We start from the raw sequence: 56,140 nt of genomic DNA on the forward strand, positions 1-56,140 counted from the left end.
GCCGCGTGCGAGCGCGGATATCCCCCCAGCTAATCTCGTCTGCATCGCTCCAGTCCTTCCGTCTGCCCGCTACCGAACTCGGCTCGCGCGACCATTGGCGAGCGGCGCGACCTGGGCATCGACCTGCACCGCTGCCACTGCGCGTCCGAGATGACGCTCGACGGCGGTCTTGACCCGCTGCTGCAGGGTGTCGGTGAGCTCCGGCACGCTGGTCTCTGGATCGACCGAGACCTGGCAGTGTACCCGTAAGCCGTCACGCCCCTCGATCAGGTGAGACCGGACCTCCCGCACACCCTCGACCTGCGCTGCCTCCCAGGAGACCAGGTCCTGGACGGCCCGGCGGTCGACCGTCACTCGCCCCATCCCATCCTGGCGCACCGTAAGCCTGGGGGGCTCCCTCCGACCTGGCAGCAACTCCAGGACGAACAGCGACAGACCGACGACCAGGAGCACGGCAGCGACGGTGATCGTCCAGGCACGGTCGCTGCCGGTCAAGGCAGCGAAGTCCTCGAGCCGATCAGTGAACCACGGGGCGGGGGACAGAGAAGCCGGCTCGGCGAGCCCGAGCATGACCAGCAGCACAGCGCCGGCCACGATGACCAGCAGGGCCGAGACGACGAGGGCGAGCAGACGGTTGAAGACGTTCATGGCTGCTCTCCTCCGACGCGCAGGTCCTCGACTGTCACGTCGATACCACCCACTTCCTCCACACTGAGATCGTCGAGAGCTGCACGCGCTGCCTCGCGTACCCGCTCGGCGAGCTCCGGCAGATCGACTGCAGCCCCATAGGCGGCGGTGAGATGGATGTCGATATCCAGCGGACCACGCGCACGGGTGACGCCGACACCACGAATCACCTGGTTCGGGCCATAGGTCGCCGTTGCGTGCCGCCCCTGGCCGATCCCGGCAACCCCTGGCACCCGCTGGACGGCGGCCGCAACCGCTCGCGCGATCACGATCTCATCGAGCGCTGCATGCTCAGGCATCACGGCCGCCCTTCGCACCTACTGGACACGTGTGTCGGTCTGTTGTTGCTGTTGAGCAAAGTACAGATCGGTCACGTCGATGTTCACCTCGCGGACGGTGAGTCCGGTCATCGAGTTGACCCGGTTCCGGATGTTCCGCCGGACGGCGTCTGCCACCTGGGGGATGCTCACGCCGTAGTCGACGATCATGCGCAGGTCCACGGCCGCCTCGCGCTGTCCGACTTCCACGCTGACGCCCTGCGTGCCGATGTTGTCGCCCCCACCGCCAGCAACGCGCTGGGTCAGCCCGCTCAACGTCCCACCGACTCCTTGCGAGACCAGCTCGTGCACACCCGGAACTTCTCTGGCCGCGATGGCCGCAATCTTGGCCACCACGTCGTCCGCGATCGTCGTGCGCCCATGCTCGGTCACGAGGTCAGTCGCCCGCGCGGGCGCCGTCTCCTGCGGTCGAGTCTCGGCCACGTTCTGTCGTGTCTCAGCCATCCTGGGCCTCCTTCTGTATGCACACCAACTCCGATTCGGGGAACAGTCGCTGGGTTGAACTTTACAATAAGCACTCGTGCGATGCCACACGGAGCACCCTGCGAGCCAAGCCTGCCGGGTAATCTGGATCACGAGACCCGAAAACGCGCGTTGCTACTGGTTATGTCTGGTACCGAGCCATCGCGCTGAGCGCTGCCAGATCCCCGTCTCACCCGACGGGCTCGCTGCTAAGGAGCAAACGGCGGTTTCTCGCACCCTGCCTCATCTTCCCGCGCTGGGCGAAGAGAGGGTTTGGGGTGGAGACCTGTCAGATTTCGGAGGCTACCTCATACTGGACGGTACGCGTCTGACGGCGTCCGATACGGTACAGGCGGCGAGCTGCGAAAACGCTCCGGCCAGCACAGCTCAGCCCCGGGAATGCAGCACCGTTGATGCCTGTGGAGTCACAGAGAGGAACTAGCTCGATGCAGCCAGGCAAGCAAGGACGCGCACGGCAGCGCGCGCGTGTTCCTCCTCCGGTACGTTCTGATACGCTCTTTCGACCAGTTCCGCAGGAATCTCTGCCGGCTCGGCCAGCTCCAAAAGTTCTGGGTACTCGCGAACGGCCCGGTGCAGGTAGTCCAGAATATGGAAGCCCACCACATCGTGCGTGTCCGGATCTAGCCGATAGGCGAGCCAGTCAGGATCATCGAAAAAGACACTAACTGCTGGTTTCGCGGGGAGATCCCAGAGCACGAGTAACTCATCCGCTAATGGGTTGTAGGTCACAGTGATGCGTGACACTCGCAGCCGTTCGGCCAGTTCCTCGGGAGACGGGATCCTGGGATGATATTCAAAGGCTAGCCAATCGTTCACGGCCATAGCTGTTCCTCCCCCTGATGAATGCGGTTGGTCGGGAAAGCAGTGATGATCCTCGCCGGGTCAGTGGAAAAGTCGACCACAACCTTCAGGTACGCCGCGATGGGGACTGAAAGCACGGTCGTGAACTGGTAATAACAGCTTCCCACAGTGACATGCCCTGTGCTCATTATCCATCACATCGCCGTCGGATGCCATGGTACCTTCGTTCTGGTTTATTGGCACCGGCAGGTACACTGGGGCGCGAGATGGCGATCGTAGTCATCCACTGGGAGGAATGAGCATGGTGCAGCAGCTCACGCGCGAGCAGATTCCGATCGAGGAGCGCTGGGAACTGGCCGATCTCTACCCGACCCCGGCCGACTGGGAGGCCGAGCGGCAGGCCGTGCTGGCCGAACTGCCCCGGCTAGAGGGGATGCGCGGCACGCTGCGGCAGGGCGCCCAGCAGATCCTGGCCGTGCTCACGCTGGCCGACGAGATCGACCAGCGCGTCGAGAAGCTCTTCGCCTACGCGCTCCTGGCCCGGGACCAGGACACGCGCGACCCCGAGGCGGTCCAGCGCTACGAGCAGGCGATGTCGCTGGCGGTGGCTGCCAGCCGCGCCGCTGCCTGGATCGCGCCCGAGCTGCTGGCTTTCACCGACGACGAGCTCCGCGCCTTCCTGGAGCAAGAGCCAGGGCTGGCACCCTTCCGACGCGAGATCGAGCAGACGATCCGGATGCGCCCGCACACCCGCTCGGCGGAGGTCGAGGAGCTGCTGGCCGAGACGGCCGAGCTGGCCCGCGCGCCGTCAAATGCCTTCACCTTCCTCGACAACGCCGACATCCGCTACGGCGTCGTCATCGACGAGGACGGTACCGAGATCGAGCTGACCAAGGGCCGCTACCTCCTGCTCCTCGAGCGACGGAACCGGCAGGTACGCCAGCAGGCGTACGAGGTGTTCCACGCGCCATACCTGGCCCATCGCCACACGCTCGGTGCGCTGCTCGCCGGGAGCACACAGGCGGACGTCTTCTACGCGCGCGCTCGCCGCTACGAGTCGGCGCTTCAGGCCGCGCTGTACCCGAACGCCATCCCGCTCGAGGTCTACACCACACTCATCGAGCTCGTGCGACAGCACGCGCCGCTGCTGCAGCGCTACCTCCGCCTGCGCAAGCAGGCGCTCGGGCTCGGCGAGCTGCGCGCCTTCGACCTCTACGTCCCGCTGGTCGAGCGCCCGGAGCGGACCTATACGTACGCCGAAGCCCGCGACCTGGTGCTGGCAGCCATGGAGCCGCTGGGTCCGGAGTACACCGAGCCGTTACGCCAGGGTCTGCATTCCCGCTGGGTCGACGTCCACGAGACGCCGGGCAAGCGATCGGGCGGCTATAGCTTGGGTGTCTATGGCGTCCACCCGTACATCCTGCTGAACTGGAACGGCACGCTCCGCGAGGTGTTCGTGCTGGCCCACGAGGTCGGCCACGCGATGCACTCCTACTTCTCCTCGCGAGCCCAGCCGCACCCGACCTCGCAGTACACGATCTTCGTGGCCGAAGTCGCCTCCACGTTCAACGAGCGGCTGCTCACCGCTCACCTGCTGGACATCACCGGCGACCCGCGCGAGCGGGCCGCGCTGGTCAACGACGCGCTCGAGACGTTCCGCACGACGCTCTGGCGCCAGACGCTCTTCGCCGAGTTCGAGCTGCTCACGCACCAGGCGGTCGAGCGGGGTGAGGGGTTAAGTCCCGACTGGATGACGCGGGAGTATGGCCGGCTGCTGCGCGAGTATTACGGGCCGGATCTCGTGGTGGATGAGCAGGTGGCCCACGAGTGGAGCCGGGTGCCGCACTTCCACCGCGGCTTCTACGTGTTCCAGTACGCGACCGGGCTGGTGGCGGCAACCGCGCTGGCGCGCGCGGTGCTCTCCGGCGACGAGGATGCACGCCGCCGTTACCTGGCGTTCCTGGCCGCCGGCTCCTCCAAAGACTCGCTCGACCTGCTGCGCGACGCTGGGGTGGACCTGACCACGCCGGAGCCGTACCTGGCCGCCTTCGCCACCGTCGAGCAGGATCTCGACACGCTGGAGGCGGCGCTGCGCGAGCTGGGGCTGATACCAGGGGATGAGCCGTCTCGGTGACTCCGCCCGCGCGTGCCCGCCTCACGCCCTTGAAGGCGCTGACTACTGGACGGTAGGGATGACCGGCCGGTCATCCCTACCGGATGGTCTGCGGGGGAGTGAGCTGCAGACGACCGGCTCGGTCGGTGGGGAAGCGGCACAATGCCTAGCCTATCGTTCTGATCCGGCTCACGGGGGGGATGGCTGGCGAAACCGGGGTCTGGGAGGCTGCCGGGATCGCCCGCCGGTTGGGTCTGAGCCGCGTTGCTCAGACCGCGGCGCATGGCCGAATCGCCACGTGCAGGGCCACCGTGCCCAGCATCAGCCGCCGGAAGCGCACCTCGGCGAGCCCGGCGCCGGCCAGCATGCCGGCCAGCGTCTCGGCGTCGGGGAAGGCGCCCGTCGAGCGCGGCAGGTAGCCGTAGGCGTCGCGATCGCCGCTGACCAGCCCGCCGATGAGGGGCACGATCTGGTCGAAGTAGAGGTGGAAGAGCGGCGCCAGCCACTGCTGCCGCACCGGCGTGGTCTCCAGGATCACGAGCCGCCCGCCCGGCCGCAGCACCCGCGCCATCTCGGCGATGCCGGCCTGGTAGTCCGGCAAGTTGCGCAGGCCGAAGCCGATGGTGCAGGCGTCGAAGGTCGCGTCGGGGAACGGCAGGCGCATCGCGTCCGCGCAGACCAGCTCGATGTGGGGATGTCCCAGCCGGCGGAGCTTCTCCGCTGCGCTGCGCAGCATTTCCCGCGAGAAGTCGAGCGCGACCACCCGCGCGGCACCCTGGCGCGCCAGCTCGATGGCCAGATCCCCGGTGCCGCTGGCGACGTCGAGGACACAGCCGCGGCCGCCGGCCAGCGCCTCGCGCGCCGCCAGCCGGCGCCAGGCCACGTCGCGCCCGCCGGTCATCAGGCGGTTCATCAGATCGTAGCGCCGGGAGATCCGGTCGAACATCGACCGGACTTCCTCAGATGGGCGCAAGGCCCCTGGCCGTCCTCGCTGGCTCTGCTGCGCCATCCCCACGCCTGGCCGAACGCGGCCCATTCTGCCGGTCACCGGCTCTGTGATGTACCACGGCGACCGCCCGTGCGCTACTCGCCCCGGCGATAGGTGCCAGTGAGCACCCCGCGAGCCAGCGCGTGGCCGGCGATCGCCTCCAGCACCGCCGCTCGCCCGGCGCCGGGCGGCAGGCCGAGGGGGGCATCGAGCGCGTAGAGCGTGAAACGGTAGCGGTGCTGCTCGCCGCGCGGCGGGCAGGGGCCGCCGTAGCCGGTCCGGCCGAAGTCGTTCTCGCCCTGCTTCCCGCCGCCCGGCAGCTCTCGCCCCGCCGGCACGCCCTCGGGTAGCGAGCGGGCTTCCGCCGGCAGGTCGTAGACGAGCCAGTGGGTGAAGGTGCCGCCGGGCGCGTCGGAGTCGTCCATGACAAGGGCGAGGGCGCGCGTCCCCTCGGGTGGGTCCGACCAGGAGAGCGGAGGCGAGATGTCCTCGCCGTCGCAGGTGAAGCGCTGAGGGATCGCCGCGTCCGCGGCGAAGGCGGGGCTGGTCAAGTTCATAGTCGCAGGCGCCTCCGGTAGCTCCGGCCCTGCGCGACGGCCCGGCAGCGCGCAGGCCGCACTGGCCAGACAGAGCACCATTGCGAGCGTGCGGGCGATTCGAGCCGGCGTCAGCATTCGTCTCATCGGTACGGTGCATCCCCTGGGTCTCAGTCTACGACACGTGCGACAACCCGGTGCGGCCTCACCGCTCCCATCACTGCGCGGGGCGACCAGCCGGTCGCCCCTACGAACAGGAGAGGCGGAACCTGAGCCCGCGCCCGCCGCGGCAGCGACTCACGCGCGAGCGACCCGCGCTGCGGTCGTGGGCGTCCGCCCTAGTACTCGCATGGAAGAAGCCAGCCATTGACGGACCTGGCGTGAGGCCGCTAAGATTCGTTCAACTGCCTCTGGGGGACGGCCACCGCTCACCGATAGACACGAACGACAAGACCGAGAGCGGCGAGGGGTTTTCATGGAGAACCACACGTGCTCGCGAGAAGCAGCTCAAAGCTCGGCCAGGCCCGAGCTGCTGCGGGTGGACCGGGTCAGCCGGGCGTTCGTCACACCGGCGGAGACCGTCCACGCGGTGCGCGAGGTCTCGTTCGCCGCGCGGGCTGGCGAGTTCGTCTGTATCTTCGGCCCCAGCGGATCGGGCAAAACCACCCTGCTCAACCTGATCGCCGGGCTGGACGTGCCCGATAGCGGCACGATCCACGTGGCCGGTGTCGACGTCGGCGCGCTGGACGAGGCCGGGCGGGCACGGCTGCGGCTGGAGACGGTGGGCGTGGTCTTCCAGGACCACCAGCTCATTGAGGAGTTCACCGCCTGGGAGAACGTGGCGCTGCCGCTGGAGGTGCGCGGGGTGCCGCTCGAGCAGGCCCGAGCGGCCGCGCTGGCCGAGCTGGAGCGGGTCGGGCTCGGGGGCCTAACAGACCGCCTGCCCAGCCAGCTCTCAGGCGGGCAGCGCCAGCGGGTCGGCATCGCCCGGGCGCTCGCCGGGCAGCGCCGGGTGCTGCTGGCCGACGAGCCCACCGGCTCGCTCGACTCGGCCAACTCGCGGGCGCTGTTCGCGCTCGTCCGCGCGCTCTGCGAACAGGGCACGCTGGCGGTGGTCTGCTCGCACGATCCCCTGTGCCAGGAGTACGCCGATACCGTCTACGAGATGGTCGATGGGCGCCTGAGCCGGCGCGAGGTGGTGAGGGTCTGAGCGAATGCCCAGCAGGCGACCGCTCCAGCGCCGATCCGGACGCGGGCGAGGTGGAGTGCCCCGGAGCTCCCGCCCGTCCGGGATCCGCCTGCGCCCCTCGCTCGCTCTCTCCCTCCGGCTCGGGCACCGGTTCATGCGCAACCGGTCGCTGGCGGCTTCCTCCTGGCTCCTGGCGGCGATCGCTGCGACGGTGGTCGCCGCTTATATCCTGATGAGCGCCTACACCCTCACGGGCGAGCAGGTGGTCGAGCGCGACCTGGGGCGCTTCGAATTTACCGCCAATCTGAGCCGGGTAACGTCGCTCGCGCCTCAGGATGCCGGGCTGGTGCGCACGATCGAGGCGGCGGCGCTGGCCGGGGGTGCCTCCGAGGCGATGGTGCTTCTGATCTCTGTAGACGACATCCGACCGGCTCAGGCGAATCCGCCACGCACCTGGTACTTCGAGACCGACTGGTCACGTGCTCCATTCCCCGGCCGCTATGTGCTGCTCGCCGGCCGCTGGCCCGAGCGCCCGGGTGAAGTCACCGTCGCGCGAACCAGACGGGGAGCGCTGGCCTCCCCCGGCGACATCTTGCCCGTGCTGGCCGGCCACGAGCAGTTCCAGGTCGTCGGGCTCGTCGACGACCGCTACGGCGACTACCACGAGATCCTGGCGGCGCCGGGCACGTTCGGGACGATCGGCGAGGCAGCCCTGCAGGCCTTCCCGCGCGTCAGCGCCGTTCCGGTGCTCTACTGGGAGGGGGGTGAGCGCCAGCGGGTGATCGACTCGGTGAGCGCGGAGCTCGCCCAGGAGCTGGAGCTGCCGGCAGGCGAGGTGGCCCACACCCTGGCGGAGGTGACCCAGGACCGCGCGCAGGTGCGAAGCGCCGCGCCGCGGTCCTGGGTCGAGCGGCTGCCGGGGAGCTACACGGTGCCGTCGCTGCTGCTGCCTGCCCTCGCCTCGCTGGCGGTCTTTGCCCTGGGCCAGCGACGACTGCGGCGTAGCGGCCGGCTTCTGGTGGCCTTAGGGCTGTCGCCGGCCCGCGCCGCGCTCGCGCTCGGCGTGGCGGTGAGCGGCTGGATACTGGTCGCGCTCGTGGCTGGGCTGGCCCTGGGCGTGGGGATCGGGCTTGCCGGCAGGCTCGTCATCGAGGAGTTCGAGCTGCGGGCACAGGAGCTCTCGCCGTTCCCGAGCCTGATCGACCCAGTCGCCCGGCTGGCGGTGGGGGCGGTCGCCGCCTGTGTGGCCGGCACCGCGCTGTCCTGGCTGGCACTGGGCGAGCAGCCCCCGATCCAGGACCCGGCAGCCTATCAGGGGCAGCCTGAGACGTCGCGGCGTCGTCGCCACCTCGCGAACGTGCGTCACGGCCTGGCAGTGCTCGTCGCCTGCGTTTCGATCGTGCTGGTCTCCCGGCTGGACAGGGTCGAGGAGGCGATGGTGCTTGCCGGGACGGTAGCCGCCACCGTGCTGCTCCTAGTACCGGAGGCGCTGGAGTGGGCGTTGCCCCTGTTCCCACGTCAAGATCCGCGCCTCCGGCTCGCTCGACGGAACCTCGAACACGAGCGCGCTCGCGGCGCCGTCACCGTCACCGTGCTGGCCGCGGTGCTCGGCCTCTCCCTGGGCTACCTCGGCTTGATCGAGACCCTGATCGCGACCAACGAGCAGCAGCGCATCCCACCGGTCGCACCCGGCCAGCTTCTGGTGAGTGGAGGGCCATCGGCAGGGATACCGGCAGTGGTGCGCGACCGGCTGGGCGGGTACGACCCGCCGGTGCACCTGCGCTATCTCGGGGAGCAGGGTATCCTCGTCATGATGCGGCATGACCTAGGGATCATTCTGGTGCTGGACACGGTGGACGACGTGGGCCGCCTGCTCGGCCGCTCGTTGACGGCTGAGGAAGCGGCGCTGCTGGCCGGGGGCGGCATGCTCGCCTGGGACGGCGAGGAGAGCGGCGAGCGCACGCTGGTCTACGACGAGCGGGAGGTACGGCTCCGGGCACTCGCCGTTCGCATCTATCCTGGATGGAGACACAGCCATAATGGGGTGATGCTGGCCGCCACCGCGGAGCGGCTCGGGCTGCCGGTCAGCGATGGGGGCCTGCTCTTCACCGGGATCCCGAACACCGAAGCCCAGGCGGCGCGACAGGCGGTGCTGGACGCCGGCCTGGACCCCTCTCAGGTCCGGATCTACGAGCGTCGTGAGCTCATCGTGCCGCAGGCGCTCTTCGCTGGAGCCGCCGGCCTGATGCTGGTCGTGCTGCTGGGTAGCATCGCGCTCTCGCGCGCCCAGGTGGCAACCATGCGGCGGTACCTGGGCAGCCTGATCGCGGTCGGGCTCTCGCCGGGCTGGGCGCGGCAGGTGGTGATGGCCCAGAACGCCTTCCTCCTCGCGGTGAGCACGATCCTGGCGCTGGTGATGGCGATCCCAACGGTCGTCATCACGGCCTGGCGGATGCCTGACTTCGTGCTCAGCCTCCCCTGGCCGGCGATAGGGATGGCCATCGCAGCCTGCTACCTCGCCGTGCTGCTCGCCACGGTGCTGGCCTGCAGGGAGCTTCGTGCTTCCGATCGCAGCGCACTCTGAGGAGCACCGCTGGTTCGCGCACCGGTCACTCCGAGATCCGCCGCTCGATGGCGTATCATCTTCCCGGTCCCGCCGCGAGGGCACGAGGGGGAGAGGGATGCCCGAGGGGGCTGCGGCCGAGCGGGTGGAGATTCGACGAGCCGAGCCGGGCGAGGCGGAGGCGCTGACGGCGCTCTCGTTGCGCTCGAAGGCCTCCTGGGGCTACGACGAGGCCTTCATGGCCGCCGCAGCCGCCGAGCTGGCACTATCGCCCGAGCAGCTCGCGCGCTACCCGGCCTACGTGCTGGAGGCGGAGGGCCGGGTGGCCGGCTTCTACCTGCTGGAGCCGGTGAACGAGCGCGAGGTGGAGCTGAGCGCGCTGTTCGTGGAGCCGGACGCGATCGGCCGGGGCTACGGCCGCCGCCTGATGCAGCACGCTATCACCACCGCCAAGCGCCTGGGCTACCGCGCGATGCTGATCCACAGCGATCCCAATGCCGAGCCGTTCTACCGGGCGATGGGCGCCGAGCCGATCGGCACGGTGCCCTCGGGCAGCATCCCCGGGCGGACACTGCCGCTGTTACGGGTCGACCTGGAGCACGCCTGACCGAGCCGGTGACGGCGCCTGCAAATCATCGAGCTGCCCGGAACACAGGCAGCGACGGCGGTTGGTCTGGCGCGTACCGGGGGCGCGAGGGACAAGCCGGGTCTCGGCGGTGCGGTGGGGTCTTGACGATGGTGCAGGGCGCGCATAGTGTAAGCGCATCGAGTCGAGTAGGAGGGAAAGCGAGGAGTGATGGCGATGCGCGAAACGCTGTTGTTCCTGCTGATCGGTGCAGTCGCAGGAGTGCTTGCCTACATCGTGATGTTCCGTAGCGTTCCGCGCCAGCGGTGGGGAATCATCGGGGCAGTGGCCGTCGGCATACTGGGCGGAGTGGTCGGTGGTTGGTTGATGGAGTGGCTCGGCCTGGAAGCAGTGAATTGGATCGGCTCTCTGACGGTCGCTCTGGTCGGCGCGCTCGCGCTCCTGTGGCTGATCCTGCGTGTCCTTCCCAAGCAGCCTGCCTGATAGCGCGATCGACGGCTCGAGTGGTGCGTGGGCAGCGGATCCGCATACTCCAACACCTGTTCGGCGAGGTCGCCGGTTGAGTCGATCATCAGTACCGGTGCAGCCGGGCCGAAGCTCGCAGTGGCTGATCCGACTGCAACGCACGCGCGAAACGCAGAGGACGCTCCGCGTTCTGGTCGTGCCGTGTCACTCTAGGGGCTGGCGGCCGCGGTAGCCGGCATCCAGCTCGTGCCAGTACTCGACCGTCGGCTCGTCCACCTTCCAGCAGAGGTAGACCTCGCGGCCGTCGCGCAGGCTGGGGAAGTCGACCAGGCCCAGGTCCAGATCCTTGACCTCGACGCCCAGCTCGTTGATCACCCGGAGCTTCTGGCGAAGCGCCCGCACGAGCTCCGCCAGCCGGCGCTCGTGGTGCAGGGCCTCGACGGCATGGCCGTTCTGCTGCACGAGCGGCGTCAGGCGTTGCAGCGCCAGCGCCTCCCGGTCGATCTGCTGCTTCTCGGCCTGCATCGCGGTCAAGAGGCCGCGCAACCGGGGAACGAGCGCCCGCGCCTCCTCGACCGTAAAGTACCTGGCGAAGCGCCTGCTCATCCCGGGTCTCCGGTCGCGACGAAGCCGGTTCGCTCTTGCACTCGACCGGCCGTCTGGCCACACTCTACGTCCAGTCTAGCATGCCTTCGCGCCGCGCTCGCCCAGGCACGGCGAGCGCGGCGCAAGGACCGACATGAGAGGGCTAGGGTGAGCGATCCGGCAGCGACGCAGGCGACCGATACCCGGCCACCGGCCACCACGGAGCTGGCCGGGCATCTCCTGCTCACCTTCACCGCCGTGATGTGGGGCGCCTCGTTCGTCGGCACCAAGCTGATCGTCGACGCGATGCCACCGCTGACGCTGGGGTTCCTGCGCGCTGTGCTCGCCACAGCACTGCTCGTCGGCTGCGTCCGGCTCGCCCGGCAGCGGCTGTCTCTTCCTTGGGACGAGTGGCGCTGGCTCGGCCTGCTCGGAGCGCTCGGCGTCGGCTACTTCTACATCGGGCTCAACCTGGCGCTCAACTGGACGACCGCCACGACCGCCTCGCTGCTGTCGTTGCCGTACCCGGTGATGACCGCGGTCGGGGCCCGCCTCTTCCTGAAAGAGACGATCGGCCCGCGGCGCGCGGCCGGCATCGCCGTCGCGCTGGCCGGCGCGGCGTGGCTCACCCTGGCAACGACCCAGGGCAGCCTGGGCGGCGCCTGGATCGGCAATCTCTTGGCCTTCTCGACCACGATCGCCTGGACGGCCTACACGCTGATCGGCCGCGAGGTGTTACACCGCTGGCCGCCGCTCGTCGCCACCACCCACGTGGTGCTCGCCGGCACGGTGACCCTGCTGCCGCTGGCCCTGGCCGAACTGGCGACCGGGCGGGTGCCGCGATTCACCGTCGAGTCGGTGGCTGTGACGGCCTTCCTGGGGCTGGTCTGCACCGGCGTGGCGTACCTCACCTGGAACCGGGGACTGGCGCTCGTGGGAGCGACCCGGGCTAGCGTGTATCTCTACGTGCAGCCCCTGGCCGTGATCCTGCTGGCTATCCCGATCCTGGGCGAGCGCCTGACGCTCCCGATCGTCGCTGGCGGCCTGGTCGTGATCCTAGGCACCTGGCTGGTGATGCGACCCGAACGCGCGCGGCCGTCGCCCGACGAACCTCACTCGTCATACCCTGCGCCGCCGCGTCAACCAGGATGAACCAGGTGTGGGCGTGGACGAGCATACCCCCTACATGGAGACAGGGGGGCTGGGCGCATCGATCGTACCTGGCCGGCACCAGCGGTTCCGGCGATCCGGTACACTGGGTTGACTAGCAGGACGGTGGGTCGTGGCCACCGGGGCGATCGACTGGTGATGCGACCTGGACACGGATGATACCGGCACGGCGAAGGCAGGAGGCACGACCGCTCGGCAGCCGGGGGCGAAGCACAGTGAGAGTACAGGGGCGGGGATGAAGACAGCGCTGATCACCGGCATCACCGGGCAGGACGGCTCCTACCTCGCGGAGTTCCTACTCGAGCAGGGCTACCGCGTAGTAGGGATGCAGCGGCGGAGCAGTACGGAGACCGTCGGGCGCATCGCGCACCTGCTGGACAGGATCGAGCTGGTGCAGGGTGACCTGCTCGACCAGCTCTCGCTGATCGAGATCGTCAAGCAGTACCAGCCGGACGAGGTCTACAACCTGGCCGCCCAGTCTTTCGTGCCCACCTCCTGGCAGCAACCGGTGTTGACCGGCGAGTTCACGGCCCTGGGCGTTACCCGGATGCTGGAGGCGATCCGGCTCGTCAAGCCGGACGCCAAGTTCTACCAGGCCAGCTCGTCGGAGATGTTCGGCAAGGTGCGCGAGGTGCCGCAGCGCGAGACGACGCCGTTCTACCCGCGCTCGCCGTACGGCGTCAGCAAGGTCTACGGCCACTGGATCACGGTCAACTACCGGGAGAGCTACGATCTCTTCGCCGTCTCCGGCATCCTGTTCAACCACGAATCGGAGCGACGCGGGCTGGAGTTCGTCACCCGCAAAGTGACGCACGGGGTAGCCAAGATCAAGCTGGGGTTGGCCCGGGAGCTGCGGCTGGGTAACCTCGACGCCCAGCGCGACTGGGGCTATGCCCCCGACTACGTGCGCGCCATGTGGCTGATGCTCCAGCAAGACCAGCCAGACGACTTCGTGATCGCCACCGGGCGCACCCACTCGGTGCGGCGGCTCTGCGAGATCGCCTTCGGCTGCGTCGGGCTCGACTGGCGCGACTACGTGGTCGTCGATCCGCTGCTGATCCGGCCCGCCGAGGTCGACCTGCTCGTCGGTGACGCGAGCAAGGCGCGCGCGGTGCTCGGCTGGGAGCCGACGGTCAGCTTCGAGGAGATGATCGAGCGGATGGTCGATGCCGACTTGCGCTTCCTCCGGGGCGACGGCGCGCCCCCGGGGATGGTCGGGAGCCCACCGTGCGCTTCCGACCGACCGGCAGCCAGCTAGCTCGCGCCGCGGACACCGGCCTCGTCAGAACGGCAGGTCGACCCTGCCCGAAACCGCTGGCCCGGCAGACCAGCGACGGGACTCCCACAGCTCGTCCGAGAAGCCGTCGAGGAGTGGCGACGTGCCAGCGGCCGGGCAGACAACCACGAGCGAACGCGTGGCCCGGCTCATCGCGACGTACGGTACCCGGCGCCAGGCCTCGACGCTCTCTCGAACCTCTTCAGCCGGGACCTGGCTCCAGCTTACCGGGGGCGGCTCCCAGTCCGGCAGCAGTACGACGACCAGGTCGAACTCCAGCCCTTTCGCGTTGTGCCAGGTCAGGACTTTCACCGAGTTCGCGCTCGTCACGGCGCGGCCATGCGTGACCAGCTCGTTCGATTCGCCGTGCAGGTGCAAGACCGAGGACACGTCGGCCGCGAACTCGTTCGTCGGGGCCAGCACCGCGCAGCGGCTGGCGGGAACCCGAAGCGACTCGCGCTGCTCTCGGAGCGCCTCGATGAGCGGGAACGACCAGGCCGGTACCGTGGTCATCTGGTCGTGCGGGAGCGGGATCCGGGCACCCCACTCCTCGACGAGGATGCGCAGCGGCCCGGCCTTGCCAGCCCGCTTGCGATGGGCCTCCACCAGGTCGCCGTCGGCCTCGCTGCCCGGAACGTAGGCCAGGTAGGCCCTGGCTGCTTGGACGATCTCCGGCGGGCAGCGGTGGCCGGTCGTGAGTCGGAGACGGACGACGTCGCCGAGTTCCTGCTCGACCAGCTTCCAGCGGAATGTCCGCTGGTAGAGCGACTGGCCACTGTCCCCGACGAGCACCAGGAAGCGCCGGTCGCGGCACAGCGCCGCTAGCAGCCGCAGCCCGACGAGGTCGAAGTCCTGCACCTCGTCCGCGATGACGGCGTCGTAGCGCTCCACTGCCGGGTCGGCGACGACGAGGTCGAGCGCGTGCAGGCGCCGCTGGCTAGAGAGGAGCACGTCCTCCTGGAGGAGCAAGTCGCTCAGGTGTTCGTAGACTCGCCAGATGGCCCGGCGCTGGGTCTCGTTGAGCGGCAGGCGCCGGCCGGTGCGGTCGGCAGCCAGGTACTCGTCGAGGGAGCGCAGGCCGCGCCCGACGATGACCTCCTCGATCTCGTCGATCAGGTACAGGTCGGTCGGCCCTCGCAGGCTCTGGGCGAGCCGCTGGTCTTCTCGAGGGTCGGGACTCAACAGGCGCGTGAAGGCCTCATGACGTGCCCGGCGGATGAGCTGGCGCAGTGTCCCTTGCTCGATGAATCCTGGCTGGCCTGCCCCCCAGAGCCGCTGCACTTCTTGATCGAGCGTCACGACGGAGACCGAGAGCCAGTCGCGAGTCTCCAGTAGCTCGCGCAGGATCCGGTGCGCCGTAGACGCGAGCGTCCGCGTATAGGTGACGTACAGGAGGCGAGGCTCGCGCACGCCGTCGGCCCGCAGCCGCTCGAGCAGCACGCCGGCCGCGTACAAAGCGACGACGGTCTTCCCGGTTCCGGGCCCGCCGGTCACGATGAATGGCCCGGACTGGCTCCGGATCTGCTCGAGCACCTGGAGTTGCTGCGGGTCGAGATCGAGCCGGAGCCGCCCTCGCCCGGCGATCAGCCCCTCGAGCGTCTCGCCCTCGCCGACGACGTAGGTCGACTCGTCGAGCAGCGGGTCGAGCGGCTGACCACAGACCGCATCCAGCAGGCGCTGCGCTTGTCGTTCAGGGATCGTACCCAACACCCTGAGAAACCCATCTTCCGTCGCGCACTCCAGCAGGGCCGGCCAGTGTACGCTCTCGATCCGCAGCCGTTGCAGCAGTTCCGGGCTGATGGGACGCGCCAGCGGTCGAGACTCGGTGGATGCGTGCTCGCTCACGCCGTCAGCCGTGCCCTCGGTCGAGGTCGCAGGCGCGTTCGTCTGCTCCGCCCCGTCTCCGGTGGTGAGCCGGGTGGCCAACTCCTCGCTGTCCGGATCTTCGAGTACGACGATGTAGTCGGCGCTCTCGGGAAGCTGCTCTTGCCGATAGGCGTCCTTGCGGTGCTCGACCGCGAGGAGATCCACGCCGCAGTCCCGGATGCGATAGAAGACTCGGTACTTGTTGACCTTGAGCCGGTACACGTCGGGGTAACGCTCGAGTCGCTGCTTGTGCGACCCATCTGAATGCGGGTTCTCCTGGAGCTCGCGTGTCCTGCGCTCGATCTGCTGCTGCGTCGTGGCGGGCAACGAGAGCACCTGGCGGAGAAACGTGTGCGTAAAGCGTAACTGGTAGCGTTCGCACATCGCCGACCTCCCCAGACCGAGCGGAAAGCGGTTCCTCTGCCGGGGTTCAGTTCGATAACCGGTGAGCTCAGTCTCGGGGCGAGCCTACTGGCCTGTCAAGATGTACGGACGCTCAGAACCTCGCCTCTTTACCTGTACCAACAGACCGGAGTTATGCGGACGCTGCGGCCATGCCAGAGCAGGTGCGGACCCGCTGCGACGAGAAGGCATCTCCGGGCCCGTAGACGATCTTCTATTCGCTCCCTCCTGTCTTCCGGGACGCGCGTAGCCAGCGAGCGACCGATACGGTACAGTGTCCCGTCGGTGGAGGGCGTATGCGGGGCGCAGGCGAGCGCACGAGACGTGCCGGGAATGACACACGCCTCAGGGTCGCTTCGACCGCGGTGAGCGATCAGCCGCTGGCACACGCGGCCGCGAGGACGAGACCACAGGCTGGATCGAGCGCCGTCCCCCGCCTGATGGCGCTGCTCGCGCTGCTCCTCGCAGTGGGGTTTGTCTCCTTGCTCATCGGTCGGTACCCGATCAGCCCCTCGGTCGTGCTGGGCATCCTGGCCTCGGCACTTCTCCCAACGACGCCGGCCACGCCCGACACGATGACGACAGTCGTGCTGGACGTCCGAGTCCCGCGCGTGGCCGCGGGGGCGATCGTCGGCGGGGCACTGGCCGTGTCAGGCGCGGCCTACCAGAGCCTCTTCAAGAACCCGCTCGCCTCGCCTGGCCTGCTCGGCGTCACCTCAGGCGCCGGGTTCGGCGCGGCCTTGGCCTTGCTCCTCGGCTTGCCCTGGGTCGCCGTGCAGACGTCTGCCTTTACCTTCGGCCTGCTCGCAGTCGCCGTTGCCTATGTCATCGCGCGCTCGCTAGGCAACGGGTCACTGGTGGTCTTGATCCTGGCCGGAGTGGTGATCTCCGCCTTCTTTCAGGCCCTGATCTCGATCACGCAGTATCTCGCGGATCCCCTGACGACCTTGCCGGCCATTACCTTCTGGCTCATGGGTGGGCTCGGGAAGGCCACCACGCGCGATCTGCTGGTACTGGTGCCGGTCTCGCTCGGTCTCCTCGTCCTCCTTGCGCTCCGCTGGCGGATCAACGTCCTGTCGCTCGGCGACGAGGAGGCGACAGCGCTGGGAATCGACCTCGTCCGCACCCGGCTGGTCGTCGTCCTCTGCGCGACGCTGATGACCGCGGCCGCGGTGAGCCTCAGCGGCATCATCGGCTGGGTCGGGCTGGTGGTACCCCACCTGGCGCGTGCCGTCGTCGGGCCGAACGCTCCGGCACTCCTCCCAGCCTCCTTCCTGCTGGGCGGCTCCTTCCTGATCGCCATCGACACCATCGCCCGCAGCGCGACGAGCGCCGAGATCCCGCTGGGTATCCTCACCGCACTGGTCGGGGCACCGTTCTTCATCGCCCTGCTCGCGCGGGCGCGCCAGGGGTGGGTATGACTCTTGCTGTCCAGACGCTCGAGTTCGACTATCCGCAGCGCGGCCGGGTACTGAACGGCGTCTCTCTCCGGGTTGGCCCCGGGGAGACCGTCGCGATCCTCGGCCCGAACGGATCAGGCAAGACCACGTTGCTCCGCTGCCTGCTGGGCATCCATCGGTCGTACCGGGGGACGATCTCTCTGGATGGGAAAGACCTGCGCGCCCTGCCGCGCGCGGAGGTGGCCCGACGCATCGCTTACGTCCCGCAAACGACCACCCTCGTCTTCCCGTTCACCGTCTTCGACGTGGTCTTGATGGGACGCACGCCGCACCTGAAACCGCTCGGCACGCCGACCCGGCGCGATCACGAGCTGGCCTGGCATGCCCTGGAGCGCGTCGGTATCGCGCACCTCGCCGGGCGCGCGCTCAACGAGGTGAGCGGTGGCGAGCGGCAGCTTGCGCTCATCGCCCGCGCCCTGGCCCAACAGTCGCCATACCTACTGCTCGACGAGCCGACGGCAAATCTCGATTTCGGCAACCAGGCACGGGTGCTCGAGATCGTCGCGGGCCTTGCCCGCGACGGCTACGGCGTGGTGATCACCACACACGTCCCCGACCATGCCTTCCTTGCCTGCACGCACGTGGCCCTGCTCAAGGATGGGCAGATCCAGGCGTTCGGGTCGCCAGAGGACGTGCTCACCAGCGCGCGCCTCAGTGCGCTCTACTCCTTGCCGGTTCAGGTAGCTACCGTCACGCTCGACGCCAGCGCGGAGCGCGCGGCGAAGGTCTGCATTCCCCTGTTAGGACGAGAGGAGTTGCCGTGGTCTTCCAGGCGAGAGCCTTCCGGTACCGGCGAGCGCTGATCGGTCTGGCCATCGTCACTCTCCTAGCGACGGCGGGTTGCCTGTCGCAGACGACGAGCGGCACGCCGCCAGCGCCAGCTCCAGAAGCCGGGGCAACGGGTACCGCGGCGCAGACGCGGGTGGTGACCGACTTCGCTGGCCGGCAGGTCACGGTGCCGGCCAGGATCGAGCGCGTGGTGACCATCGGCTCGCTGCCGGTCGTCAACAGCTTCGTCTTTGCCATGGGACACGGTGACAAGATCGTCACCGGCCTGCTCCCGCGCTACGACCGCGAGCGGTACGAGTACCACTTCGTCTTCGGCCCCCGGATCGCTGAGTCGCCGATCATGGAGGGCCCGGACTACACGCCCAATATCGAAGAGATCTTGCGTGCCGACCCGGACGTCATCCTCACCATGCAGCAGGTGGTGATCCCGCCACTCGAGGAGCGCGGGTTGCCGGTCATCTTTCTCGCCTGGCGAGAGCCGGAGGATATCCGGCAGGTGATCCGGCTGCTCGGCGAGGTGTTCGGGGAAACCGAGCGGGCGGAGGCATACGTCGCCTACTTCGACGAGACCGTCGAGCGGGTGAGCCAGCGGGTCGCGGATATCCCGTTAGAGGAACGCGTCACGGTGCTCTACCTCGACCCCCAGACGATGGCGAACACGCACCTGATTACCGAGTGGTGGATCGAGGCCGCCGGCGGAGTCAGCGTCACCAAGGCGATCCACGTCGGCGAGAGCGTCTCGGTCACGCTCGAGCAGGTGCTCGCCTGGGATCCGGACGTGATCGTCGTTCGGACGAAGGAGGATGCCGAGGCGCTGCGCAGCGACCCGCGGTTCGCCTCGCTCCAGGCCGTGCAGTCCGGCCGCATCCACGTGACGCCGACCGGCGCGCACCTCTGGGCACACCGCACGAGCGAGCAGCCGTTGACCGTGCTCTGGGCCGCGAAGACCTTCTATCCGGATCGTTTCGCCGATCTCGACCTCGCTGAGGAGGCGCGCCGCTTCTACGCCCAGTTCTACGGCGTGGAGCTGACCGACGAGCAGATCGCCGAGATCCTGGCCAGCGGGATGTAGGAGCGAGCGGCGGCACACACACATGCGCCGCCGCTCGTCAGGCATCCTACCCTGCACGCGGGCACGTTCGGCCTAGGCCGGTGGCATGTCGAGATAGATCGTCTTGATCTGAGTAAAGAACTCCATGGCCGCGCGGCCCTGCTCGCGGGAGTAGGAGCTGGAGCCTTTCATCCCGCCGAAGGGCACGTGCGGCTCAGCGCCGGCCGTCTCCGAGTTCACGTGGACAACGCCGGCCTCGATCGATCGGATGAAGTCGAACGCCTTGCGGATGTCCCGGGTCACGAGCGAGGCACTCAGCCCGTAGCCCACCCCGTTGGCGATCTCGATCGCTTCCTCCAGCGAGCGCGCCCGGATCACTCCGACCACCGGGCCGAAGATCTCCTCCTGCGCGATCCGCATCCCCGGCTCCACTTCGGCGAAGACGGTCGGGGCCACGTAGTAGCCGTAGGCGTACTCGCCACCTGAAAGCGGCTCGCCGCCGGTCAACAGCCTCGCGCCTTCCTGCTTGCCGATCTCGATGTACTGCAACACCCCCTGCCGCCGCTCCTCCGACACCAGCGGCCCCATGTACGTGCTCGGGTCGATCCCCGGCCCCACCTTGAGCGAGCGGGCCCGCTCGACCAGCTTCTCGGTGAACTCGCGCAGCACCGGCTCGACGACGATCGCGCGGGAAGTGGCCGTGCACTTCTGCCCGGTGGAGCGGAAGGCGCCCGAGGTTGCCAGCTCCACGGCTAGGTTCAGGTCAGCATCCTCGGCGACGATCAGCGGGTTCTTGCCACCCAGCTCGAGCTGTACCTTGGCTCCGCGCTCGCTGGCGATCTGGTAGAGATGCCGGCCGACCGCGTTCGAGCCAGTGAAGGTGATGGCGTTCACCTTCGGGTGGCGGGCGATCGCCTCGCCGACGACTGAGCCGGGGCCGTGCACCAGGTTCAGCACGCCGGGTGGCAGCCCGGCCTCGATGAAGACCTCCGTGATCAGGTGAGCCGTCAGCGGCGTCAGCTCGGCCGGCTTGAAGACGGCGGTGTTGCCGTAGGCCAGGCACGGCGCCAGCTTCCAGAGCGGGATCGCCACCGGGAAGTTCCAGGGGGTGATCACGCCGACCACGCCGAGCGGCACCCGCTCGGCCCAGAGAAACGTCTCCGGATTGGTCGCTGAGTAGACCTCACCGAAGGGGCGCAGCGGCTCACCGGCGAAGAAGCGGAGGATTTGGACGCCGCGCAGCACCTCGCCCACCCCTTCGCCGATGGTCTTGCCCTCCTCACGGGTCAGGGCCTCGCCTACCTCCTGGGCCCGCGCCTCCAGGATGTTGGCCGCCTTGTGCAGGATCGCCGCGCGCTGGGGGCCTGAGGTGCGCCGCCAGGTCTTGAACGCCTCGGCCGCCGCCTGCACCGCCCGGTCGACGTCGGACTCCGATGAGCGCGGGAAGAGGCCCAGAATCTCGCGCGTATCGGCCGGGTTCTCGTCCGGCCGGGCCTCGCCACCGGACGGCTCCACCCACTCGCCGCCGATGTAGTTCCGGAAGCGCCGCTCAGTCCCGATCACCGCCATGCCGAACCTCCCTCTCCACCTGCACCGGCGGGCCCACAGGCCACGCGTCCCCGCCGCTCTCCACACCTGCCCGCGGCTGCACCCCCTGCTCCACCGGCCGCTGCGCCGAGCGCGCGTCGGGCACTATGGTCGCTTCTTGCCGCCACTCCACTGGGGCTCTAGTCACCAGCGGCAGCCCGACCGCGGTGGCGATACTAGCAGCGACTGGATCGGGAGTGACGACCTGGAGCTGGACGTCATGCTCGCTGGCGATCTGCTGCACGGCCTGGATCCGCGGGAGATCATCCCAGGTCAGCGCCCCCGGCTCGATCAGCAAGACGATGTCACGCCGCGACGGGTCGGCGAGCCGCCCGGCGAGATTGTCCAGCGCATCCCGTCCCCGGAGCAAGATGACCTCGCGCGGCCGCGGGTGGCGTAGCTCCTCGACGACTGACATGAGCACGATCTTCAAGGCGGCCAGGATCGGCACCGCCAGCAAGAGCCCTAGGATGCCAGCAATGCTGGCGCCGGCCAGCACGCCGAAGATCACGACGACCGGGTGCAGGCGCACGAAATGGCCGACGAGCTGGGGAATAACGAAGTGATCTTCCAGCATCCGTAGCGTGAAGTAGACCAGCGCCACCACCAGCGCGAGCTGCAGCGGCGACCAGCCGAAGGGCGCCGACCCCTGAGCCAGCGCCACGATGACCGCGATCGTCCCTGCCGTCCACGGCCCGATGAACGGGATCAGTTCCAGCAAGCCGGTAGCGATCCCAAGCGCCAGCGCGTACTTCACTTGCAGCACGGTGAGCGCAACATAGGTCGCGCTGGCCATGATCAGGAAGAGAATGAACTGCGCTCGCACGTAGGCACCGAAGGTCAGGTTCACCTGGCTCAGGATCCGGCCGATCGCTCGCTGGTAGCGCCTCGGTGCCAGGGATCGGATGCGAGCGACCAGCGAGCCGCCCTGCAGCAGGAAGTAGAAGCTGGCGACCAGGAACACGAACGTCTTGATCAGCACCTCTACGGTGGTCAGGAGCAGCGGTACCGCCTCGCGGCTGAACCGCTCGGCGAGCGCCTGGGCCGCCACATCGAGCCGCTTCAGCAGGGCCTCGGTATCGACCACGATGTCCCCGATCCGGATCTGGGGGCGCTGCTGGAGCTGCTGCTCGGCCGATTCGATCACTGCCGGGAGCAGATTGACCAGCGCCTGCACCTGGTCGATCAACGCCGGGATGACGAGAAACCCGACGATGACCAGAAAGCCGATCAGAAAGACGTAGAGAACAGCAATGACCAGAGCCCGGGGCAGGCCCGTCCGCCGCTCCAGCCAGCCGACCACCGGATGGAGCACGTACGCGAAGATCGCCGCCACCACGAAGGGGGAGAGAATGTGGCTGATGTGGATCAGGATGTAACCCAAGAGAAGCAGGCCGAGCGCGCTCAGGATCAGGAGCTCGCGCGACTGGCGGATACGATCGAGCGGGTGCATAGACAACGCACTTCTCCCGGCGCGTGACTGCTGGGGCGATTCTACCATGCACCAGTCTCGAACACCCGTTTCGACTCCGCTTGACACCGGCGAACAGGTGTTCTATGATGTGTACGTACAGATGTTCGGCACACCTGTTCGAGGAGGCTCCCGGATGACACGCGCGCTCGCTGCGACGATGGTGACCTGGGGAATTGTCAACGCGGTGACGGCGCTCCTGGCGCTCGGGTTCGAGCTCAGCCCTTTGGCGGCGATGGGCCGCGCGCTGCCGCTGGCCCTCGTGAGCGGCCTCGCCGCGGGCCTGGTCTGCTTCACCGAGCAGCGAGCCTGCGATTGAGGAGATCTGGACCGGGGCGAGCGCTGGATCCAGGACACGTCGCGCTACCTAGCCGCGCCGAACGCCGCCTAGCGGGCGCGGGATCGGCGCCAACCGGTCGCCAGGCGGTAGAGCCCCGGCGCCCCACGGGTCTGTGGCAGCAGCCCGCTAGCCAGCACGGAGGCGAGCGCGATCAGGAGCGCCACCAGGAAGACGAACTCGAATCCGAACCGGTCGACCAGGCTCCCGCCGATCAACGGGATGAACGAGACTAGGCCGAGCATCGTGTTGATCAGACCCACGAATGCCGGCCGCGCGTCTGGCCCGGCCAGTTCCAGCGCATAGGTCAGATTGGCGAGCGTTTGCCCGCTCAACGCGATGCCATAGGCGACGAACACCAGGCTGTACGCGTAGTGGATCGACGAATCACCGCCAGGGATCCGGGCGGCCAGCATGTCCCAGCTCAAGAGCGGCGGTAGCGCCAGAGCGAGGAGCGGCATCAAGAGGCGAATGAGCGCCGCCGACTGCAACGCAACCCGGTTACCCCAGCGGTCAGCGAGGCGACCCCAGAAGAGGTTAGAAGCAAAGCGAGCAATCGCCATCGCCGAGAGGTAGAGGCCAGCGATAGCTGGTGGGGCACCGAGCACTTCCTGGGCATAGACCACGAAGAACGGGTCGGCGATGGTACCCAGCGCGAGGAGCATGCGGTAGACCAGGAACCGCTGGAGCGGAGGCTGGCCGAGCAGCTCAGGCACCTGCTGGATCCAGAAGAGAATCGGCGGGCGTCGCACAGGGCGGCGGAGCGGGAGCTCGGACATCTGCGCCGTGGTATACGCGGCCAGGCTGAGGACTGCGAACGAGCCGAAGAAGAGCGCGCCGAACGTGGAGCCCAGCGGTGCGGCCGAGTCGGTCAGCGCGCGGTTGATCAGGAAGCCGGCCAGGAAGGCGAGCACCCCTCCCCAGAAGTTGCGCTGGCTGAAGAAGAGGCCGCGCCGGTCACCCGGAATGACTCTCGCGCTCAGCTCGACCAGGGGCACGAAGGCGAAGCCCGCGGCCAGGTTGTAGCAGGCGTAGGCCAGGACGAAGACCGTCAGCAGGAGCGCAGGGTTGCCCTCGCCGATCACTGCGGTTGCGGCCCCCAGCACGCCCACAGCCGCAGCGCGAACGATACTGGCCCAGACCGCCCAGGGAAGCTGGCGTCGCCGCCCCTGAACCAGCGCCGCCGCCAGGAACTGTGGTAGGAACCAGAGCCCCACGCTGAGCGCCGGCACCAGGCCGATAAGCAGGTTCGAGGTGGTGAGCTGGCTGACAAAAACAACCAATACCAGTGTGGGATGAATGAACGTATCGCCCAGGAGGAGCAGCGCCCCATTCGCCACGCCGAAGGTGAAGTTATGCCGGTAACGGAAGCGCTCGCGCCGCGTGCGCCGCGCTTGCAGTTCCATCGATGCCGTCCTCGATCGAGACAGGAACGATCGCCCGCTACCCCCCGATCGTACACGATCAACCGCGGCAGGCAACGAGGTGGCGGGCTGAGGACCAACGAGACAGAGGGAGACCTTTTGGATACTTCCGCTCTCAGACAGAGAGGGTCAGGCGGATCACAAGCTGAGCAGACTTGACACTTTCCGTCAAGTGCTGCTAGTATCTCGGCACAATTCGTGCCCCGGCGCAGCGGCCGCTGCCCGGGGCGTGGCCAGCGGGACGGCGCCCCGTTGGCATCGGTGATTGTAGGGTAGCCGGATCACCGCCTGCCAGTGGCTGTGCGCTCGCTGGCGGGCGGTGTTTTGCGCGAGAAGGGGGTAGCCAGCGCGATGGCCGAGACGCAGCTCTACCGGATCCGCCACCTAGGGCGGGTTCCGAGTCGCTGGGCGGACGTGGTGGTCGCCGAGTCGTCCGGCGCTGGAGGCATGCGCGAGTCGATCCTAGCCCTAGAGCCCGAAGAGGCGGTGGCGTTGTGCCGGGAAGGCTGGGTGTTGGCCATTGCGACCGTGCGCCCCGGCGTCTACCCGATCCTGACCGGTGCCGAGTTGCTGGTAAGCAGCAGCGGAACCTGGCGGGTGGTGGTCGGGAGCGAATCCGGGTTGGCAGCCGAGGTTCGACTCTGGCGCGCTATGCTGCTCGGCCACGGCGAACAAGAAGTGCTAGCCAAAGTCCTTCTCGAAGGCGCTCAGACCCGCTGGGAACTGTGGCAAGGGGAGACGCTGCTCGCCGAGAGCCAGCTCCGGCCGGTAGAGCCCGAACGCTGCTGGCGAGAGGTGCTCGCCCTAGCGCGGGCCGTGCTCGCCCCCGATATAGACGAGCCCTCTATCCTCGACGAGCTCTCCTGAACGCGACCTTCCGCCTGGCAGGCGGATCGACTCGAACCGGCGAACGACCGGCTCCGAGCAGGACGCGAAGCGAGCGTTCACGGCTGCAGGCGCTCGATCAACCAGGAGCCATCTGGCTGGCGAGTGTACCGGAAGCGGTCGTGCAGACGGTTGCGACGCCCCTGCCAGAACTCGTACTGTTCCGGCACGACGCGGTAGCCGCCCCAGAAGGGGGGCCTCGGCACGTGGCCCTCCGGGAACTGGGTCGCCAGCTCCGCGTGGCGGGCCTCCAACTCGTTGCGGCAGGCGACCGGCTCGCTCTGCCGCGAAGCCCAGGCGCTGAGCTGCGAGCCGTACGGACGCGAGCGGAAGTACGCGTCCGACTCCTCACTGGAGACCTTCAGCACGCGACCGCTGATGCGCACCTGCCGCTCCAGGGGGTCCCAGTAGAACAGCAGCGCAGCCCTCGGATTGGCGGCGAGCTCTCGCCCCTTCTGGCTCTCGTAGTTGGTGTAGAAGACGAAGCCCCGCTCGTCGAAGCCGCGGAGCAGGACCATGCGAACCGATGGCGTGCCGTCGGGAGCAGCCGTGGCGACGGCCATAGCGTTGGCATAGCGGATGTCCGCCTCCTCGGCCTCGGCGAGCCAGCGCGCGAATTGCCGCAGGGGATCGGGGTCGAGATCGTGCCGCCGCAGCGGCCTGTCCGTGCTCGCCTGCCGCACTGGAACCTGGGTCATCCGCCTATCCCCCTCTCTCTTAGCCCGCGCCGGCTGATCTCCCAACCCGGCCAGCCGCTAAGCATAGCGCGGCTGCTTGCGCGTGGCGGGCCAGTCGGTCCGGCGCGGGCGCGGGTTGGCCCTGGCCTCGGGAGCATGCATACTGCGCGCTGGTGGCCCGGATGCCTCGTTGCCAGCGAGACCGGAAGCGCGTCGGATCAGGGAGCGTCGAGGAGCTAGCCGCGGTGCATCCCGACGAGCTGCCACAGGTGCAGGAATGCCCCTTCTGTCGCATCGCGAGCGGAGAAATTCCGGCCTACGTAGTCTACGAGGACGAGCAGACCTGTGCCTTCCTCGATCACCGGCCGCTCTTCCCCGGGCACTGCCTAGTCGTCCCCCGAGGCCACTATGAGACACTGCCCGACCTACCGGCCGCGCTGGTCGGGCCACTCTTCCAGAGCGTCCAGCTCTTGGCCGCGGCGGTGCCTGATGCGATGGGTGCCGACGGCACCTTCATCGCGGTCAACAACCGCGTCAGCCAGAGCGTGCCCCACCTGCACGTCCATGTCGTGCCGCGCCGCAAGGGCGATGGATTGCGGGGCTTCTTCTGGCCTCGCCAAAGGTATGCGAGCGAGGCGGAGATGGCGCGCACGCGCGACGCCATCCGCCTCGCGGTGGAGCGAGCGCTGGCCGGAAGAGATTAGAGGGGCATGACCGGCTCGTCCTGCCGGCTGGATCGATCCGAGTGACGGCGAGCGCCCGTGCTCTCCTGATCCCGCGACGCAAGAAGCTGCCCGCTCCTGGCGCCGACGGCCAGCCGCCACGACGAGCACTACCTGGCAAGAGGCCGGCCACGCTGGAATACCGCTCGGGGCTTGACCGGGAATCAAAGCGCTGCTAGAATGGCATTCAAGAATTCGAATATACGGATGGAGTTACGGAGTTGATCGATCTCGAGCGCAAGCGCGAGCTGTACCGGCTACAAGCAGAGCTCTGCCAGACGCTGGCGGATCCGACGCGGCTGGAACTGCTCGAACTGCTCAGCGAGGGGCCGCGGCCGGTCAAGGCACTGGTCCGGGCAACCGGTCAGCGCCAGGCCAAGATCAGCCAGCACCTCGCGGTGATGCGACAGCGCGGGATCGTCGTAGCCGAGCGGATGGGTACCGAGATGCACTACTCGCTGGCCGATCCGCGGATCCTCGAAGCCTGCCGCATCACCCGGGAGATGCTGGTCGACCGGCTGCGGCGACAGCATGCGTTAGCTGAGGTCGCTCAGGGGGAGTAGGCTAGAGGCATGCCGATCTACGAGTACCGCTGCGAAGAGTGCGGAGAGCGATTCGAGAAGCTCGTTCGCCGTACCGAACCGGACGAGGCGATTCGGTGTCCCCGCTGCGGGGCGACAGAGACGCGGAAGCAGTTCTCGACCTTCGCCGCCCGCGGGTTCGATCGGGCGACCGGCAGTGGGATCGCCTGCGCGCCGGGGAGCAACTTCGGCTGAGCCATCGGCTGAGCGGGCCGTGTGCCTGCAGCGTGGTAGCACGCCAGAACGCCTGTGAACGGAGGTAACAGGGATGGTGACGTATGGCTTCGGAACGAGTATCGACCTTCCTTTTGACCGAGCAGTCGAGCAGGTGCAGGAGGCGCTGAAAGCCGAGGGGTTCGGTGTCCTCGCCGAGATCGACGTCCAGCGGACGCTGCGGGAAAAGCTGGGAAAGGAGATGGAGCGCTATCTGATCCTGGGCGCCTGCAACCCGCAGCTCGCGCACCAGGCGCTCGACCGGGAGCGAGAAATCGGGCTGCTCCTACCCTGCAACGTCGTCGTGCGGGAAGTCGAAGGCGGTAGCTGGATCGGTATCGCTGACCCGCAGGCGATGCTGTCGGTAAGCGGGAATCCGGCCCTGGACGAGTTAGCCACGGAGGCGAAGGCGCGGTTGCAGCGGGCACTCGGCTCGCTGGCCCGCGCGCGAACGGAGTCCTAACCATGTTCTTTCAACAGATCCTCCGGGATGACATCGGTTGTGCGGCCTACCTGGTCGGCTCGACCCAGGCCGGGGAGGCTGCCGTCGTCGACCCGCGGCTCGACATGGTCGACGAGATTCTGGACCTCGCCGACCGCGAAGGCCTGCGCATCCGCTACATCATCGAGACCCACAACCACGCAGACCACGTCTCTGGACATCACCTGCTCGCCGAGCGCACTGGCGCGGCGATCGCGATCCATGAGTTGGCCAGGGCAGCGTATCCCCACCTGCCCCTGACGGACGGCGACGAGCTGGCGCTGGGCGAGGTCGTGCTGCGCGTGATCCATACCCCAGGGCACCGTCCCGAGCACATCGTCATCGCGGTGATCGACCGGTCGCGCGGCCCGGACCCCTGGATTCTGCTGACCGGCGACTCGCTCTTCATCGGCGATGTGGCGCGGCCGGATCTGGCGATCGACGGTCGGGAGGGAGCCAGCACCCTCTATGAGAGCCTGCACCAGCGCCTTCTTTCGCTGCCCGAGGGAACTCTGGTCTATCCCGGTCATGTCTCGGGGTCGCTCTGCGGTCGAGTCGATAACCGGATGACGGGAACGACGCTCGGCTTCGAGCGGCGGTACAACCCCGCCCTCAATATCCTCGACCGCGAATCGTTCATTCGCCATATGACCGAGGGGCTGCCGGAGCGGCCACCGAACATGGCGCGCATCGTGGAGCTCAACCGGGGCGCCGAGCCGCCGCGAATACCGGAAGCGAGGCCGCTCTCGCCGGAAGCCGTGCGCGACGTCATCGATCAGGGCGGCGCGACGGTGCTCGACGTACGCTCTCCGGCCGAGTTCGCGGCCGGCCACATCCCGGGAGCGGTGTCGGTGCCGCTGCGCGGTGGGCAGTTCCAGAACCGCGTCGGGCTGGTGGTGGCGGCCGAGGTACCACTCATCCTGGTCACGGCGTCCGACGCTGAGGCAGAGCAGGCGGTGCAGGCCCTCGCAGTCATCGGCTACGACCGGGTAGCCGGGTACCTGGCCGGAGGCATGGACGCGTGGGAGAAGCAGGGGTATGCCTACGTTAGCCTGCCGGTGCTGACCGTGCGAGAGCTGTGGGAGCGGATGAGTCGTGAGCCATCGCTCCAGGTGCTCGATGTACGCGAGGAGTCCGAGTGGGCTGCCGGGCACATCGCGGGTGCCGTCCACCTCCCCTTCTATCAGCTAGCCCGCGACAATCCACCGATCGAGCCTGGCCGACCGGTAGCGGTCATCTGCGGCAGCGGCACGCGCAGCGCGATCGCGGCCAGTCTTCTCCAGGCTCGCGGCTGGGAGCGGCTGTTCAACGTCTCCGGCGGGATGACCGCCTGGCGGGCAGCCGGCTTGCCGGTGACTCCAGAGCCAGCGTTGGCCCGTTAACGATCGCCAGGGAGAGAGCGAGTCGCCAGCCATGATCTTACGTCGACTTTTCGCCCGGCAGCCGGTTCCCGAGGTCACGCCGGAGGAAGCGCGGCGGCGGCAGCAGGCCGGCTCGTTGATCGTCGATGTCCGGGAGCCCGAGGAGTGGAAAGCCGGCCACATTCCGGGTGCGGTTCACGTCCCGCTCGGTGAGCTAGGCTCGCGCCTGCACGAACTCGACGTCGAGCGGGAGCTGATTCTGGTCTGTCGCAGCGGCAACCGCAGTGCTCGGGCGACAGTGCTGCTCCAGCAGGCCGGATTCCGCCAGGTCTACAACCTGAGCGGTGGGCTGATCGCCTGGACTCGGCAGCGCCTGCCGCTCGTCTGAACCGCCCGAGCGCAGGCGCACCGCCGGCACCCGAACGTCCGAGGGCGGAAAAGCTATGCTATTGCAGGGGCGCGCAGTCGTTCCTCCCCGCGATTGAGCCGGCCGCGCGTCATGTGTGAGAATCGTGGCTGAGCCGAAGCACTCCAGCCAGTGGGAGTGGAAACGATGGCCGGCCACACGTTGCACTGCCCCAGATCAGATCTGCTCTACACGCTAGCCAGCATCGTCACGAGCCCTCCGCGTGAGCGTGGCTGAAGGACGATGGCGAAGCCGCTCCTCGACCGCAGCATGTCCGGACAGCGACCCGCCGCCTCGCCGCGGCGGAGCAGCCGGCTATGGCCGGCGCTGAGCCGGCTCCGGCGCCACGTGCCCACAGTCCTCGACCTGGGCTTCCTGGCCGGCTTCTGGCTGCTCTACTTCTGGCCGCTCCTGGTCCGGCAGGAGTACCTGATCCCCTACGACATCATCGAGCAGCACTATATGTTCCAGGCCTTCGTCCATCGCTCGCTCGTGGCCGGCCAGGCGCCCTGGTGGACACCGCACATCCTCGGTGGTTACCCGCTGACAGCCGATCCGCTGACGATGCTGTTCTACCCGCCGGCACTGGCGATGCACGCGCTGGCCTGGCGTGAGGTGCTGCTGCCATATCTCTATCTCGAGTGGCTGGCTGCGCTGCATGTCCTCTGGGCAGCAGCCGGTACCTACCTGCTGGCACGCTCGCTGACTGGTTCGCGCGCTGGGGCAGTCCTAGCCGCGCTCACCTACGCCTTCGGCGCTTTCTTCGCCATGCACCTCCCCCATCTGAGCGCGCTGGCCGGGCTGAGCTGGCTGCCATGGATCGTGCTCGCCTTCCGGCGGGCACTACGCGAGCGAAGCCTGTTCTGGATCGGCCTGGCGGCGCTCGCCTTCGGGATGATGGCGCTGGCCGGTCACGCCCTGACGATGCTCCAGATCGGCTACCTGCTGCTCGGGCTCACGCTGCTGGCTACCTGGCGTCGGCGATCAGAGGCAGGGCCGGCCCTGGAGGTGCCGGAGGGTGCTGACCGGAGCCACGGCGACGTCACCCAGGCGACCGAGCCCGTGGGCAGCCTGTGCCCGACCGCGGGCGCGGATGGAACCCGGCGGCCGTCCGTGCCCGCCTGGAAAAGCCCGCTTCGGCTCGCCGTGCTGCGGGCGATGGGGGGTAACCTCTTGGTCGGCCTGGCCGTCGTCGCGCTGGGGGCCGGGCTGGCCATGGTCCAGCTCCTGCCCTCCTGGGAACTCGGTGCCCACACCGAGCGGGCGAACTTTCCCTACGAGGAGGCGGTCGTCTCGTCGATCCAGCCGCACTGGCTCGTGACGATGGCGCTGCCGAACTTCTTCGCCACCGACGGCCCGGCGCCGTACTGGGGCTCGGGCGATCCGGCCGAGACCAACCTGTACGCCGGGCTCCTGCCGCTGTTCCTGGCCGCGCTGGGGGTCGCCCGTGCCAGGCCGGAGGACCGGCGCGCGACTGCCCTGCTGGCTGTGGGGGCATTGCTGGCACTCGTGCTCGCCTTCGGGGAGCACACCTGGGTCTACCGGGTCGCCTACGACCTCCTGCCGGGCGTGGATCGGGTGCGGCGGCCTGCCAACTACGTCGCGCTCCTGCATCTGGCGCTGGCGCTGCTCGCCGCCTACGGCGTGAAGGCGCTCGAGCGCGAGCCAGCGGGCGGCGGGAGCAGCGGGATGCTCCTCCGCTGGCTGCGAGGGGCGCTGCTGCTCGCGCTCGGGCTCCTCGTTCTGGGGGCGTTCCTGCTGGCCCGCTCGGCCGGTGGCCCGGGCCAGCAGGTCATGCAGGGGATCGTGGATGGCGTTGTCCTAGCCGGTCTGGTGTTGCTGGCGGCCTACTCGGCCATGCTGGCGCGCGTCCACTGGCACCTGCCGCTCAGCCTGCTGCTCGTGCTCCTGGTCGGCATCGCGGCGTTCGACCTGGGTACGGCCACTGCCAGCGCGACCTACAAGCATCACCGGATGCGACCTGACTCGTACATCGGGCTCGACTGGGCAGGAGACCCCTCGGCGCCGACGGTGCGGCTCCTGCTCGAGGCGCAGCGGAGTGCCCTCCCTGAGCGGTTCCGCATCCTGCCGAAGCAAGCTGGGTCGATCTGGGAGAACGGCCCGCTGCTCTGGAGACTGGACAGCGCCTGGGGCTACAGCGTGCTCTGGCCCACCTACTACCGCGAGCTGTTCGACGCGGCCACCGCGGACCCGAACTCACCGCTGTTCGACCTGCTGAACGTGCGCTACCTGCTGACGCCGGGTCCCATCGAGGAGGTCTCCCCCGGGGCCCACCCAGGCAAGTTCTCGCTGGTGCACCAGGGAGCACCCTGGATCTACGAGAACCGCTCAGTTGGGCCGCGAGTGTGGGTCGCGTCCCAGGCTATCCCCCTGCCTGAAGCAGAGCAGATCCCCTACTTGCGGGAGCACGCCGGAGCCCTGCGCGACGTGGTGGTGCTGGACGAAGGGGTACCGATCCCGCCGATTGGGAGGCCTGGTTCGCAGGGAAGCGGGCCGGCCGGGAGCGCCGAGATCCTGCGCTACGAGAACACGCGGGTGGTGATCCGGGCCAGTCTGGCAGAGCCGGCCTTCGTCGTGCTCGCCGACACGTTCTACCCGGGCTGGGAAGCGTCAGTCGACGGCGCGCCGGCTCGACTCTACCGGGCAAACCATGCCTTCCGGGCGGTATGGGTGCCGGCCGGTGAGCATGAAGTCGAACTCCGCTTCGCCCCGACGACGCTACGCCTGGGCTCGCTGGTGTCGGCGCTGGCATTGCTGGTGGTAACTGGACTGGTGGTGCTGGGACTCGGCCGGCGACGAGGCCGGTCATCCGCACCTGACTCCGGAGTCGACGGCTGAGGTGCCGGACACCCACCCCAGGGACCAGCGCAGCTCGATCCCCATACCCGCATCACCTCGACTAGCCACGGGGTGATCGTGGCATTGCTCGCGGGTAGCGCCGGACACCCGCACGTCAATTCGGTTGGACGCCGGCAGCATCCCCTCCGATCCGCTAGAGGATCGCGCCTCGTCTGCGGCGAGAGGTCACGTTGGGAGTCTCGCAGATTCGCTATCGATAACGGGTATTGACAGGCGCAACAGCCTCGTGCCAGAATGACTTATACATATGGCAGTGTGCCGTTGCTGGCGATCGTACCGGCAGCGGAACGAGGGAAGCTTTCGTCTGATCGATGGTGAGGAGGAGGTCGAGATGAGAGCTCGTCGCGCCCTTTCGATTAGCCTCGTGCTTGCCTTTATCCTGGCGCTAGGCGCTGCCTGCCAGCAAGCCGAGGGGCCCGGGCAGGCCGGGCCGAGTCCGACTCCCGCAGCTCCGGCGTTCCAGCCACCGCAGGACGAGATCGGCGTGGTGGAAATCAAGCCAGGGGAGCCGATCGTCCTAGCCGGAGCGCTGGTAATCGCAGGACCCGACGCCGCGTTGGGAACGGACTCGATGCGCGGTATCGAGATCGCGATCGACGACCTCGGCGGTGAGTTGCTCGGTCACAAGATCGAGCTGATCAAGGAGGACACCGGTTGCAATCCGGAGGGTGGCCAGGCGGCGGCGACCAAGCTGGCGGCGAACCCGAAGCTCGTCGCGATCGTCGGCACCTCCTGCTCGTCCGAAGCGCGGGTGATGGCACCGGTGATCAACGACGCCGGGATGGTGATGGTCTCGCCCTCCAACACGGCGCCGGACCTGACCGATCCCACCAAGCATGTCGAGGCATATCTCCGCACGGCGCACAACGATAAGGTGCAGGGCAAGGTCGCGGCGGAGTTCGCGTTCAACTTCCTGAAGGTCAAGAAGGCTGCGACCATCCACGACGGAAGCCTCTACGCCGAGCAGCTCGCCAATGTCTTCGCCGAGGAGTTCAAGAAGCTCGGTGGCGAGGTGGTAGCCCAGGAGGCGGTCGGGCCGGACGACACGGATATGCGCCCGGTACTGACCCGGATCGCGACCCAGCAACCCGAGATCATCTACTACCCGATCTTCACGAAGGCCGGTGGCTTCGTGACCCGGCAATCCAAGGAGATTCGCGGCCTGGAGAACGTGAAGCTGATGGGCGCCGACGGCCTGTTCTCGCCGGACTTCGTCGAGGCTGCCGGTGACGCAGCGGTCGGGATGTACCTGAGCAGCCCGGACGTGACCGCCTTCGGCTCGGGCTATCAGGACTTCGTCGCCAAGTACGAGAAGAAGTACGGCGAGAAGCCGATCTCGATCTTCCACGCGCACGCTTACGATGCCACCATGATGATCGCCGAGGCGATCGAGAAGGTGGCGGTCGAAGGACCGGACGGCACGCTCTATATCCCGCGCAAGGCGCTGCGCCAGGCGCTCTACGAGACGGCGAACTTCCAGGGCCTTACCGGCAACCTGACCTGCGACGAGAACGGGGACTGCGCCGACCCGAAGATCGCCGTCTACGAGATCGTCAGCGCAGACACGTCTGGCTGGCCAGACCAGGTGGTGAAGAAGGTCTACCCATAGCGCGCGGTGTTCGGCCGCAGGGCTGAGCACTCTCGGCCCTGCGGCCTCTCGTGTTTCTGCACGAGCGGGAGAGACGCGTGGCGAGTGCAGCTCGACGCCTGGCAGTGCTGACCGGTGGCCGGCGGATCGACCTGACGATGGTGATCGCCTGGACTATCGGCGCCCTTGTGCTCGTGCTCGTCCTGGTCGGCTCGTACCAGACGCTCGTGGCCGGCCGGTACACCGCCGGGCAATGGTTCGACTTCATCGTCTTCGGCCTGGCCCAGGGCGGGATCTATGCCTTGATCGCCCTGGGGTACACCATGGTCTACGGCGTGCTGCGGATGATCAACTTCGCGCACGGCGAGGTCTTCATGAGCGGGGCCTTCAGTGCGTTCTTCCTGGCCGATGCCCTGGCACGGCGTGGGTTTCTAGAGTCCAGACCGATCATCTCTCTGCTCGCCCTGCTGGCGTTCGCCGCGCTCGTCTCGATGACGATCGCGGTCATCCTGGAGCGGATCGCCTATCGTCCACTGCGTGGCGCGCCTCGCCTCGTACCGTTGATCACCGCAGTCGGGGCATCGTTCTTTTTGCAGTACACCTTCCGCGGGCTGTTCGGTAGCGGCGTTCGGGTGTATCCCACCGTTCCCCTCCTCGAGGGGACGATCCTCGGCATCCAGATCAAGCTGATCGTCGTTTTCCTGGGTGCGCTGGCGACGCTCGGCATCCTCTGGGCCTTCCTCACGTTCACTCGAACCGGCCTGGCTATCCGCGCCGTAGCGGAGGACATGGAAGCGGCAGCGTTGATGGGCGTCGATGTCAACCGGGCCATCTCGAGCACCTTCGCGGTCGGCGGAGCGATGGCGGGCGTTGCCGGCGTGCTCTACGCGCTCGTGTTCGCCCAGGTGCAGTTCTTCATGGGGTTCCTGCCGGGTATCAAGGCCTTCACTTCGGCCGTCCTCGGCGGCATCGGGAACCTGCCGGGAGCCGCGCTCGGAGGGCTCGTGCTCGGGTTGGTCGAGTCGGTCGGCCCGAGCCTGTTCCTCGACGGGCTAGGCATTCCGGCCGCCCACCAGCTCAAGGACGCGATCGCCTTTACCATCCTCGTACTCATTCTGATCTTCCGGCCCACAGGGATCCTCGGGGAGCGACTGGGCAGCCGGGTGTAGTGGGCATGGAGCAGGCTGTGCGTCGCGCGCTCGTCTTTGGCCTCATCGGTGGATTCGCCGCCTGGCATCTCAGCCTGGTCGGCCTGATCGAGGCGTTCGCGGGCCGCCGGTTGATCGGGCAGGGGGTGACGTTCAGCTACGTCCTGCTGCTCGCCCTGATGCTCACCGTCGGCTACCTGGTGGGACGCCGGATAAGCAACTGGACTGGCCTGCTCGGGGCGGCGCTGGCCGGGTTGCTCGTTGGACTGGCACTTTGGGTGCTCGCCCTCCTCGTCGCTACGGTCGACCTGCGAACGGTCTTCGTGGCCGCTTCGCCTGCGCTGCCGGATATCCTCACGTTCAACCGGGGCACCGGCGCCGTGGGTCTGGCCGTCCTCCTGCTCGTCGGCGCGGCGGTCGGCTTTCTCGGCGGGGGGTTGACCTGGCTCCCAGCGACTGGTCGCCGTGCCGTGCTCACCGCGCTGGCCATCGCCGTCCTCGTCGGCCTGCTGCGCGATGTGCTCAGTCCGATCTTCCCCGCTCCGGTCATGGGCTTCCTCTTTACCCCGACCGGCGGGCTCTCACTGCCGGGCACGGCCACGGTGCTGGCGCTCGCCTTGGCCGTCCCGATTGCTCGCCAGGTTCTGGCGAACCGGGCGAGCAGCCACCGGGGATCGCTCTCGGTGCGGGCACTCCAGCGACGCCGGGTAGCGGCCCGGGTCATCGGCGTCGTCTTCCTGGCGTCGTTCCCGCTCTGGGCCGGGCTCTTCCTCAGCAACGTCAGCGATTTCGTCGGCCTGTACATCCTGATGGGTCTGGGGCTCAACCTCGTCCTGGGCTTCGCCGGCTTGCTCGATCTGGGCTACGTCGCCTTCTTCGCGATCGGCGCGTACTCGATGGCGGTGCTCACTTCGCCGGAACTGGGACACTTCACCCTCGGTTTCTGGGAGGCCCTGCCGATCGCGGTCGCGATGACCGTCGTCTCGGGGATCTTAATCGGACTGCCCGTGCTGCGGATGCGCGGCGACTATCTGGCGATCACCACTCTGGGCTTCGGCGAGATCGTCCGCCTGCTGGTGCTGTCCGACTGGCTCAAGCCCCACCTCGGAGGGGCGCAAGGTGTGACGCGCATTGCCCGCCCGGAGCTCGGCCCGTTCGTCATCGATCGCCCCCAGGAGTACTACTATCTCATCCTGATCGGATGCGGCCTGGCCTGGTTCCTCTCGGTGCGCCTGCGCGATTCCCGCATCGGCCGGGCGTGGATGGCCATCCGCGAGGACGAGGATGTGGCCCAGGCGATGGGAATCAACCGGGTGACTGCCAAGCTCCTGGCGTTCGCCACCGGCGCAGCGATGGGTGGGCTCAGCGGTGCCCTCTTTGCGTCGCTGGTGAATTCAGTCATTCCGCAGAGCTTCTCCCTGCTGGTGTCGATCAACGTGGTCGCGCTCCTCGTCCTGGGCGGGATCGGAAGCCTGCCCGGCGTGGTGGTCGGTGCCCTCGCCCTCGTCGGCCTGCCGGAACTCCTGCGCGAGTTCCAGGAGTACCGGCTCCTGGTCTACGGCGTGGTGCTGGTGGCCATGATGATCTTCCGGCCCGCCGGTCTGTGGCCGGAGGAGACGCGAGTACGCGAGCTGGAGGAGGCCGCCGAGGAGGGCAAGACGAGAGCGCCCGCCGAAGTCGCTGCGGTTACCCAGGACGGAGCGTGAGCCATGCTGCTGGAAGCACGCAGGGTCACCAAGCGTTTCGGCGGCGTCGTCGCGCTCCACAACCTGGATCTCGGAGTCCGCGAGCAGACGATCCACAGCATCATCGGGCCGAACGGAGCTGGCAAGACCACCTTTTTCAACTGCGCTACCGGCTTCCTCGTGCCAGACGAGGGCGAGATCCTCCTCGACGGTCAACCGATTACCGGCTTGCGACCTGACCAGATCGCGCATCGAGGAATTGCCAGGACGTACCAAAACATACGGCTATTCCGCTACCTCACGGTGCTGGACAACGTGTTGATCGGCTTGCACCCCCATGTCCGCTACGGGTTTCTCGACGCGGTCGTGCACACCAGGCGTTACCACCGGAGCGAGCGGGAGGCCGAAGCCGAGGCTGGCGAGCTCCTGCGCTACGTCGGCCTCGGGGGCAAGGAGTTCGTGGTCGCGAACAACCTCTCCTACGGCGACCAGCGCCGTCTGGAGATCGCCCGCGCGCTGGCCTTGCGCCCGCGCCTCCTGCTGCTCGACGAGCCGACCGCTGGCATGAACCCCTACGAGACCGATCAGATGATCACGCTCATCCGACGGCTGCGCGACGAGCGCGGCATGACGATCCTGCTGATCGAGCACGACATGAAGGTCGTGATGAATATCTCCGATCTCGTCACGGTGCTGGACTTCGGTGAGAAGATCGCCGAGGGGAAACCGGCCGAGGTGCAGGCCGACCCGCGGGTGATCGAGGCGTACCTCGGACGAGGGGCAGCGTCAGGTCTGGGCGGGATCGCGGCCAAGGTGCTAAGCGACGAGAGCGCGTCCGATGCCAGTTCTTGAGCTCGAGTCCGTCCATGTGTATTACGGACCGATCCACGCGCTCAGGGGCGTGTCCTTGACTGTCGAGCGCGGGGAAATCGTTACGCTCCTCGGCGCGAACGGCGCCGGCAAGACCACCACGCTCCGCTCCATCTCCGGGCTGATCCGCCCGGCCAGGGGCCGGATCGCCCTCGAGGGGCGGAACATTGTAGGGCTTCCGCCGCACGAGATCGTCAAACTGGGCGTCGGGCACGTCCCTGAAGGACGGCGGATCTTCCCCCGGCTCAGCGTGGAGGAGAACCTGGCGCTGGGCGCCTTTACCATCACCGATCGACAGGAGATCCGGCGGCGGCTGGAAGAGGTACTCCAGCTCTTTCCCCGCCTGGCCGAGCGCCGGCGGCAGCAGGGCGGCACGCTCTCGGGGGGCGAGCAGCAGATGCTGGCCATTGGCCGGGCGCTGATGATGCAGCCGCGGATTATGCTGCTGGACGAACCGTCCATGGGGCTGGCACCGGTGCTCGTCGAGAGCATCTTCGAGGTGATCCAGCGCCTGAACCAGCGAGGGACCACGATCCTCCTGGTCGAGCAGAACGCCCGGATGGCGCTCGAGGTCGCGCACCGGGGGTACGTGCTGGAGACCGGGAGCATCGTGCTCGAAGGCCCGGCCGCCGAGCTGGCCCATGACCCGAAGGTGCAGGCGGCCTACCTCGGTGCCCGGGAGTGAGCGGGCCTACGCGCCGTCTCCCTGACCGCCATCGGCGGCCAGATCGAGCAGCGGGGCAGCCCGCTCCAGGTGCGCGTTCCCCAACCGGGCGATGATCCGCGCCACCTCGTGCGCTGGCGCCTGCCCCATCCCCTGCGCGCTGGCAGCGACGTAGAACTGGTGCGACAGCGCGGTAAGCGGTACCGGGCTGCCGAGGTCTGCACCCAGTCGCACGGCGAGCTCCAGATCCTTCTTCATCAAGTCGAGCCTGAAGTTGGCAACCGGCGTCGGCGGTCGCAGGAGCTCCGGCACGACCTCGTTCCAGAGCTGCCAGTCGCCGCTGCTCGATCGGACGACCTCGAACACCTTGTGCAGATCGGCACCGGCGTTAGCGGCGAGGGTGAGTGCCTCGCCGATAAGCACCAGCGCCGATCCAGCGATCAGGTTGTGGACCAGCTTGATGACCTTACCCATCCCCGGCCCGCCGACCAGGTGAATTTCCTGGCCGAGGACCTGCAGGATCGACAGCACCTGCTCGAACACGGCTGGCTCCGCCCCGACGATCAGCGTCAGGCGGCCCTGCTGCGCCTCCACCGGCCCGCCACAGACCGGCGCATCGACGACCTGGATCTGGCGCAGGGCGGCATCGGCCGCGATCCGCTGGATCATCATCGGCGTCGCGGTGCTGAAGTCGATGACGATCGCACCGGGCCGCAGGTGTTCCAGCGCGCCCTCTGGACCGATGTAGACCTCGAACAGCTCGTTATCAGTCGGCAGGCAACTCATCAGCACGTCAGCCCGGTCGGCCACCAGGAGCGGCGTGGGCATGGCGATCGCGCCCACTGCTTCGAGGGCACGGGTTGCCTCTGGTCGACGGTCGGACACCATGACCTCGTAGCCTGCTTCGAGGAGGCGCAGAGCCATGGGACGTCCCATGGTGCCGAGACCGATGAATCCTATGCGTGGCTTGCCCACCGATCGACTCCTTGCCGGTTGCCTGGACCTGGCCATGGTCACTATGAGATGAGGCGCCCCACCAGGGGCGTCTCGGCCTGGACACTCCGCAACGTCAATCATGCACTGTACGGGGGTAGTGAGGCTAGCTGGCGAGCAGCTCCGGCGGGCTCCCCGGCAGCTTCTGGGCCGGAAGCAGGAGCGTGAGCCCGCGCTGGAAAAGCGTTGCCACACCATCGGCGCTCAGTGGACGGGCGATGTAATAGCCCTGGCCACGGGTACAGCCGAGCGCGCGCAGGTGGACGAGCTGCATCTCGGTCTCGATCCCCTCTCCGACCACGTTGAGCCCGAGGGCCCGGGCGACCGAGACGATCGTCTGGATAATCGCCGCCTGGGCCTGATCCTGCCCGAGCCGCTCGACGAAGGTCCGGTCGATCTTGAGGCAATCGACCGGCAGCCCGCTCAGGTACCCGAGGCTCGAGTACCCCGTCCCGAAGTCGTCGAGCGCCAGCTCGATGCCGTGCGCGCGAAGATCCTGCAGCCGGCACAGCACCGCCTCGTCACTATCTACGAGCAACGACTCGGTGATCTCGATCTTCAAACGGCTGGGCGACAGGCCGACTTCGTCCAGCGTCGCGGCGATCTCCTGCACCAGGCCCGAGTAGCGGAGCTGGCGAGGGGAAAGGTTGACGCTCAGCTTGAGCTCGGGCGGCAGGTGAGGGAACCGGCTCAGCCACTCCCGCATCAGGCGGGCTGCTTCGCGCAGTGTCCAGCGGCCGATCGGGATGATCAGTCCCGTCTCCTCAGCGATCGGGATGAACTCGGCCGGTGAGATCAAGCCGTGCTGGGCATGCTCCCAGCGCAGCAGCGCCTCGAGCTCGACGATCCGGCCGGTGTCGAGCTCGATCACCGGCTGGAAGTTCAGGAAGAACTCCTCGCGCTCCAGCGCGCGCAAGAGATGGATCTCGAGCTCCAGGCGCCGGCGCATCCCCCGGTCGAGCGCCTGGCTGAACACTTTGTAGGAGCCTCCGCTCGCGCTCCGGGCATTGGCCAGCGCCATCTCTGCCTCCTGCATCAGGTCGGCGGGCGTGGACGTCTCGGTGCTCAGCGCGATGCCGAAGCTCGCTGTCAGCATCACCTCGCGGTTCGTGAGCGGGATCGGCCGGTGCAGGTGCTGCATCATCCGCTCGGCGACCTCGATCGCGTCGCGCTCGCACTGGAGCCCCTCCAGCAGGATGGCGAACTCATCGCGCTCGAGCCGGGCCAGCGTATCGCCCCGGCGCAAGCCCTTCCTCAGTCGCCGGGCGACGGTAAGCAGAACCTGGTTGCCGGCGGCCACGCCGAAGCTGTTATTGATGATCCGGAAGCGGTCGAAGTCCAGCACGATGACTCCGACCCGCCCCTTCCGCCGGTGGCGACGGGCCAGCGCGTGCCCCAGGCGCTCGAGGAAGACCCCGCGGCCGGGCAGGCCGGTCAGCGGATCATAGTCGCCCGTCTCCTGCGACGGTGACAGGCCCTGCTGGCGGGCGGCCAGGCAGAGCAGGTTGGCCGCCAGTGTGAGGCAGGAAAGCTCAGCCGGGCACGGCACCCGTGGCTCGGGAATGCAAGCGAAGATCCAGCCGAGGTGGCCGGCAATCGGATCTTCGATGGGCACTGCCCAGAACGCCTGAAAGCCGGCACGAGCGACCATCTCGACCGGCGGCTGCCAGGCCGGGTCTTCGACAGGAGCTGCGATGAGCGCCCCGGCTGGCCTCTCCGGGGGGCCAAACGGGACCCCGGGGACATCGGCGAGGCTGCGGACACGCTTGGCGAGCAGTCGAAAGGCGGGGAGCGCCTCTTCCGGGAGCCGGGGATCACTCGCCATCTCGATCTCGGGGTGAGGCCCTCGGATCGCCATCAGCGTCGCCAGTTCGGGAAGCGCGGCGCCCAGATGCTCGCCGATTGCCTGGAGGACCTCTCCGAACGTGGCCCCGTGTAGAGCCCGGTTGAGCACGCTGTTGACCGCGTCCAGCGAGCGGTGATCGACCGGTGTCACCTCAACTCCACCTCCACGGATGGCCGACCGGAGACGATCGTAGAGCCCAGCCGAGAAACCGGCTAAGGTCGAGCAGCCGCCTGGCACCACGCCTCTCCACTCGGCGCGCGACGGTCGACTCGTCCTTGAGACGGCGGTTCCCCTGCTCTCCCACCCCGGTAGCCCCTTCAATCGCTCGGAGCCGGCTGGCTTCAATCCTGGCCGATGGCATCGCAGCCTCTCTCATGTGGTCGGGTACTGCTCGAGCAGCGCTGAGCCGCAGTCTCCTCCTTAGCTATCGGACGCCGCGGCCGACTTCTTGAGCATTGGCGTGAGAAAAGCGGGCTCCGGCATGCCCCTCCGAGGTGGCTTCAACTCCCGGTGGAGGGGACCCGCTCGGCGCGGACGATCAGCCTCTGGTCGTAGCGGCCGGTGGCGGGATTGTAGTTGCCGGCGCAGGTGATCAACGTCACCACCTCGCCCGGCGTGGGGCCGACAATCTGGTCGACGGGCGCGGTGGCTTCCTCCACTATCTCGCTCGAAATGACCCGGTAGAGGGCGATCGAGCCGTCGATGAGATGGAGCTGGACGATGTCGCCTAGTTCGAGTCGCCAGAGATCCCAGAAGACTGCCGGCCCGACTCCCGCGAAGTCGACATGGCCGGCCAGGACGATGTTGCCCCCACCGCCGGGCAGCTCCGTGAAGTCGTACCAGGCGACGTCGGACGGCGTGTCCGGCGCCTGCATGACGCCGCTGGGATCGAGTGACTTGACGACGACCGGCGCGTTCACCCCGATCGCCGGGATGACGATGCGCGCAATGGGGACGCCGGGGCTGGGCGGCGTGGGGGTCTGGATCGCCGTCGGCGGGGAGCCGGCGCCAGCGGGGATGGTGGGGTCGCCCGTCGATTCGGTGCTAATGGTCAGGGAGGTCGTGGCAGCGGGCCGGTGCCGAGTCGAGCGAGCGGCGGGTGCCTCGGAATCAGCCAGGAAGAGACGGTGTCCGGCGTAGCCGAGGGCCGCACCGACCAGCGCGGTCGCGACGCACCAGGCGAGCAGGGTCAGGAGCGCGGCTATGCGCTGCCCCTGCTGCCGGCTTGCAGCACCGATGCCGGACGCCGGGGGAGGCACTACCTCCCCCGGTCGCTGACGGAAGTCATTCCCATGGTTAGGCCACGCCGGCGGCCCGCCGCGCGCGGCATGTCTGGACATGTCGCCCCGTGCCCTTGGCTCAGTCACCGGCTCGCCGCCGTGGTGACACGGGCACCACCAGCGTCAGCAGCGTGAGGGCGACACCGAAGCCACCGATCGCCATCATGCCGAGCCCCAGTCCGCGCCGGTCGGCGCCCTCGCTCGCGCTGGAGCCCGTGTTCGGCAGGGTGATCGGGGGCGTCGGCGTGCTCCAGGGAGCGACCGTCGGCACCACGGGCGGTGGGCTGGCTGGGGGCGAGCCGGTCGGCGTTGCCTGCGCCGACGGAGTAACCGCAGGCGTGACCGACGGTGTCACGGTAACAGTCGGCGTTTGGGTCGGGGTCGGCGTCGCCGTCGGCAAGGATGCCGCCAGCAGCTCATAGGCGCCGATATCGCAGGCGGCTCCCTGCGGCCGAGGCTGATGCCGCTGGTCGTCTTCCGGGCACTCGCTGTCCGGGCCTTGGTCGATCGCCTGGCTACCGGTACCTAGCGGGTGGAAGTAGGTGAGCCCGCCCGGCTCCGACTGGAGGGGCTGGAGAACTGGATCAGCCTCCACCAGGTCCCCCTCGCCGTCGAGGAGGCAGGAGTTGCGGTCCTCGAGGTTGCCGCCCTCGGATTCCGGCGCGATGCCGCCGCAGTTGCTGCCGCCGGGGGTGCTCGCGATCAGGACGCCCAGCAGGCTGACCTGCCCGCTGTCGTTGTAGAGCGCCCCACCGGCAGATGCGCTGTTCGCTGCCAAGGTGACGAACCGTAGTGCTACCTCGCTCGCGGGGCCGGCCCAGATCCCACCGCCGTGCTGACCGCCAGCGTTGGTGCTGATCGTCACATTGGTCGCCTCGACTGCGCCGAGCGTCCCGATGCCGCCACCGTAGAGGCCTGCCTGGTTCTCGGTCACGCTTGCGTAGCTGAGCGCAATACTCGCAACCGCCGCACCGGCGATCCCCCCGCCGACGCCGGTCTGCGCCTGGTTCCGTCGTACCGCGCTGCCGATGAGCGTGCCCTCGGCGCCGTCCGCGAGGTAGATCCCGCCCCCGTCGAGCCCGGCGACGTTGTCGATGACCACGCTGCGCTCGATCGCGAGTTGCCCCTGGGCGAGGATACCGCCGCCGCGCTGGCCGGCCCTGTTCCCTTGTACCTGCGCATCGACGACCTCAGCGGGGCCGGCAGCGAAGAGACCGCCGCCGTCGAGCTGGGCGCGGTTACCGCTGAGCAATGCTCCTTGCTCGATCTCGAGGGCCTCGGACCCGGAATGGTAGACGCCACCACCATGCTGGCCAGCCGAGTTGTCCGAGACGACCGCTCCCCTCAGGCTCAAACGACCACTCGTATCGATGCCGCCCCCGTTGGCGGCCGCGGTGTTGGTCAGCACACGGACGCCGTTCAGCGTGGCCGTGCCGGCGTTCGCCACCCCGCCGCCGCTCGCAGCCTGGTTGCTCTGGATGACCGTCTGGTTGTCGGCCGTCAACGTGGCGCTGGACGCGTTGAAGATCCCGCCACCGGAGCCGTCGATCGCCTGGTTGCGCTGGATCGAGACGCGCGAGAGTGTGAGCGTGGCCTGGTTAGCGATCCCGCCGCCGTCTCCGGTGCTGGCGGCATTGTCGACGATCGTTCCCCCGATCACGCGCGCATCGCCCCCGTCGAGCACGAGCAGCCCGCCGCCATCGCTGTCAGCCCGGTTCCGCTCCAGCGTGGAGTCGGTCAGGATCAGCCTGCCAGCGGCGATGCCTCCACCGGACGTCGCCTGGTTATCGGCAACGGTGACGTTGCGGAGATCAGGCTGGACGCCTGGGTCGGCCCAGACTCCGCCGCCGGAGCCGCCCTCTGGCGCCGTGCCGGCGACGTTCCACTGGATCGTCGCGCCAGTGACCGTGAGGCTCCCACCGGCATGGGCGATGCCGCCCCCGTTGCGCCCAGCGCTGTTGCCGAGCGCCTGGCTCGCGCCCCCGATCAGCGAGGCGTCTCCGATAACGAGCGTGCCCTGGTTGAAGATGCCGCCACCGTCCTGGACCGCCGAGTTGCCCTGCACGGTCACGCGGTGGAGCTCGGCGGTGGCTCCCTGCGCGTTGGCGATGCCGCCGCCATCGGTACCGGCCTGGTTGTTCTGGATCAGCGTCCCCGTGCGATTGGTGGCGAGCCGAAGCGTGCCGCTGTTGAAGATCCCCCCACCACGTCCAGGGGCCTGGCTCTGCTGCACCACGACATCGGTGAGCTCGAGGGTGCCGGCGTTACGGATCGCCCCGCCATCACCGGCCGGCAAGTCTCCTCCGCTCAGCGTCACCTGCACGACCTCGACGCGCGTGCCGGGGAAGATGTCGAAAATCCGGTCACGCGTGGCCGCGGCGCTCCACTGGATGACGGTCGGAGACTCGAAGCGGCCCCTGATCGTCAGCGTCCCGCGTGGCTTCTGTATATCGAGATCACCGGTGGCCGCCGCGTCTTCCCCATCACCCTCCAGGCTCAACTCGTACGTCGTAGCCTCGAGCCGGATGACGACGCTATCGGAGAGCGCGTTGGCTTCTTGGATCGCGGCCCGGAGCGTGCAGATCCCCGTCCCCGTGTCGCATACTCCGTCACCTGGGTTCGCGTCGACGGCGTCCGATACTTCTGTGACATCGAAGGTGACGTCGACGGCTTCCGTCTGGCTGGAGAGGAACAGGAGCGTCCCACCCGCGCCCAGCGCCAGCGAGAACAGCAGCAGCCCGGCCCGGAGCAGGCCCAATCGCCCGATCATGCGTCTACCCTATCGACCTCACTCGCCTCCCTACCGGCGCAGGTTCACCAGCTCCTGCAGGATCTCGTCGCTGGTGGTGATGACCCGGGAGTTCGCCTGGAAACCGCGCTGGGCCATGATCATGCTGGTGAACTCCTGCGCCAGGTCGACGTTCGACATCTCCAGGTAGCCACTGGCGACCACGCCGCGCCCGCCGCTGCCCGGCGTCCCGACGATCGGCTCGCCGGAGTTGACCGTCGGCTGGTAGCTGTTGTTGCCGACCTTCATCAGCCCGCCCGGGTTGGTGAAGAGCGCCAGCGCCACCTGGCCGATCACCTTGGTGGTGCCGTTGGAGTAGATGCCCAAGACCTCGCCTGTCTGGCTGACCGTGAAGGTCGTCAGCGAGCCGGCCGGCGCGCCGTTGGCCGCCGCGTTGGCTGTGCTGGTGCTCTCGAGCTGGGTAAGCGTGGAGAAATCGAGCGTTAGGGTAATATCGTCCGCTCCGGTAGCAGGCTGCAGGATGAGAGGGTTGACCTGGGAGTTGGTCGCGTCGAGGTTACCGTCTGCGTCGAAGACGAGCGTCCCGTTGTCGGCACCGTTCGCTGGGTCTGGCGTCAGGGTGTCATCCCAGGGAGTGCCGGGATCGTCGCTCGTCGGGTACACAATCTGGTAATTCCACGTGTTACTCGCAGTCTTGGTGAACTCGACCGTCAGCTCATGCCGGAAGCCGAGCGAGTCGATGACCCCAACCTTGGTCGTGAAATGCGGTGGCGTAGAGGCCGGATCGGTAGTCGCGTCCAGGTTCCCCTGCACCGTAATCTCGGTGCTGGCCACCGCGTCGAGCTGCTGGCCGATCGGGATGGTGATCGGCCCCACCGGCCCCGCCGGGTCGACGACGCCGTTGGCGTCGGCCTGCCAGCCGAGGACATAGAAGCCGGTGGAGGAATTCACCAGTCGCAGGTCGGAGCCGATGTCGAAGGCGCCGTCGCGCGTGTAGAGCGTCTGCGCCCCGTCGCTCACGATGAAGAAGCCGTCGCCCTGGATGGCCAGGTCGCTCGGCTTGCCGGTGAGCTGCAGCGCTCCCTGGGTATGGATGGTGTCCACCGCCCCGGTCACCGCGCCGAGGCCGATCTGCAACGGGTTGATCCCGCCGCGCCCTTCCTCCGGCCCGCTCGCGCCCCGCACGAGCTGGCTCAGGATGTCGGTGAAGCGCACCCGGCCCACCTTGAAGCCGGTGGTGTTCACGTTCGAGATGTTGTTGCCGATGACGTCCATCCAGGTCTGGTGGGCGCGCAGGCCCGAAATCGCCGAGAACATGGATCGCATCATGGCTCTGCTTCCTCTCCGTTCCCAATCGCAGCTACATACCGGCTGTTGCCCGTACCGGCGCTCGATGCCGGCATCAGCGCTCTACTCGATCGGCTCACCGGGAAGGGGTACGCTCGCTCCCTCACCTCCATCCGTTCCCTCGCCCGGCTCCGGCGTGGTGTCCGACGATGGCGCGCTGCCCTGGGCCCCGCTCGGATCAGCAGCCGGTGTTTCCTCCTCACCGGTCGAGGCGGCTGCGGCCACTCCCGACGCCGGGTTGGTGATGCTCACGACATCGCGTACCTCGACGTGTTTCCCACCAATCTCCAGCACGACGTTGCCATCGACGATCGTCACGCTCGTGACGACGCCCTCGACGAGCTCGCCCGTGCCCCGCTCGAGCCCGGAGATCTGCTTGCCGATGAAGCTGGCGACCTGTCCCAGCGTGGTGAGCTCGGCCATGGCCGACAGGGTCTCGTTGACTTGCTGCATCTGCTCGAGCGCGTTCAACTGCGCGAGCTGCGCGATGAACTCGCGATCCTGCATCGGATTGAGCGGGTCTTGGTTCCGGAGCTGGGCGACCAGCAGCATCAGGAACTCCTGCTTGCCCAGCTCCTGCGGGCCACGAGTCCGGCCCACCTGCTCTTGCCCGCTACCACTCGTGGACTGCACAGCGCCTACGCTCATGCCGGTGCTCCCTCCTCGATCCCTAGGCCCAGTAGTCGATGCGGGAATCGGATCGGCCGCGGTGCCGGGCCGGCTGCGCCGGATCGGCGTCGATCTCCGGCTGCGCCTCCCGGGGGTAGGGTTGCGGCGCCTGCCAGGCCTGCTCGGGCTGCCTGCCGGCCGGCTGGCCCCAGCCCCCCTCATGCCCAGCAGTGGCCAGGTGGCCCGAAGTCCCGCTCGACTCGGCGGCGCCCAGCGGCCCGGTGACCTGGATCCGCTGCACCTGGAGACCGCTGGCCGCCAGCTCCCGGCGCAGGCCATCCGAGCCACGCTCGAGCAGGTCTCGGACGGCCGGACTCGCACTGGCCAGCACCACCTGAAGCACCCCACCGGACTCGGTCAGGCGCACATCCACCATGCCCAGCGACGGAGGATCGAGCCGTACCCAAGCCTGGCTAAGCCCATTCCGGAGGATGAAGCGGATCTGGTGCGCGAGCTGGGGCACGATGGCCTGCGGCTCTCGTCCTGGGAGTGCTGGCTCCCCGCTGGCCGCATCGAGAACGCTCGCGGTCTGATCCGCAGCCCGGTCGATCCCCAGGCCAGGGGCGTGTGCCGTTCCCCCGGGCGCCTCCGCTACCGGAGCGCCCTCTCGATGGCGAGCTGGACGCAACTCGGGCGGGTGAGCGGTCTCGGAGGGCATCACGCGCTCGAAAGAGAAGGCTGCGGCTACCGCCTTCGCGGCGGGGACGTCATCCCCGGATCCGCTGGAACGGTTAGCCTCCCCACCCGAGGACATCGAGTCGACGGCGACAGCTTGCGCGACATGATGGCCAGGCCCCGTCGACACGGCCACCTGTGCGGGAGCTGGCTCGGATCCTCCAGCCAGGATGCCGGTGAACGGTGAGATCTCTCCGCCGCCCACCATCGCGGCGATTGGCCGAATAGCCTCAGGCGGCAAGCCAGCCCCCTGCACCTCCACACGAGAGGCCCGCGAGGAAGCCTCCGCGCCCGCGGCCGGCAGGACAGTCGACTCTGCGGCGATAGCCAGCGATGGGCGCGCCGGATGCGCCACGGCGGTCGGTGGTCGGGCAGGCACAGGAGCTTCGCCCTGGGCAGGCAGAACTACCCGTCCGCCCGCCGGCCAGAGACGTGGTGAGAACTCGGGCAGCTCGATCTCGGCTCCGACGGGGAGTGCTCCCTCCATCGGCTGTATTGGGATGCCCATCTCCGGCTCCGGCGTGGAGGGTACGGCGAGGATGCTCGGGCCCGCCGGCACTGGAGACGGTCTCGCGTGCCGGCTGCCAGGCTGCGCTGGCGCGCCCGGCCCAGAGAGGAGTCCGGCCACGATCGCCCACGCCAGCAGGCCGAGCTCGACCGCCTCTGGTTCTCTCGTTTCCGGAGGGGCGTCCTTGGTCAAGACCGGCGGCCCTGAAGCGGGTAGCCGTTCGCCTGGCGATGTCCCCAGGCCAGGTTCGCCGCCGGGCCGTTCGCTCAGCAGCGCGAGCAGGAACGCGAACAGGCCACCGGAGGCCACCTGGGTGGACTGCGAGGCAGGCGCTGGCGGCGCGGCCAGGAACCCACCGATCGGTTGCAGGGTCGTCATCGCACGGCCCTCCCTTCAGCCCGGCCGCTGCTATCCACGCCCGTCGCTAGCGATCAGCCGTTGCATCGCCAGCCTCCGTGCCAGCGCCTCGGTCACCGCGTTGTAGCGCAGCGTCGTCTCGGCCAGCAGCCCCATCTCGCGATCCACGTCCACGTTGTTGCCGTCGTTGCGCAAGCGGGTGTTGCTCAGCTCGACGACCTGTGGCTCAACATCAGTCGCATCGATTCCACCGGCCAGCAGGTGGCGGGCATCGGTGCGCACCAGGCTCAACTCGCCAGGCCTCGTCGCGAGCGCGCGCTGGAGGATGGACTCGAAGCGCACCTCCGAGGCTCGGAAGCCCGGCGTGTCCACGTTCGCGATGTTGCTGGCGGTCACCTGCTGTCGCAGCGCCAGCGCGTCGAGCGCGCGTACCAGGATCAGCGTCGGGTCGATCGGTGGGGTCGGCATCAGCTTCCTCCTCAGCCTAGACCGAGCAGCGCCTGGTAGGTCGCGAGCACCTTGCTCACGTATGCCTGCGTCTCGGGGTAGTCCGGCACGCCGCCGGCCCGCTCCACGGCGAACGGACCGGCGTTGTAGGCAGCCAGTGCCAGCCGCAGGTCCCCGCCGAAGCGAGCCAGCATGTCGCGGAGGTAACGGGCACCGCCATCGACGTTCTGGGCTGGGTCGAACGGGTCGCTCACCCCCAGCCCAGCGGCGGTGGTGTCCATGAGCTGCATCAATCCCTTAGCACCGGCCGGCGAGACGGCGCGCGGGTCGAAACCGGATTCCACCTGGATGACCGCGGCGATCAGAGCCGGATCGATCCCGTAGCGCTGCCCGGCGGCCACGATCAGCGAGCCGTAGGGAAGCTGGCTGACCGTTCCCTGGGTGCTAGCTGGACTATGGACGTGAGAAGCCGGAACCGGCTGGGCGCTCATGATCGGCCAGGGGTCGACGGCCTGGCCGTTTCGGCGAATCTCGTAGTGCAGGTGTGGCCCGGTGGACGCTCCAGTGTTGCCGGACTTCCCGATCGTCTCCCCTTTGACGACCCGCTGGCCCGGCTGCACCAGCGCCTCGCTCAGGTGGGCGTAGAGCGTCACCGTGCCATCGGCGTGCCGTATCTCGACTCGTACACCATAGCCATCGGTGTTACCGACGAACTGGACGATACCGTCCGCCGTTGCCTGAACCGGTGTCCCGATGGGGACCGCAATATCGATCCCGCTGTGATGCTGCTCGCCGGGCAGCAGATTGCGCGGACCGAAGTGCGAAGTCACCTCGCCGCGGGCCGGCCAGGCACCGGCGAGCTGCGCCATCACGTCTCCGCCCGGCCGGCTCGCCGGGAGCCCGCTCAGTGTGGAGCTAGCCATCCGGGCGCTATCGAGCAGGCCACGCTCGGCCAGCAGCACCAGGAACTGGGCCGCAGCACCGGTGCTGGGGCCGAGCTGGGGCGAGCGGATGCCGAAGCGAATCGGCATCGTCGCCAGCACCTCGGGGGACAGGTAGATGCCGCTCACTGGCTCGCTCCCTCCTGCTGCCGGTTCTGGTGGTAGCGCGATAGCGCGATCTCGTCGAGCAGCAGGCTCTCCTGGCGCCTCACCTCGCGGCTCGACTCGGCCTGCCATCGTTCCTGGACTTTCTCGAGCTTGCGCTTCTCTCGCTGCTGGAAGAGCAACGTGTCACGGGCAGCCTCTTCTCGGCGACGGGCCAGCTCGAGCGTTCGGGCCTGCTCGCTCACCTGCTGGGCCATCCATCTCTGGTAGAGGTCGCCGGTCTCGAGCACGGCAGGGTCGGCAACCGCGCGTGCCAAGCGCTCGAGGTTCTGGGCGAGCTCGCGCTGTCTCTGCTGGAGGCGATCCAGCGCCTCCTCGGCGACCGACACCGCGTGGCTCTCCTCGGCCAGCCGCTGCTGAGCCTGCTCGGTCAGGCGACGGCGGTACTCGATGATCCGCTCGAGCCGGGCCGCCCGCGTGCGCTGTGTTCTGGTCATGGCGACTCCTCTCCGGCAGGCTGCTCGCGCAGGATGCGCTCGAGCGCGTTCAGCGTCTCTTCCAGGCTGGACGTCTCGCCCGGTGTCTGCTGCAGGAAGCGGCGCAGGCGCGGCATCAGTCGCAGTGCCCGGTCGACGGCCGGGTTGCTGCCCGCCACATAGGCGCCGATGTCGATCAGGTCGCGCGCGCTCTCGTAGGCACTAAGGACGTCCCGCAGATCGGTGGCCAGCCGGCGGTGACGCTCGTCGACGATGTTCGGCATCACCCGGCTCACGCTGCCCAGGATCTCGATCGCTGGGAAGTGACCGCGGTCGGCGAGCTGGCGCGAGAGGACGATGTGGCCGTCCAGCGTGCCGCGGACCGCGTCCGTGATCGGCTCGTTGAGGTCATCCCCCTCGACGAGGACGGTGTAGAACGCGGTCATGGTGCCGGTCTCGTCGTTGCCGGCACGCTCGAGGAGGCGCGGCAGCAACGCGAACACCGATGGGGGATAGCCGCGAGTGGTGGGCGGCTCGCCGGCGGCCAGGCCGATCTCGCGCTGGGCCATGGCCAGCCGGGTGACCGAGTCCATCATCAGAACGACGCTCAGCCCCTGGTCGCGGAAGTACTCGGCGATCAGGGTGGCGGTCCAGGCGGCTTTCAGGCGAAGCAGTGCTGGCTGATCCGAGGTCGAGACGACGACTACGGCGCGCTCCAGGCCCTCGGGGCCGAGGTCGCGCTCGATGAACTCCTGAACCTCGCGGCCGCGCTCACCGATCAGCGCGATCACGCGCACGTCGCACCCGGCATTGCGGCTGATCATGCCGAGCAGCGTGCTCTTGCCGACGCCCGAGCCCGCAAAGATGCCGATCCGCTGGCCGCGGCCGCAGGTCAGGGCAGCGTCGATCGCTCGAATGCCAGTCGGCATGATCTCGCGGATCGGCTGGCGACGCAGAGGATGGGGTGGCGAGCCGTTGAGCCGCGCGCGCTCGCGGCAGGCCACCGGTCCCCGTCCATCGATCGGACGCCCCAGGCCGTCGATCACCCGGCCCAGCAGCTCGCGGCCGACCGGAATGCTGAGCGACTCCGGTGCCGGGACGACCCGGCTGCCGTGCCGTACCCCGCGAAGCTCGGCCAGCGGGATGAGGATCAGTCGCTCATTCTGGAACCCGACTACCTCGGCCGCCAGCCGGCCTTCCTCCGCGCGGGTCGGAAAGATATGACACAGGTCGCCGATCTCGAGATCCAGCCCAACGGCCTCTACGGTCAGGCCGATCCCGCGGACCACCCGGCCCTCGCGGCGCATGGGCTTCAGTTCCTGGAGGCGTCGCTCCAGGTCCGCAATAGGACAAGCCGGCCGGAGGTGCTGTGGTTCAGGCATGCTCGGCTACCTCCAGCAATGCCCGCTCGATCTCGACGAGCTGCGTGCTGATGCGAGCGTCGATGAAGCCGGTCGGGGTCCCGATGACGCAGCTCCCGCGGTCCACGTGCGGGTCGGTCGCCAGCTCCAGCGCCGGCTGGTCACCGTCCCAGACGTACGTTAGCCAGCGCTGCATCGTCTCCAGATCGTCGGGGTGGACGAGGATCTGCGAGATCGGCCCGGCGGGTGCCTGGGCCAGCGCCGCGGCGGCGAGGCGGGCCAGGAACTCGGGATCCTGCCGCACCTCCCGCCGGATCACGACCTCGGCGATCTTGACCGCCAGGCGGACCAGTTCCTGGTAGCAGGCGCGGCGCAGCTCGTCCTCCCGGACGATGGCCCGCTCGACGAGCGACCGGAAGCGGCCGAACGTTCGCTCCATCTCCTCGGCCATCTGCTGCTGGGCCTCACGCCGTGCCTCGGCCAGCGCAGCCTGCCGCATCGCTTCCCAGGCCGCCTCGCGCTCCCGCTCAGCGGCCTCGAGGATCGCCTGAGCTTCGGCGCGGGCCTGGGCCAGGAGCTGGTCGGCTGCCTCGCGCGCCTCGCTCAACAGGCGGACAGCCCGCTCGCGGTCGTGCCGCGAGGGCTGCGGCTCGACCGCGTACCCCTGCCCGGTAGGCGTCCAGTGCTTGAGCACGCTCCGGCTAGCCAAGGAGCCGCTCCTCTCCGCGCGAGATGACGATCTCCTCGGCCTCCTCCAGCCGCCGGACGATCGAGACGATGCGCTGCTGCGCCTCCTCGACCGCGCGGATCCGTACCGGACCGAGGTAGGAGATCTCCTCGCGTAGCAGCTCCGCCGCGCGTGCCGACATGTTGCTGAAGATGTGCTCCTTGAGATCGTCGCGAGCAGCCTTGAGAGCCAGCGCCAGGTCTCGCATGTCCACCTCGCGTAGCACGCGCTGCAGCGAGCGGTCGTCGAGCAGGATGAGGTCGTCGAATGTGAACATCAGCTTGCGTACTTCCTCGGCTAAATCGGGGTCGGTCTCGGTGAGCCGCTCGAGGATGTGCCGCTCCGTCCCTCGGTCGACGGTCATCAGGATGGCGACCAGGTGGCCAGTGCCGCCGACGCTGCGGGTGTCCTGGCTGATCAGCGACGAGAGGCGCCGGCGCATGATCTCTTCGACCCGGTTGATGATCTCCGGTGGCGTCCGATCCATGGTGGCGATCCGGCGCGCGACTTCCGCCTGGAGATCCTCGCCGAGGTTAGTCAGCACCGCGGCCGCCTGGACTGGTTGAAGGTGCGAGAGGATCAGCGCAATGGTCTGGGGATGCTCGTTCTGCAGGAACGTCGCCATCTGCCGCGGGTCGGACTTGCGCAGGAACTCGAACGGCGCGGGCGGGTGGGTAGCCACGACCCGCTCGATCAGGGCCGTCGCCTTGTCTGGCCCCAGCGCCTTCGCCAGCAGTTCCTTGGCATAGTCCACGCCCCCGGAAGCGACATAGCGGTGCGCCAAGACCATCTCGTGCGCTTCGTTGATGACGGATTCGACCTCTTCCTCGGTCAACCGCTCCATCGAGGCGACTTTGACAGTCAACGCCTCGATCTCGTGCTCCTGCAGGTGCTGGAGCACCCGAGCCGAGAGGTCGGGCCCGAGCGCGACCAGCAGCGCGGCGGCCTTTGCGGCACCGGTGAGAGGCTGTCGGTTGGCGCGAACAGAGAGCTGGGTCGCCACTGCTCACTCCTCGTTCAGCCAGGAGCGAACCAGTTGAGCCACTACCGCCGGGTCACGGCGGGCGAGCTCCTGGAGATCCTTGAACTGAGGTGGTGGAGTCGCCGGTGGTGGACCAGGGATCTCGGCGGTGCCCGCCGTGCCGAGTCCCGCGGCGCTCACCCCGGCGAGCGGTTCGGACGAAACGCGGTACTGCGGCACCGGCACCGGCTGGGGCGCGCCTCGCTGGCTCGCCAGGACGCGCCAGGCGATCAGCAGCGCCACCAGCGGGATCAGCACGATCACGCCGATCCTGGCGAAGTCGAGCAGCCGGTCGATCAGGCCGGCACCGGATGGCGCCTCCTCTGGAGTGGTCGCGCTGAAGGGCACGACACTGACCGTTACCGAGTCGCCTCGCTCGGGAACGATGCCGGCTGCCGCGGCGACCAGGTCACGCACCTGCTGGGCGACCGTCGGGTCGACCGCTGAGCCGTTGAGGACGACGGCGACCGAGAGCCGCTCGAGCTGGCCCGGCGCCTGCACCACGCGCTCGACCTGGCGGGAGACCTCGTAGTTCGTCGTGCTCTCGCGCAGCTCGCTGCGTTGCTGGTTCTGCCCCCCGGCGCCTTCCTGGAAGGTCTGCACGTTGCTGTCGACGCCGGGGACGCCGATGGCCCCGGTGGTATTGCCTTCCACCGTCTGGACGCGCTCCTGCTGGCTGCGGACCTGCGGCTGGGTGCCGTTAGGCGAGAAGATCTCGCTGTCGACGCTGCGCTGGTCCCAGTCGAGCGTCGCGTGCACCTGGACCGCCGCGTTGCCGTTGCCGACGATGCGGGCGATCATCGCCTGGAGCTGGGTCGCCAGCGTGGTCTCGTAGGCCCGCTGGGCCTTCAGGTGCTCGTCCATCCCGGCGGTGGCCGAGCCGGCCTCGTTGCCCGACCAGATCGGGTTGCCGGCGTCGTCGACGATCGTCAGGTGCTCCGGCTGGAGGCCGGGCACGGCGCTCGAGACCAGGTGGACGATGCCGCGGACCTGGTCCTCGGTGAGCTGCCGGCCCGGCTTGAGCTGGAGCACCACTGCCGCGCTCGTCGGCTGCTGGTCCTCGGCGAACAGCGACTCCTCGGGGATGACGATGTGGACGCGCGCCGAGCTCACTGCGTCGAGCCGGCTGATCGTCCGCTGTAGCTCGCCCTCGATCGCCCGCTGGTAGTTGACCCGCTGGGCGAAGTCGGTGACGCCGAACGAGGAGCGGTCGAACAGCTCGAACCCCAGGCTGCCCCCCTTAGGCAAGCCGAGGCTGGCCAGCGCCAAGCGGACATCGGCTACCCGATCGGCCGGCACGCTCACCGTGGTGCCGTCGGCGCTCAACCGGTAGGGCACGCCCTGCTGGCGAAGCTGCTCGACGATGGCGGCCGCATCCTCGCCGGAGAGGTTAGTGTAGACCGGCGCATACCGCTGGGGCGGCTGCATGACCAGGAGCAGCGTCACGGCGAACAGGGCGGTCAGCGCAACGCCGATGACCGCGACTCGCTGGTTCGGTGTCAGTCGATCCCAGCGAGTCCGGAACTGTGCTAGTTGCTGCGCGATGCGCCCCATGGCTGCTCGCTCTCCCCGTCGAACCCGGTGCCTAGATCGTCATCGACATGATCTCGCGATAGGCCTCGAGCGCCCGGTTGCGGATCTGGAGCGCCGTCTGCAACCCGATGGTCGCGGTCTCGAGGGCCACCATCACCTGATGGAGATCGACCTCGCGCCCGGCAGCCATCTGGATCGCAAGCTGGTCGGCATGGGAGATCGATGCGTTGAGGTCAGCGATGGCATTGCTCAAGAGGTTGATAAAAGAGGTGTCGCCCTGGATCGCCGAAGTGGCTGCAGCCTCACCGGGCCCGCTGATCGGGCCGATGTTGGCAGCAATCGGAGCGATCGGATCGATGCTCATGACCCCCCCCCTCGAAAACCGATCAACATCGAACTCGTACAGGCGGCACTAGGCCCGGCCGATCGAGAGCGCCCGCATCGCCATGCTCTTGAGCGCGTCGAGGACAGTGACATTGGCCTCGTACGCGCGCGTAGCGGCGAGCAGATCTGCCATCTCGGTGACGACGTCGATGTCCGGGTAGCGGACGATACCGTTCTCGTCTGCGTCTGGATGCGCTGGATCGTAGACTTCGCGCACCGCCTCGGGATCGGTTCGAATGCCGACGACTGCGACCCCTCGGGAGGCGTTCGGAGCAGGACGCTGGCCGTCGAGCTGGTTGCTGAGGAGCGTGGCGAACGGTGGGGCCGATTCAGCCTGGAAGATGACCTGGCGGCGCAGGTATGGGCCACCCTCCGGAGAGCGGGTCGTCTCGA

Annotated in this window: 53 protein-coding genes (2 of these 53 only partly in view); 24 read left to right on the top strand and 29 right to left on the bottom strand. The window is 68.3% G+C overall.

Going from position 1 to position 56,140, the window contains the following annotated elements; translation table 11 throughout:
- From NET02_RS10955 to NET02_RS10975, 5 genes are all read right to left on the bottom strand, one after another.
- Positions 1-45, bottom strand: partial view of a hypothetical protein gene (locus tag NET02_RS10955; protein ID WP_284057455.1) — the 5' end (the start) only. It extends 162 nt beyond the left edge of the window; the window shows 45 of its 207 coding nt (coding positions 1-45); its start codon is at positions 43-45; the stop codon falls past the left edge of the window.
- A 24-nt stretch (positions 46-69) separates the two neighbouring features.
- Complete coding sequence (gene amaP, locus NET02_RS10960) at positions 70-648, bottom strand: alkaline shock response membrane anchor protein AmaP (protein WP_284057456.1); 579 nt, start codon at positions 646-648, stop codon at positions 70-72.
- Complete coding sequence (locus NET02_RS10965; RefSeq protein WP_284057457.1) at positions 645-986, bottom strand: Asp23/Gls24 family envelope stress response protein; 342 nt, start codon at positions 984-986, stop codon at positions 645-647. Before NET02_RS10965 ends, amaP begins: the two co-directional genes overlap by 4 nt.
- Before the next feature lie 18 nt (positions 987-1,004).
- A complete protein-coding gene (locus tag NET02_RS10970; protein ID WP_284057458.1) occupies positions 1,005-1,469 on the bottom strand; it encodes an Asp23/Gls24 family envelope stress response protein in 465 nt (154 codons plus the stop codon).
- 456 nt (positions 1,470-1,925) lie between these two features.
- Positions 1,926-2,330, bottom strand: coding sequence for a hypothetical protein (locus NET02_RS10975; RefSeq protein WP_284057459.1), 405 nt, complete (start codon positions 2,328-2,330; stop codon positions 1,926-1,928).
- 280 nt (positions 2,331-2,610) lie between these two features.
- Between NET02_RS10975 and pepF the strand changes: the two genes are divergently transcribed.
- A complete protein-coding gene (pepF, locus tag NET02_RS10980; protein WP_284057460.1) occupies positions 2,611-4,443 on the top strand; it encodes an oligoendopeptidase F in 1,833 nt (610 codons plus the stop codon).
- A gap of 247 nt (positions 4,444-4,690) precedes the next feature.
- Here the strand turns inward: pepF and ubiE are convergent, their stop codons facing one another.
- The gene (gene ubiE, locus NET02_RS10985) at positions 4,691-5,458 is read right to left on the bottom strand and encodes a bifunctional demethylmenaquinone methyltransferase/2-methoxy-6-polyprenyl-1,4-benzoquinol methylase UbiE (protein ID WP_347711031.1); all 768 of its coding nucleotides are present in this window, start codon (positions 5,456-5,458) and stop codon (positions 4,691-4,693) included.
- Positions 5,459-5,505: 47 nt separating this feature from the next.
- Entirely contained in the window at positions 5,506-6,093 is a 588-nt protein-coding gene (locus tag NET02_RS10990; protein ID WP_284057462.1) for a YbhB/YbcL family Raf kinase inhibitor-like protein, read from the bottom strand.
- A gap of 328 nt (positions 6,094-6,421) precedes the next feature.
- Between NET02_RS10990 and NET02_RS10995 the strand changes: the two genes are divergently transcribed.
- The 4 genes from NET02_RS10995 to NET02_RS11010 all read left to right on the top strand — a co-directional run bounded on the left by NET02_RS10995 (position 6,422) and on the right by NET02_RS11010 (position 10,767).
- Positions 6,422-7,156, top strand: a complete 735-nt coding sequence (locus NET02_RS10995; RefSeq protein WP_284057463.1) for an ABC transporter ATP-binding protein — start codon at positions 6,422-6,424, stop codon at positions 7,154-7,156.
- A gap of 55 nt (positions 7,157-7,211) precedes the next feature.
- Positions 7,212-9,719: an ABC transporter permease family protein gene (locus NET02_RS11000; RefSeq protein WP_284057464.1), complete on the top strand. Its 2,508-nt coding sequence runs from the start codon at positions 7,212-7,214 to the stop codon at positions 9,717-9,719.
- A gap of 97 nt (positions 9,720-9,816) precedes the next feature.
- A complete protein-coding gene (locus NET02_RS11005) occupies positions 9,817-10,305 on the top strand; it encodes a GNAT family N-acetyltransferase (RefSeq protein WP_284057465.1) in 489 nt (162 codons plus the stop codon).
- Between the two features lie 195 nt (positions 10,306-10,500).
- Positions 10,501-10,767 carry a GlsB/YeaQ/YmgE family stress response membrane protein gene (locus tag NET02_RS11010; protein WP_284057466.1) on the top strand — a complete coding sequence of 89 codons (267 nt, stop codon included), beginning with the start codon at positions 10,501-10,503 and terminating at the stop codon, positions 10,765-10,767.
- Between the two features lie 186 nt (positions 10,768-10,953).
- On the opposite strand, the gene NET02_RS11015 is transcribed toward NET02_RS11010, so the two are convergent.
- Positions 10,954-11,355: a DUF2203 domain-containing protein gene (locus NET02_RS11015; RefSeq protein ID WP_284057467.1), complete on the bottom strand. Its 402-nt coding sequence runs from the start codon at positions 11,353-11,355 to the stop codon at positions 10,954-10,956.
- A gap of 147 nt (positions 11,356-11,502) precedes the next feature.
- On the opposite strand from NET02_RS11015, the gene NET02_RS11020 reads away from it, so the two are divergent.
- Both NET02_RS11020 and gmd read left to right on the top strand, forming a co-directional pair.
- Complete coding sequence (locus NET02_RS11020; RefSeq protein WP_284057468.1) at positions 11,503-12,486, top strand: DMT family transporter; 984 nt, start codon at positions 11,503-11,505, stop codon at positions 12,484-12,486.
- Between the two features lie 253 nt (positions 12,487-12,739).
- Positions 12,740-13,762: a GDP-mannose 4,6-dehydratase gene (gmd, locus tag NET02_RS11025; protein WP_284057469.1), complete on the top strand. Its 1,023-nt coding sequence runs from the start codon at positions 12,740-12,742 to the stop codon at positions 13,760-13,762.
- A 24-nt stretch (positions 13,763-13,786) separates the two neighbouring features.
- Here gmd and NET02_RS11030 read toward each other — a convergent pair whose 3' ends face one another.
- Positions 13,787-16,030, bottom strand: a complete 2,244-nt coding sequence (locus NET02_RS11030; RefSeq protein ID WP_284057470.1) for a UvrD-helicase domain-containing protein — start codon at positions 16,028-16,030, stop codon at positions 13,787-13,789.
- Between the two features lie 383 nt (positions 16,031-16,413).
- Between NET02_RS11030 and NET02_RS11035 the strand changes: the two genes are divergently transcribed.
- The 3 genes from NET02_RS11035 to NET02_RS11045 are packed head-to-tail and all read left to right on the top strand — an operon-like array spanning position 16,414 to position 19,369.
- Positions 16,414-17,469 carry a FecCD family ABC transporter permease gene (locus NET02_RS11035; RefSeq protein ID WP_284057471.1) on the top strand — a complete coding sequence of 352 codons (1,056 nt, stop codon included), beginning with the start codon at positions 16,414-16,416 and terminating at the stop codon, positions 17,467-17,469.
- Positions 17,466-18,311 carry an ABC transporter ATP-binding protein gene (locus NET02_RS11040; RefSeq protein ID WP_284057472.1) on the top strand — a complete coding sequence of 282 codons (846 nt, stop codon included), beginning with the start codon at positions 17,466-17,468 and terminating at the stop codon, positions 18,309-18,311. Before NET02_RS11035 ends, NET02_RS11040 begins: the two co-directional genes overlap by 4 nt.
- Positions 18,269-19,369: an ABC transporter substrate-binding protein gene (locus NET02_RS11045; protein ID WP_284057473.1), complete on the top strand. Its 1,101-nt coding sequence runs from the start codon at positions 18,269-18,271 to the stop codon at positions 19,367-19,369. Before NET02_RS11040 ends, NET02_RS11045 begins: the two co-directional genes overlap by 43 nt.
- Positions 19,370-19,441: 72 nt before the next feature.
- On the opposite strand, the gene NET02_RS11050 is transcribed toward NET02_RS11045, so the two are convergent.
- Positions 19,442-20,917, bottom strand: coding sequence for an aldehyde dehydrogenase family protein (locus NET02_RS11050; protein ID WP_284057474.1), 1,476 nt, complete (start codon positions 20,915-20,917; stop codon positions 19,442-19,444).
- Entirely contained in the window at positions 20,898-22,388 is a 1,491-nt protein-coding gene (locus NET02_RS11055; protein ID WP_284057514.1) for an AI-2E family transporter, read from the bottom strand. Before NET02_RS11055 ends, NET02_RS11050 begins: the two co-directional genes overlap by 20 nt.
- A 154-nt stretch (positions 22,389-22,542) precedes the next feature.
- On the opposite strand from NET02_RS11055, the gene NET02_RS11060 reads away from it, so the two are divergent.
- A complete protein-coding gene (locus NET02_RS11060) occupies positions 22,543-22,725 on the top strand; it encodes a hypothetical protein (RefSeq protein ID WP_284057475.1) in 183 nt (60 codons plus the stop codon).
- 68 nt (positions 22,726-22,793) lie between these two features.
- Here the strand turns inward: NET02_RS11060 and NET02_RS11065 are convergent, their stop codons facing one another.
- Complete coding sequence (locus tag NET02_RS11065) at positions 22,794-24,149, bottom strand: MFS transporter (RefSeq protein ID WP_284057476.1); 1,356 nt, start codon at positions 24,147-24,149, stop codon at positions 22,794-22,796.
- A gap of 369 nt (positions 24,150-24,518) precedes the next feature.
- Here NET02_RS11065 and NET02_RS11070 point away from each other — a divergent pair, with 369 nt between their 5' ends.
- Positions 24,519-25,034, top strand: a complete 516-nt coding sequence (locus NET02_RS11070; RefSeq protein WP_284057477.1) for a hypothetical protein — start codon at positions 24,519-24,521, stop codon at positions 25,032-25,034.
- Positions 25,035-25,111: 77 nt separating this feature from the next.
- On the opposite strand, the gene pdxH is transcribed toward NET02_RS11070, so the two are convergent.
- Positions 25,112-25,750, bottom strand: coding sequence for a pyridoxamine 5'-phosphate oxidase (gene pdxH, locus NET02_RS11075; RefSeq protein WP_284057478.1), 639 nt, complete (start codon positions 25,748-25,750; stop codon positions 25,112-25,114).
- Positions 25,751-25,974: 224 nt separating this feature from the next.
- Between pdxH and NET02_RS11080 the strand changes: the two genes are divergently transcribed.
- From NET02_RS11080 to NET02_RS11135, 12 genes are all read left to right on the top strand, one after another.
- Positions 25,975-26,433, top strand: coding sequence for an HIT family protein (locus NET02_RS11080; protein ID WP_284057479.1), 459 nt, complete (start codon positions 25,975-25,977; stop codon positions 26,431-26,433).
- 239 nt (positions 26,434-26,672) lie between these two features.
- Positions 26,673-27,014, top strand: coding sequence for an ArsR/SmtB family transcription factor (locus NET02_RS11085; RefSeq protein WP_284057480.1), 342 nt, complete (start codon positions 26,673-26,675; stop codon positions 27,012-27,014).
- A gap of 9 nt (positions 27,015-27,023) precedes the next feature.
- The gene (locus tag NET02_RS11090) at positions 27,024-27,227 is read left to right on the top strand and encodes an FmdB family zinc ribbon protein (RefSeq protein WP_284057481.1); all 204 of its coding nucleotides are present in this window, start codon (positions 27,024-27,026) and stop codon (positions 27,225-27,227) included.
- Positions 27,228-27,300: 73 nt separating this feature from the next.
- The gene (locus NET02_RS11095; protein ID WP_284057482.1) at positions 27,301-27,708 is read left to right on the top strand and encodes a DUF302 domain-containing protein; all 408 of its coding nucleotides are present in this window, start codon (positions 27,301-27,303) and stop codon (positions 27,706-27,708) included.
- A 2-nt stretch (positions 27,709-27,710) separates the two neighbouring features.
- Positions 27,711-29,108: an MBL fold metallo-hydrolase gene (locus tag NET02_RS11100; RefSeq protein ID WP_284057483.1), complete on the top strand. Its 1,398-nt coding sequence runs from the start codon at positions 27,711-27,713 to the stop codon at positions 29,106-29,108.
- A 31-nt stretch (positions 29,109-29,139) separates the two neighbouring features.
- Complete coding sequence (locus NET02_RS11105) at positions 29,140-29,475, top strand: rhodanese-like domain-containing protein (RefSeq protein WP_284057484.1); 336 nt, start codon at positions 29,140-29,142, stop codon at positions 29,473-29,475.
- A 261-nt stretch (positions 29,476-29,736) separates the two neighbouring features.
- Positions 29,737-32,352 carry a YfhO family protein gene (locus NET02_RS11110; RefSeq protein WP_284057485.1) on the top strand — a complete coding sequence of 872 codons (2,616 nt, stop codon included), beginning with the start codon at positions 29,737-29,739 and terminating at the stop codon, positions 32,350-32,352.
- A gap of 352 nt (positions 32,353-32,704) precedes the next feature.
- Positions 32,705-33,982: a branched-chain amino acid ABC transporter substrate-binding protein gene (locus NET02_RS11115; RefSeq protein ID WP_284057486.1), complete on the top strand. Its 1,278-nt coding sequence runs from the start codon at positions 32,705-32,707 to the stop codon at positions 33,980-33,982.
- Positions 33,983-34,059: 77 nt separating this feature from the next.
- The gene (locus NET02_RS11120) at positions 34,060-35,130 is read left to right on the top strand and encodes a branched-chain amino acid ABC transporter permease (RefSeq protein ID WP_284057487.1); all 1,071 of its coding nucleotides are present in this window, start codon (positions 34,060-34,062) and stop codon (positions 35,128-35,130) included.
- Positions 35,131-35,135: 5 nt separating this feature from the next.
- Positions 35,136-36,815 (top strand): branched-chain amino acid ABC transporter permease, encoded by a 1,680-nt coding sequence (locus NET02_RS11125; protein WP_284057488.1) that lies wholly within the window; start codon positions 35,136-35,138, stop codon positions 36,813-36,815.
- Positions 36,816-36,818: 3 nt separating this feature from the next.
- Positions 36,819-37,646 (top strand): ABC transporter ATP-binding protein, encoded by an 828-nt coding sequence (locus NET02_RS11130; protein ID WP_284057489.1) that lies wholly within the window; start codon positions 36,819-36,821, stop codon positions 37,644-37,646.
- Complete coding sequence (locus tag NET02_RS11135; protein WP_284057490.1) at positions 37,633-38,349, top strand: ABC transporter ATP-binding protein; 717 nt, start codon at positions 37,633-37,635, stop codon at positions 38,347-38,349. Before NET02_RS11130 ends, NET02_RS11135 begins: the two co-directional genes overlap by 14 nt.
- 6 nt (positions 38,350-38,355) lie before the next feature.
- On the opposite strand, the gene NET02_RS11140 is transcribed toward NET02_RS11135, so the two are convergent.
- The 16 genes from NET02_RS11140 to flgC all read right to left on the bottom strand — a co-directional run.
- Positions 38,356-39,519 carry an NAD(P)-dependent oxidoreductase gene (locus tag NET02_RS11140; protein WP_347711032.1) on the bottom strand — a complete coding sequence of 388 codons (1,164 nt, stop codon included), beginning with the start codon at positions 39,517-39,519 and terminating at the stop codon, positions 38,356-38,358.
- Positions 39,428-41,317 carry a putative bifunctional diguanylate cyclase/phosphodiesterase gene (locus NET02_RS11145; protein ID WP_284057492.1) on the bottom strand — a complete coding sequence of 630 codons (1,890 nt, stop codon included), beginning with the start codon at positions 41,315-41,317 and terminating at the stop codon, positions 39,428-39,430. Before NET02_RS11145 ends, NET02_RS11140 begins: the two co-directional genes overlap by 92 nt.
- Before the next feature lie 350 nt (positions 41,318-41,667).
- The gene (locus tag NET02_RS11150) at positions 41,668-42,426 is read right to left on the bottom strand and encodes a class F sortase (RefSeq protein WP_284057493.1); all 759 of its coding nucleotides are present in this window, start codon (positions 42,424-42,426) and stop codon (positions 41,668-41,670) included.
- A 100-nt stretch (positions 42,427-42,526) separates the two neighbouring features.
- The gene (locus NET02_RS11155) at positions 42,527-45,217 is read right to left on the bottom strand and encodes a choice-of-anchor Q domain-containing protein (protein ID WP_284057494.1); all 2,691 of its coding nucleotides are present in this window, start codon (positions 45,215-45,217) and stop codon (positions 42,527-42,529) included.
- Between the two features lie 30 nt (positions 45,218-45,247).
- Positions 45,248-46,525: a flagellar hook protein FlgE gene (locus tag NET02_RS11160; protein WP_284057495.1), complete on the bottom strand. Its 1,278-nt coding sequence runs from the start codon at positions 46,523-46,525 to the stop codon at positions 45,248-45,250.
- A gap of 81 nt (positions 46,526-46,606) precedes the next feature.
- A complete protein-coding gene (locus NET02_RS11165) occupies positions 46,607-47,191 on the bottom strand; it encodes a flagellar hook capping FlgD N-terminal domain-containing protein (RefSeq protein WP_284057496.1) in 585 nt (194 codons plus the stop codon).
- A 22-nt stretch (positions 47,192-47,213) separates the two neighbouring features.
- Positions 47,214-48,773 carry a flagellar hook-length control protein FliK gene (locus tag NET02_RS11170; RefSeq protein WP_284057497.1) on the bottom strand — a complete coding sequence of 520 codons (1,560 nt, stop codon included), beginning with the start codon at positions 48,771-48,773 and terminating at the stop codon, positions 47,214-47,216.
- A gap of 30 nt (positions 48,774-48,803) precedes the next feature.
- Positions 48,804-49,220, bottom strand: a complete 417-nt coding sequence (gene flgB / locus NET02_RS11175; protein ID WP_284057498.1) for a flagellar basal body rod protein FlgB — start codon at positions 49,218-49,220, stop codon at positions 48,804-48,806.
- An 11-nt stretch (positions 49,221-49,231) separates the two neighbouring features.
- On the bottom strand, positions 49,232-50,269 hold the full coding sequence (locus NET02_RS11180) for a peptidoglycan DD-metalloendopeptidase family protein (protein ID WP_284057499.1): 1,038 nt from the start codon (positions 50,267-50,269) through the stop codon (positions 49,232-49,234).
- Positions 50,266-50,742, bottom strand: a complete 477-nt coding sequence (gene fliJ, locus NET02_RS11185; RefSeq protein ID WP_284057500.1) for a flagellar export protein FliJ — start codon at positions 50,740-50,742, stop codon at positions 50,266-50,268. Before fliJ ends, NET02_RS11180 begins: the two co-directional genes overlap by 4 nt.
- A complete protein-coding gene (locus tag NET02_RS11190; RefSeq protein WP_284057501.1) occupies positions 50,739-52,103 on the bottom strand; it encodes a FliI/YscN family ATPase in 1,365 nt (454 codons plus the stop codon). The genes fliJ and NET02_RS11190 overlap by 4 nt, the downstream gene beginning before the upstream one ends.
- The gene (locus NET02_RS11195; RefSeq protein WP_284057502.1) at positions 52,096-52,791 is read right to left on the bottom strand and encodes a FliH/SctL family protein; all 696 of its coding nucleotides are present in this window, start codon (positions 52,789-52,791) and stop codon (positions 52,096-52,098) included. Before NET02_RS11195 ends, NET02_RS11190 begins: the two co-directional genes overlap by 8 nt.
- Positions 52,784-53,812 carry a flagellar motor switch protein FliG gene (gene fliG, locus NET02_RS11200; RefSeq protein WP_284057503.1) on the bottom strand — a complete coding sequence of 343 codons (1,029 nt, stop codon included), beginning with the start codon at positions 53,810-53,812 and terminating at the stop codon, positions 52,784-52,786. The genes NET02_RS11195 and fliG overlap by 8 nt, the downstream gene beginning before the upstream one ends.
- 3 nt (positions 53,813-53,815) lie before the next feature.
- Positions 53,816-55,384 (bottom strand): flagellar basal-body MS-ring/collar protein FliF, encoded by a 1,569-nt coding sequence (gene fliF / locus NET02_RS11205; RefSeq protein ID WP_284057504.1) that lies wholly within the window; start codon positions 55,382-55,384, stop codon positions 53,816-53,818.
- Between the two features lie 31 nt (positions 55,385-55,415).
- The gene (fliE, locus tag NET02_RS11210) at positions 55,416-55,727 is read right to left on the bottom strand and encodes a flagellar hook-basal body complex protein FliE (RefSeq protein ID WP_284057505.1); all 312 of its coding nucleotides are present in this window, start codon (positions 55,725-55,727) and stop codon (positions 55,416-55,418) included.
- A gap of 48 nt (positions 55,728-55,775) precedes the next feature.
- On the bottom strand, positions 55,776-56,140 hold the 3' portion of the coding sequence (gene flgC / locus NET02_RS11215) for a flagellar basal body rod protein FlgC (RefSeq protein ID WP_284057506.1). The gene runs 91 nt beyond the window's last position; only the last 365 of its 456 coding nucleotides appear in the window; its start codon lies off the right edge, out of view — the gene reads right to left on this strand; the stop codon is at positions 55,776-55,778.

This window comes from Thermalbibacter longus (assembly GCF_023806485.1).
GTDB classification, from domain to species: domain Bacteria; phylum Chloroflexota; class Chloroflexia; order Thermomicrobiales; family Thermomicrobiaceae; genus Thermalbibacter; species Thermalbibacter longus.

What these genes read in the sequence shown, in the direction of transcription:
- amaP (WP_284057456.1), bottom strand. Translation starts at nt 648, where the DNA reads ATGAACGTCTTCAACCGTCTGCTCGCCCTCGTCGTCTCGGCCCTGCTG.
- NET02_RS10965 (WP_284057457.1), bottom strand. Translation starts at nt 986, where the DNA reads ATGCCTGAGCATGCAGCGCTCGATGAGATCGTGATCGCGCGAGCGGTT.
- NET02_RS10970 (WP_284057458.1), bottom strand. Translation starts at nt 1,469, where the DNA reads ATGGCTGAGACACGACAGAACGTGGCCGAGACTCGACCGCAGGAGACG.
- NET02_RS10975 (WP_284057459.1), bottom strand. Translation starts at nt 2,330, where the DNA reads ATGGCCGTGAACGATTGGCTAGCCTTTGAATATCATCCCAGGATCCCG.
- pepF (WP_284057460.1), top strand. Translation starts at nt 2,611, where the DNA reads ATGGTGCAGCAGCTCACGCGCGAGCAGATTCCGATCGAGGAGCGCTGG.
- ubiE (WP_347711031.1), bottom strand. Translation starts at nt 5,458, where the DNA reads ATGGGCCGCGTTCGGCCAGGCGTGGGGATGGCGCAGCAGAGCCAGCGA.
- NET02_RS10990 (WP_284057462.1), bottom strand. Translation starts at nt 6,093, where the DNA reads ATGAGACGAATGCTGACGCCGGCTCGAATCGCCCGCACGCTCGCAATG.
- NET02_RS10995 (WP_284057463.1), top strand. Translation starts at nt 6,422, where the DNA reads ATGGAGAACCACACGTGCTCGCGAGAAGCAGCTCAAAGCTCGGCCAGG.
- NET02_RS11005 (WP_284057465.1), top strand. Translation starts at nt 9,817, where the DNA reads ATGCCCGAGGGGGCTGCGGCCGAGCGGGTGGAGATTCGACGAGCCGAG.
- NET02_RS11010 (WP_284057466.1), top strand. Translation starts at nt 10,501, where the DNA reads ATGCGCGAAACGCTGTTGTTCCTGCTGATCGGTGCAGTCGCAGGAGTG.
- NET02_RS11015 (WP_284057467.1), bottom strand. Translation starts at nt 11,355, where the DNA reads ATGAGCAGGCGCTTCGCCAGGTACTTTACGGTCGAGGAGGCGCGGGCG.
- gmd (WP_284057469.1), top strand. Translation starts at nt 12,740, where the DNA reads ATGAAGACAGCGCTGATCACCGGCATCACCGGGCAGGACGGCTCCTAC.
- NET02_RS11030 (WP_284057470.1), bottom strand. Translation starts at nt 16,030, where the DNA reads ATGTGCGAACGCTACCAGTTACGCTTTACGCACACGTTTCTCCGCCAG.
- NET02_RS11040 (WP_284057472.1), top strand. Translation starts at nt 17,466, where the DNA reads ATGACTCTTGCTGTCCAGACGCTCGAGTTCGACTATCCGCAGCGCGGC.
- NET02_RS11050 (WP_284057474.1), bottom strand. Translation starts at nt 20,917, where the DNA reads ATGGCGGTGATCGGGACTGAGCGGCGCTTCCGGAACTACATCGGCGGC.
- NET02_RS11055 (WP_284057514.1), bottom strand. Translation starts at nt 22,388, where the DNA reads ATGCACCCGCTCGATCGTATCCGCCAGTCGCGCGAGCTCCTGATCCTG.
- NET02_RS11060 (WP_284057475.1), top strand. Translation starts at nt 22,543, where the DNA reads ATGACACGCGCGCTCGCTGCGACGATGGTGACCTGGGGAATTGTCAAC.
- NET02_RS11065 (WP_284057476.1), bottom strand. Translation starts at nt 24,149, where the DNA reads ATGGAACTGCAAGCGCGGCGCACGCGGCGCGAGCGCTTCCGTTACCGG.
- NET02_RS11070 (WP_284057477.1), top strand. Translation starts at nt 24,519, where the DNA reads ATGGCCGAGACGCAGCTCTACCGGATCCGCCACCTAGGGCGGGTTCCG.
- pdxH (WP_284057478.1), bottom strand. Translation starts at nt 25,750, where the DNA reads ATGACCCAGGTTCCAGTGCGGCAGGCGAGCACGGACAGGCCGCTGCGG.
- NET02_RS11090 (WP_284057481.1), top strand. Translation starts at nt 27,024, where the DNA reads ATGCCGATCTACGAGTACCGCTGCGAAGAGTGCGGAGAGCGATTCGAG.
- NET02_RS11095 (WP_284057482.1), top strand. Translation starts at nt 27,301, where the DNA reads ATGGTGACGTATGGCTTCGGAACGAGTATCGACCTTCCTTTTGACCGA.
- NET02_RS11100 (WP_284057483.1), top strand. Translation starts at nt 27,711, where the DNA reads ATGTTCTTTCAACAGATCCTCCGGGATGACATCGGTTGTGCGGCCTAC.
- NET02_RS11105 (WP_284057484.1), top strand. Translation starts at nt 29,140, where the DNA reads ATGATCTTACGTCGACTTTTCGCCCGGCAGCCGGTTCCCGAGGTCACG.
- NET02_RS11110 (WP_284057485.1), top strand. Translation starts at nt 29,737, where the DNA reads ATGGCGAAGCCGCTCCTCGACCGCAGCATGTCCGGACAGCGACCCGCC.
- NET02_RS11115 (WP_284057486.1), top strand. Translation starts at nt 32,705, where the DNA reads ATGAGAGCTCGTCGCGCCCTTTCGATTAGCCTCGTGCTTGCCTTTATC.
- NET02_RS11125 (WP_284057488.1), top strand. Translation starts at nt 35,136, where the DNA reads ATGGAGCAGGCTGTGCGTCGCGCGCTCGTCTTTGGCCTCATCGGTGGA.
- NET02_RS11130 (WP_284057489.1), top strand. Translation starts at nt 36,819, where the DNA reads ATGCTGCTGGAAGCACGCAGGGTCACCAAGCGTTTCGGCGGCGTCGTC.
- NET02_RS11135 (WP_284057490.1), top strand. Translation starts at nt 37,633, where the DNA reads ATGCCAGTTCTTGAGCTCGAGTCCGTCCATGTGTATTACGGACCGATC.
- NET02_RS11140 (WP_347711032.1), bottom strand. Translation starts at nt 39,519, where the DNA reads ATGGTGTGGCAACGCTTTTCCAGCGCGGGCTCACGCTCCTGCTTCCGG.
- NET02_RS11155 (WP_284057494.1), bottom strand. Translation starts at nt 45,217, where the DNA reads ATGATCGGGCGATTGGGCCTGCTCCGGGCCGGGCTGCTGCTGTTCTCG.
- NET02_RS11160 (WP_284057495.1), bottom strand. Translation starts at nt 46,525, where the DNA reads ATGATGCGATCCATGTTCTCGGCGATTTCGGGCCTGCGCGCCCACCAG.
- NET02_RS11165 (WP_284057496.1), bottom strand. Translation starts at nt 47,191, where the DNA reads ATGAGCGTAGGCGCTGTGCAGTCCACGAGTGGTAGCGGGCAAGAGCAG.
- NET02_RS11170 (WP_284057497.1), bottom strand. Translation starts at nt 48,773, where the DNA reads ATGACGACCCTGCAACCGATCGGTGGGTTCCTGGCCGCGCCGCCAGCG.
- flgB (WP_284057498.1), bottom strand. Translation starts at nt 49,220, where the DNA reads ATGCCGACCCCACCGATCGACCCGACGCTGATCCTGGTACGCGCGCTC.
- fliJ (WP_284057500.1), bottom strand. Translation starts at nt 50,742, where the DNA reads ATGACCAGAACACAGCGCACGCGGGCGGCCCGGCTCGAGCGGATCATC.
- NET02_RS11190 (WP_284057501.1), bottom strand. Translation starts at nt 52,103, where the DNA reads ATGCCTGAACCACAGCACCTCCGGCCGGCTTGTCCTATTGCGGACCTG.
- fliF (WP_284057504.1), bottom strand. Translation starts at nt 55,384, where the DNA reads ATGGGGCGCATCGCGCAGCAACTAGCACAGTTCCGGACTCGCTGGGAT.
- fliE (WP_284057505.1), bottom strand. Translation starts at nt 55,727, where the DNA reads ATGAGCATCGATCCGATCGCTCCGATTGCTGCCAACATCGGCCCGATC.